The 48,611-nt window shown below is 39.7% G+C and carries 44 protein-coding genes and 1 pseudogene; 36 read left to right on the top strand and 9 right to left on the bottom strand.

Annotation, left to right across the window (positions count from 1 at the left end):
- Positions 1–383 precede the first annotated feature (383 nt).
- A pseudogene (locus tag IEU71_RS03920) lies at positions 384–4,193 on the top strand (glycoside hydrolase family 70 protein); the annotation flags it as partial.
- Positions 4,173–4,835: a PspC-like choline-binding domain-containing protein gene (locus tag IEU71_RS10160; protein ID WP_267878702.1), complete on the top strand. Its 663-nt coding sequence runs from the start codon at positions 4,173–4,175 to the stop codon at positions 4,833–4,835. The pseudogene IEU71_RS03920 and the gene IEU71_RS10160, both read left to right, overlap by 21 nt.
- Before the next feature lie 412 nt (positions 4,836–5,247).
- On the opposite strand, the gene IEU71_RS03915 is transcribed toward IEU71_RS10160, so the two are convergent.
- The gene (locus tag IEU71_RS03915) at positions 5,248–5,454 is read right to left on the bottom strand and encodes a hypothetical protein (RefSeq protein ID WP_004911193.1); all 207 of its coding nucleotides are present in this window, start codon (positions 5,452–5,454) and stop codon (positions 5,248–5,250) included.
- A gap of 35 nt (positions 5,455–5,489) precedes the next feature.
- Complete coding sequence (locus tag IEU71_RS03910; RefSeq protein ID WP_036066482.1) at positions 5,490–5,723, bottom strand: hypothetical protein; 234 nt, start codon at positions 5,721–5,723, stop codon at positions 5,490–5,492.
- Positions 5,724–6,212: 489 nt separating this feature from the next.
- On the opposite strand from IEU71_RS03910, the gene IEU71_RS03905 reads away from it, so the two are divergent.
- A complete protein-coding gene (locus IEU71_RS03905) occupies positions 6,213–6,950 on the top strand; it encodes a helix-turn-helix domain-containing protein (RefSeq protein ID WP_036066480.1) in 738 nt (245 codons plus the stop codon).
- 33 nt (positions 6,951–6,983) lie between these two features.
- Here the strand turns inward: IEU71_RS03905 and IEU71_RS03900 are convergent, their stop codons facing one another.
- Positions 6,984–7,874, bottom strand: coding sequence for a metal ABC transporter solute-binding protein (locus tag IEU71_RS03900; protein ID WP_004911185.1), 891 nt, complete (start codon positions 7,872–7,874; stop codon positions 6,984–6,986).
- Positions 7,874–8,308: a MarR family winged helix-turn-helix transcriptional regulator gene (locus IEU71_RS03895; protein WP_004911182.1), complete on the bottom strand. Its 435-nt coding sequence runs from the start codon at positions 8,306–8,308 to the stop codon at positions 7,874–7,876. Before IEU71_RS03895 ends, IEU71_RS03900 begins: the two co-directional genes overlap by 1 nt.
- Before the next feature lie 95 nt (positions 8,309–8,403).
- Here IEU71_RS03895 and IEU71_RS03890 point away from each other — a divergent pair, with 95 nt between their 5' ends.
- Positions 8,404–9,333 carry a D-alanyl-D-alanine carboxypeptidase family protein gene (locus IEU71_RS03890; RefSeq protein WP_004911179.1) on the top strand — a complete coding sequence of 310 codons (930 nt, stop codon included), beginning with the start codon at positions 8,404–8,406 and terminating at the stop codon, positions 9,331–9,333.
- Between the two features lie 46 nt (positions 9,334–9,379).
- On the opposite strand, the gene zwf is transcribed toward IEU71_RS03890, so the two are convergent.
- Positions 9,380–10,840 carry a glucose-6-phosphate dehydrogenase gene (gene zwf / locus IEU71_RS03885; protein WP_004911177.1) on the bottom strand — a complete coding sequence of 487 codons (1,461 nt, stop codon included), beginning with the start codon at positions 10,838–10,840 and terminating at the stop codon, positions 9,380–9,382.
- Between the two features lie 186 nt (positions 10,841–11,026).
- Here zwf and IEU71_RS03880 point away from each other — a divergent pair, with 186 nt between their 5' ends.
- From IEU71_RS03880 to dnaB, 17 genes are all read left to right on the top strand, one after another.
- Positions 11,027–11,173 (top strand): hypothetical protein, encoded by a 147-nt coding sequence (locus IEU71_RS03880; RefSeq protein WP_004911174.1) that lies wholly within the window; start codon positions 11,027–11,029, stop codon positions 11,171–11,173.
- A gap of 93 nt (positions 11,174–11,266) precedes the next feature.
- Positions 11,267–12,481 carry an MDR family MFS transporter gene (locus tag IEU71_RS03875; protein ID WP_004911172.1) on the top strand — a complete coding sequence of 405 codons (1,215 nt, stop codon included), beginning with the start codon at positions 11,267–11,269 and terminating at the stop codon, positions 12,479–12,481.
- Positions 12,482–12,593: 112 nt separating this feature from the next.
- Positions 12,594–13,736 carry a trans-sulfuration enzyme family protein gene (locus IEU71_RS03870; protein ID WP_004911168.1) on the top strand — a complete coding sequence of 381 codons (1,143 nt, stop codon included), beginning with the start codon at positions 12,594–12,596 and terminating at the stop codon, positions 13,734–13,736.
- A gap of 311 nt (positions 13,737–14,047) precedes the next feature.
- A complete protein-coding gene (locus IEU71_RS03865) occupies positions 14,048–15,403 on the top strand; it encodes a Na+/H+ antiporter NhaC family protein (RefSeq protein WP_004911165.1) in 1,356 nt (451 codons plus the stop codon).
- A gap of 34 nt (positions 15,404–15,437) precedes the next feature.
- The gene (locus IEU71_RS03860; RefSeq protein ID WP_004911162.1) at positions 15,438–15,884 is read left to right on the top strand and encodes a hypothetical protein; all 447 of its coding nucleotides are present in this window, start codon (positions 15,438–15,440) and stop codon (positions 15,882–15,884) included.
- Positions 15,885–15,910: 26 nt separating this feature from the next.
- The gene (gene recQ, locus IEU71_RS03855) at positions 15,911–17,719 is read left to right on the top strand and encodes a DNA helicase RecQ (RefSeq protein ID WP_036066477.1); all 1,809 of its coding nucleotides are present in this window, start codon (positions 15,911–15,913) and stop codon (positions 17,717–17,719) included.
- 406 nt (positions 17,720–18,125) lie between these two features.
- Positions 18,126–18,989, top strand: coding sequence for an SAM hydrolase/SAM-dependent halogenase family protein (locus tag IEU71_RS03850; protein ID WP_036066475.1), 864 nt, complete (start codon positions 18,126–18,128; stop codon positions 18,987–18,989).
- A 26-nt stretch (positions 18,990–19,015) separates the two neighbouring features.
- Positions 19,016–19,579 (top strand): ECF-type riboflavin transporter substrate-binding protein, encoded by a 564-nt coding sequence (locus tag IEU71_RS03845; RefSeq protein WP_004911153.1) that lies wholly within the window; start codon positions 19,016–19,018, stop codon positions 19,577–19,579.
- 37 nt (positions 19,580–19,616) lie between these two features.
- On the top strand, positions 19,617–21,293 hold the full coding sequence (locus tag IEU71_RS03840) for an ABC transporter ATP-binding protein (RefSeq protein WP_004911150.1): 1,677 nt from the start codon (positions 19,617–19,619) through the stop codon (positions 21,291–21,293).
- A 1-nt stretch (position 21,294) separates the two neighbouring features.
- Positions 21,295–22,122: an energy-coupling factor transporter transmembrane component T family protein gene (locus IEU71_RS03835; protein WP_004911147.1), complete on the top strand. Its 828-nt coding sequence runs from the start codon at positions 21,295–21,297 to the stop codon at positions 22,120–22,122.
- Positions 22,104–23,549: a dipeptidase PepV gene (gene pepV, locus IEU71_RS03830; RefSeq protein ID WP_004911144.1), complete on the top strand. Its 1,446-nt coding sequence runs from the start codon at positions 22,104–22,106 to the stop codon at positions 23,547–23,549. Before IEU71_RS03835 ends, pepV begins: the two co-directional genes overlap by 19 nt.
- Before the next feature lie 179 nt (positions 23,550–23,728).
- Positions 23,729–24,025, top strand: coding sequence for a 30S ribosomal protein S6 (gene rpsF / locus IEU71_RS03825; protein WP_004911142.1), 297 nt, complete (start codon positions 23,729–23,731; stop codon positions 24,023–24,025).
- 31 nt (positions 24,026–24,056) lie between these two features.
- Positions 24,057–24,620: a single-stranded DNA-binding protein gene (gene ssb / locus IEU71_RS03820; protein ID WP_004911137.1), complete on the top strand. Its 564-nt coding sequence runs from the start codon at positions 24,057–24,059 to the stop codon at positions 24,618–24,620.
- 32 nt (positions 24,621–24,652) lie between these two features.
- Positions 24,653–24,937 (top strand): 30S ribosomal protein S18, encoded by a 285-nt coding sequence (gene rpsR, locus IEU71_RS03815; RefSeq protein ID WP_004911134.1) that lies wholly within the window; start codon positions 24,653–24,655, stop codon positions 24,935–24,937.
- A 126-nt stretch (positions 24,938–25,063) separates the two neighbouring features.
- A complete protein-coding gene (locus IEU71_RS03810; RefSeq protein ID WP_004911129.1) occupies positions 25,064–27,091 on the top strand; it encodes a DHH family phosphoesterase in 2,028 nt (675 codons plus the stop codon).
- Between the two features lie 9 nt (positions 27,092–27,100).
- The gene (gene rplI / locus IEU71_RS03805; RefSeq protein WP_004911126.1) at positions 27,101–27,553 is read left to right on the top strand and encodes a 50S ribosomal protein L9; all 453 of its coding nucleotides are present in this window, start codon (positions 27,101–27,103) and stop codon (positions 27,551–27,553) included.
- A 1-nt stretch (position 27,554) separates the two neighbouring features.
- A complete protein-coding gene (dnaB, locus tag IEU71_RS03800; RefSeq protein ID WP_004911121.1) occupies positions 27,555–29,018 on the top strand; it encodes a replicative DNA helicase in 1,464 nt (487 codons plus the stop codon).
- Positions 29,019–29,040: 22 nt separating this feature from the next.
- Here the strand turns inward: dnaB and IEU71_RS03795 are convergent, their stop codons facing one another.
- Complete coding sequence (locus tag IEU71_RS03795) at positions 29,041–29,589, bottom strand: hypothetical protein (protein WP_036066470.1); 549 nt, start codon at positions 29,587–29,589, stop codon at positions 29,041–29,043.
- Positions 29,582–30,082 carry an aminoacyl-tRNA deacylase gene (locus tag IEU71_RS03790; RefSeq protein WP_036066487.1) on the bottom strand — a complete coding sequence of 167 codons (501 nt, stop codon included), beginning with the start codon at positions 30,080–30,082 and terminating at the stop codon, positions 29,582–29,584. The genes IEU71_RS03795 and IEU71_RS03790 overlap by 8 nt, the downstream gene beginning before the upstream one ends.
- Positions 30,083–30,157: 75 nt before the next feature.
- Between IEU71_RS03790 and IEU71_RS03785 the strand changes: the two genes are divergently transcribed.
- From IEU71_RS03785 to rlmH, 15 genes are all read left to right on the top strand, one after another.
- Complete coding sequence (locus tag IEU71_RS03785; RefSeq protein ID WP_004911113.1) at positions 30,158–30,886, top strand: GntR family transcriptional regulator; 729 nt, start codon at positions 30,158–30,160, stop codon at positions 30,884–30,886.
- 208 nt (positions 30,887–31,094) lie between these two features.
- Positions 31,095–33,548: a phosphoketolase family protein gene (locus IEU71_RS03780; RefSeq protein WP_004911110.1), complete on the top strand. Its 2,454-nt coding sequence runs from the start codon at positions 31,095–31,097 to the stop codon at positions 33,546–33,548.
- 116 nt (positions 33,549–33,664) lie between these two features.
- Positions 33,665–34,480, top strand: coding sequence for a histidinol-phosphatase HisJ (hisJ, locus tag IEU71_RS03775; protein ID WP_004911106.1), 816 nt, complete (start codon positions 33,665–33,667; stop codon positions 34,478–34,480).
- A complete protein-coding gene (locus IEU71_RS03770; RefSeq protein ID WP_004911102.1) occupies positions 34,477–35,133 on the top strand; it encodes an HAD family hydrolase in 657 nt (218 codons plus the stop codon). Before hisJ ends, IEU71_RS03770 begins: the two co-directional genes overlap by 4 nt.
- The gene (locus tag IEU71_RS03765) at positions 35,126–35,647 is read left to right on the top strand and encodes an NUDIX hydrolase (protein ID WP_004911099.1); all 522 of its coding nucleotides are present in this window, start codon (positions 35,126–35,128) and stop codon (positions 35,645–35,647) included. The genes IEU71_RS03770 and IEU71_RS03765 overlap by 8 nt, the downstream gene beginning before the upstream one ends.
- A gap of 63 nt (positions 35,648–35,710) precedes the next feature.
- Positions 35,711–36,943, top strand: a complete 1,233-nt coding sequence (locus tag IEU71_RS03760; protein ID WP_004911095.1) for an MFS transporter — start codon at positions 35,711–35,713, stop codon at positions 36,941–36,943.
- Positions 36,944–37,021: 78 nt separating this feature from the next.
- On the top strand, positions 37,022–37,837 hold the full coding sequence (locus IEU71_RS03755) for a Cof-type HAD-IIB family hydrolase (protein WP_004911093.1): 816 nt from the start codon (positions 37,022–37,024) through the stop codon (positions 37,835–37,837).
- A gap of 44 nt (positions 37,838–37,881) precedes the next feature.
- A complete protein-coding gene (gene tpx, locus IEU71_RS03750; protein WP_004911091.1) occupies positions 37,882–38,382 on the top strand; it encodes a thiol peroxidase in 501 nt (166 codons plus the stop codon).
- 160 nt (positions 38,383–38,542) lie between these two features.
- Positions 38,543–39,523, top strand: coding sequence for a ribose-phosphate diphosphokinase (locus tag IEU71_RS03745; protein ID WP_004911087.1), 981 nt, complete (start codon positions 38,543–38,545; stop codon positions 39,521–39,523).
- A 224-nt stretch (positions 39,524–39,747) separates the two neighbouring features.
- Positions 39,748–40,455: a response regulator YycF gene (yycF, locus tag IEU71_RS03740; RefSeq protein ID WP_004911084.1), complete on the top strand. Its 708-nt coding sequence runs from the start codon at positions 39,748–39,750 to the stop codon at positions 40,453–40,455.
- 65 nt (positions 40,456–40,520) lie between these two features.
- Entirely contained in the window at positions 40,521–42,386 is a 1,866-nt protein-coding gene (gene walK / locus IEU71_RS03735; RefSeq protein WP_036066468.1) for a cell wall metabolism sensor histidine kinase WalK, read from the top strand.
- Complete coding sequence (gene yycH, locus IEU71_RS03730; RefSeq protein WP_036066464.1) at positions 42,376–43,674, top strand: two-component system activity regulator YycH; 1,299 nt, start codon at positions 42,376–42,378, stop codon at positions 43,672–43,674. The genes walK and yycH overlap by 11 nt, the downstream gene beginning before the upstream one ends.
- 150 nt (positions 43,675–43,824) lie before the next feature.
- The gene (gene yycI, locus IEU71_RS03725) at positions 43,825–44,556 is read left to right on the top strand and encodes a two-component system regulatory protein YycI (protein WP_188349630.1); all 732 of its coding nucleotides are present in this window, start codon (positions 43,825–43,827) and stop codon (positions 44,554–44,556) included.
- Positions 44,557–44,619: 63 nt separating this feature from the next.
- Complete coding sequence (locus tag IEU71_RS03720; protein ID WP_004911070.1) at positions 44,620–45,750, top strand: S1C family serine protease; 1,131 nt, start codon at positions 44,620–44,622, stop codon at positions 45,748–45,750.
- Between the two features lie 630 nt (positions 45,751–46,380).
- Positions 46,381–46,860: a 23S rRNA (pseudouridine(1915)-N(3))-methyltransferase RlmH gene (gene rlmH / locus IEU71_RS03715; RefSeq protein ID WP_004911067.1), complete on the top strand. Its 480-nt coding sequence runs from the start codon at positions 46,381–46,383 to the stop codon at positions 46,858–46,860.
- Positions 46,861–46,909: 49 nt separating this feature from the next.
- Here the strand turns inward: rlmH and IEU71_RS03710 are convergent, their stop codons facing one another.
- Both IEU71_RS03710 and IEU71_RS03705 read right to left on the bottom strand, forming a co-directional pair.
- Positions 46,910–47,593, bottom strand: coding sequence for an NAD(P)H-hydrate epimerase (locus tag IEU71_RS03710; RefSeq protein ID WP_036066484.1), 684 nt, complete (start codon positions 47,591–47,593; stop codon positions 46,910–46,912).
- A 58-nt stretch (positions 47,594–47,651) separates the two neighbouring features.
- Positions 47,652–48,473 (bottom strand): serine hydrolase, encoded by an 822-nt coding sequence (locus IEU71_RS03705; protein WP_004911061.1) that lies wholly within the window; start codon positions 48,471–48,473, stop codon positions 47,652–47,654.
- Positions 48,474–48,611: the final 138 nt, after the last annotated feature.

The following is a 48,611-nucleotide window of genomic DNA, read 5'->3' as shown; positions in this document are numbered from 1 at the left end:
TGTGTGGTAAAGCCAGTGAAATGGCCATTTTTTTCTACGACATCTGGTGTCAAAAGGACCAACGACCTAAGTTTCACAACCAATTTTAGAATAAATCTAAAAAAGGTGAAGATCATCTCCGTCGAGAATAATCTTCACCTTTAATATTAGTAAGTTTTTTCATACTATATTGTGAACACTTCTGGCAACATTATCAGAATAAAATCTAAAAAGCTTCTAAATAAGGGTTTGTCAATGATTTCGGCCATGCTATATTTTCAAATGAGCAATTAATAGCACAGTATTTTTATGAATTTTTGACAAACGTTTAGCAAAAATTGTGATACAATTTACAAGTCGCGTTAAATTAAAACGTGGTTAAAAAATTATGGAGAACGAATGTTATGAGAGAGAAAGTCGTGGCGAGAAAGAAGCTTTATAAGGCGAAAAAGAGTTGGGTGGTAGCTGGTTTGACTACTGCCTTTTTGATGGTGAATCAAGCCAGTGTAAGCGCTGATCAAAATGTAAGTGATACATCGGTCACAACAACAACGCAGGATGTCACAACAGATCAGGACACTGGTATTGACGCATCTGTAACGACGACAGTTAGTCCAAATTTGGATGATACTCAAGTTGATAACGCCAATATTCAGGCATCAACAGATCAAAAAGATGATTCAAAAGGCACCACGCAAACAGTTGAAACGGACGTTACAACGAATAGTCAATCAACAGACACAACAGCAGTGACAGCTCAAACGAATCAAACAGAAACAATACAAAATAGTGATGCAACAACTGAAACAGGACTAGTGACAGTTAATAATCAAGTCAGATACGTTAATCCTGACGGCACAGTGTTGAAAGGCGCATACAAAACAATCAATGGTAACACTTATTATTTTGATGATAATAGTGGTGACGCACTGATAGGCATACATAAAATTGGAGAATCAATTAAGGGATTTGGTCTTACTGGTGTCCAAGTCAAAGGAGATTACTTAACGGCAGTCAACGGTGACAAATATTACTTTGATTCTGACGGTAATACGGTGTCTGGTGTGCAGCAAATTAATGGCAAAACCTATTATTTTGACAGTACTGGTAAATTAATGAAGGGCTATACAGCAGTCTTGAATGGTGTTGTAACTTTCTTCAACAGCACAACGGGTGAAGCAGATAATACTGACGCCTCAACCATTAAAACTGGTGTTACAATTGACAACTCAGATTACACAACGCATAATGCCGCCTATGATAATACAGCCGCCAGTTTTGATAATATCAATGGTTATTTGACGGCAGAAAGCTGGTATAGACCTAAAGAAATACTGGAAAATGGTGAGTCATGGCGGCCGTCTACTACTGAAGATAAACGTCCCATTTTAATTACTTGGCAACCTGATATTGTGACCGAGGTCAATTATCTCAACATGATGGCTGCAAATGGTTTGCTCTCGATTAACGCACCATTTACAACTGCTAGTGACCTTGCCATTATGAATGATGCTGTCAGAGCTGTTCAAAAGAATATTGAAATACGGATTAGCCAAGAAAAATCAACTGATTGGTTAAAAACACTGATGACTCAGTTTATTAATACACAACCGCAGTGGAATGAGGTGAGTGAATCACCAAGCAATGATCACTTGCAAGGCGGTGCATTAACCTATGTCAATAGTCCATTGACGCCAGATGCCAATTCTAATTTTCGTTTGCTTAATCGGACCCCGACTAATCAATCTGGCACAACGCGTTATGATACTGACAAATCTGAAGGTGGTTTTGAATTATTATTAGCCAATGATGTTGATAATTCAAACCCAGTAGTTCAAGCTGAGCAACTTAACTGGTTGTACTATTTAATGAATTTTGGCTCAATTACAGCTAATGATCCAACGGCTAATTTTGATGGTATTAGAGTTGATGCTGTTGATAACGTAGACGCTGACTTGTTGCAAATCGCATCGGATTACTTTAAATTAGCGTATGGCACTAGTTTATCTGATACAAATGCTAACCAACATTTATCAATTTTGTAAGATTGGTCTGCTAATGATGCGGAATACATGTCAAAAACGGGTAGTAATCAATTGACAATGGACACGTATACGCAGCAACAATTACTCTTTTCATTGACAAAAACAGTTGGTAATCGTGCTGACATGCGACGTTTCCTAGAATACTTTATGATTAATCGTGCTAACGATGCCACTGAAAATGTGGCAACACCAAATTACTCATTTGTTCGTGCGCATGATAGTGAAGTTCAAACGGTCATTGCTACGATAATTAAAGATTTACATCCTGATGTTGTGAATAGTCTTGCGCCAAATCAAGCACAATTAGAAGAGGCATTTGCCGTGTATAACGCTGATATGAATCGGGTGGATAAACAATATACCCAATATAATATGCCAAGTGCTTATGCCATGCTTTTGACCAATAAAGATACGATTCCACGTGTGTATTACGGTGATTTATACACAGATGATGGTGAGTATATGGGTACGCAAACACCCTATTATGATGCTATCGTTAATCTATTGCAGTCTCGCGTTAAATATGTTGCAGGTGGACAGTCAATGGCGGTTGATCAACATGATATTTTAACAAGTGTGCGTTATGGCAAAAATTTGGCTGACGCTAATGCGACATCAGATGATTTAACCAGTATTAACTCAGGCATAGGTGTCATTGTTTCTAATAATCCCAATCTTTCGTTGGCGTCTGGTGAAACCGTCGTGCTCCATATGGGCATTGCACACGCAAATCAAGTGTATCGTCAGATACTTGAGACAACCGACAACGGTATTGCAAATAATACCGATATTTTTAAAACAACAGATAGCAATGGTGACTTGATTTTCACAGCTTCTGAAATTCATGGGTATAGTAATGTTCAAGTATCAGGCTTTTTATCAGTTTGGGCACCCAAAGATGCTGCGGATGATCAAGATGTCCGTACTACTGCTAGTGAATCGACTTCTAATGATGGTAATACGCTTCATTCAAATGCTGCCTTAGATTCCAACCTGATTTATGAAGGCTTTTCAAACTTTCAATCTACACCTCAGTCAGAAAGTGAATTTGCAAATGTCAAAATAGCTGCTAATGTTAATCTGTTTAAATCTTGGGGTGTCACCAGTTTCCAAATGGCACCTCAATATCGCTCGAGCACCGATACAAGCTTTTTGGATTCAATTATTCAAAATGGTTATGCCTTCACTGACCGTTACGATTTGGGATTTGAAACGCCAACGAAGTATGGGACGGACCAGCAATTGCGTGATGCAATTAAAGCATTGCATGCTAATGGTATACAAGCAATGGCTGACTTTGTGCCAGACCAGATTTATAATTTGCCTCAAACAGAACTGGTTTCTGTATCACGCACCGATAGTCTTGGTAATCAGTCAGCCAATTCAAATGCAGCCAATGTATTGTATGTATCTCATACAGTTGGTGGTGGTGAATATCAAAGCAAGTATGGGGGCGAATTTTTAGCGCTTATTAAGTCTAAATATCCAAGCTTGTTTAAAACAATTCAGGTTTCGACAGGACTACCAATTGATGATTCAACTAAGATTAAAGAGTGGTCAGCAAAATACTTTAATGGTTCAAATATTCAAGGACGTGGTTTTGGATATGTGCTATCTGATGGTGGCACACAGAACTACTTTAAAGTGATTTCGAACAGTACAGATGATGATTTTTTGCCTAATCAACTGACTGGGCAACCCACAACGACGGGATTTGAACAAACGAGTAAGGGCGTTGTATATTACTCTAAGAGCGGTATTCAGGATAAAAATCAATTTGTCAAAGATGATGTTTCTGGCAATTACTACTATTTCAATAAGAATGGTCTGATGACAATTGGCAGTAAGACAATCAATGGTAAAAACTATATGTTCTTGCCAAATGGCGTAGAGTTACGAGGATCCTTTTTACAAACAGCGGATGGGACCGTCAATTACTATGCGACTACTGGGGAACAGGTTAAGGACGCCTATGTGACTGACACAGAAGGTAATAGTTATTACTTTGATGGTGATGGAGAAATGGTAACTGGTGCTTATACAGTCGATGGACATGCGCAATATTTTGATGTGAATGGTGTTCAAACAAAAGGTGCCATCATTACACTTGACGGCGTGCAACGCTATTATCAAGCTGGGAACGGTAATTTGGCAACGAACCAATATGTCAGCTACAACAACGGCTGGTACTATGCCAACGCCAAGGGCGAGTTAGTGACCGGCGCTCAGAGTATTAATGGTAACGTTCAATATTTTGCCAGCAATGGGCAACAAATTAAAGGTCAAATTGTCGTGACTGGTAATCAGAAAAGTTATTACGATGCCAACACTGGAAATCTTATCAAAAATGATTTTTTGACACCGGATCAAGGTAAAACTTGGTATTATGCCGATCAAGACGGTAATCTCGTGACAGGTGTACAGAATATTAATGGACACAATCAATATTTTGATGATAATGGGATACAAATCAAAGACCAAATCATATCAAATGATGGGCAACAATATTATTATCAAGGTGGTAATGGTGATTTAGTCACAAATCGATATATCAGTTACAATGATAGTTGGTATTACGCCGACGCAACAGGTGTTCTTGTAACAGGTCAACAAATTATCAACGGCGAAACGCAATACTTTAGGACAGATGGTCGTCAAGTAAAGGGCCAAATTATTGCTGATGGTGATAAACAGCATTATTACGACGCAGATTCAGGCAATTTGGTGAAAAATAATTTTGTCACAGTTGATCAAGGTAAAACTTGGTATTATGCTGATCAAGATGGGAACCTCTCTTTGGTTGCCCAATAAGGTGACTGAACTAAAATTTAACGGGTTACAGTAGGAAGATACTGTAACCTTTTTAAAATAAATATATGTAAGCGCTTGCAAAAGCAAAAAAGACATGCTATAATTTAGGTAGAGATTAGGAGGAGATCCTAATAACATTCAAATTTGTTGACGCCGTCAGTGACGATGGCAGGAATGGGTTTCTTTCAATCTAAGAACGACTTGCTCAGTGAAAACTGCTGGGTACGGCTATGAGAATAGCTGTACATTGTAGCTAGTTTGATAATTAATGATATTTGCTTAGGTTTTATACTTGAGAAGTATTATTTCTGGGTGGGTTGTTTTTTGTTTGCTTGGGTCACCACATGACAATAAAAAAGGGTCAAAACTAATTTAATGGTTTTGACCTTTTTTGTTGAAGTTAAGTTGTTTTTTAGCCCAAAAAAATTAGAATTTCTATAATACCAAACATAGCCAACAATGCTGTGAAAAAGAAACCGTACAAGTAACCAAATACTCTAAAAGGACTATCTGTTTTTGTTGCGTTTGTGCGATAGGTTCTAAATGCTTTGTGTGAAGCAAAACCTTGCCAAACGGCAGCCAAAATTAGTAGTAAACCGATAATCAATTGCCACATCATAACACCTCCTCTCTGATTAAAATGAAAATATCTTTTTAGATTGCCAGTCGATCTGCATCTAAAAATTCATATTTTGTGTTGGTGACAAACTGATTGACGCCTTGTTGATTGTCTGAAATCATTGCAATCATTCGGTAGTTAATCAATTTTGCAAACGTGCCATTATTAGGATATAACTGGCTGCCCAACTGTATCGCCGACAACAAAATGAAATGGGCATTGGGATAGTTAAGCTGATTTGGTAAAGGCCAGTGAATTGATGCTGACATGATCTGTTATAAGTTAGTCGTGAATTTAATTATTTCAGACTACCCAATAGGAAAACAAACGGTATTATTGCTGTCACTATAAAGAAAATGATGCTAACATAGTTAATTTTTTTAGTTTTCATAATTATCCTGCCAGATTTTTTGTTATGTGATCATTTTTCGCGAATTCCAAAGTTTAGGAAGCGCTTACAAATTAATTTTATACCTAAAAATATCACAATTCAACTATATATGTCTCAATGTGATAAATAAAGATTTAAAATAACATTTTTGATAAATATGTTACTGTTACGACAAAGCCAGATTTTGTGAATTGGGGGCGCCAAGTAAGCCATGGTATGAGTTTTGTCCGATAAATAGGTACTTTTTCTGCAAGAATTTGTATTAATAAAATGATATCATTGAAAGAATAAAATCGATGCCATCTATGTCGAAGAGCAGATTGTCAGTATATGGTATGAGGGTAGTTACATTATTGGGAGAAAAACGTTGATTATTGGAGAACGCATCAAGTTATTGAGAAGAGCAAAAAAATTGACTCAAACTGAACTAGCAAAGGCAATATTTGTTTCTTATCAACTGGTGTCAAAGTGGGAAAGAAATTTAAGTGAACCGACGGCGGAAATGATGTTTACGATTATTGATAAATATCAACTGCCGTTCGATTTTTTTTTGGACCCAGTCATACAGCAATCGCAATATACAGCCAAAGAGGTCATTTTGAATGCCTTTTTAGAAAGTATGATTGCTTCGTATGATAAGCGGCCAACAATCAAAAAGGTAGCACAAGTTGCGTCGCTTGAACCTGAACATGTCGCACTATACTTTGCTAATTCGGATGAATTAATCTATGAATTTTTCAATGAAGTTGATCGCAATATCAAAATTGAAATTGAAGCACAAATCGTTTCGCACCATGATTTGATGACTATTTTTATCAATAATATGGCACCTTTGCTCAATGACAAACGAGTCCAGCTGCATGTTTTATATACCCGGCCTTATATTAAAGGGATTTGGTTGGCATTCATTAAATCAAAGTATAAGCGCATTTTGTTGGCACATCATCAAGTTGACGAGCAGGAAGGGTTGGCATTAGAGTATTTGATTGAAGTTTTGACAGCCTTTATATCTGTTTGGCTCAGTCAACCCAATCCAGAGCTATTGGCAGCATTTCAGAATCGTATGAGATGCTTGACGGGAAAACCAATTAATCAATGGCTATAAAAAAAGCAATTGCTTATTAGCATTGCTGGTTTTTTACTGCGTAATTTTGGCAATTTGTTGGAGTTCAGATAATTTCCATGACACATAGTTTTCGCCATTAGGGATTGTTTCAGTGACGTTTACGACGGGTATGTGGTGTGTTTTAGCGAGGTTAATGATGTTACTGACAGTTGTGCTTGATGTTTGCTTGTTGTTGACAATAAAAGTGATTTTGTGGTTCTCGATAGCTGACTTGAGCGTCGCCAATGTTGTGGGTGAAGGATCATTACCCGCCTCAATTGCCTCAGAAAAATCTGAATCCATGACGTGATAGCCCATTGCTTTTAGCATATATTCAAACACGGGTTCGGTTTGCGCAACGGCATGTCCGTTAGATTTTTTTGAAATTTGGGTGATTAGTGATTGAATAGGCTTTAAGCTTGCAATATATTTGTTGGCATTCTTTTGAAAATCGGCTTTATGTGTGGGATCTTGCTGGCCGAGTTGTTTAGCGAGGTAGTGTGCTGTTTTAATCATGGTTTCGGGGTTATTCCAAAGGTGAGGATTATTGCCAGTTTTTTGCTTTAAAACAGTTTCACCAACACGAATGAGCTTTGCTTGGTCAGAAGCCTTAGCTAATTTATTAAGCCACGTGTCATAACCAAGTCCGTTTGCCAAAACGATATCAGCTTGACTAACTTCTTTGGCAACTGCTGTTGTGGGCTCATAATCCTCGGGCGAAATATTTTGATTTTTGATGATAGCGGTCGCTTTACCATGTGATCCGACAACTGTTTGTGCCAATTCGGCATAGAAATCAGTGGATGCGACAATTGTAATTTGGCGATGCTGGTTATTTTTTGAAGAAGTGTGTTGTCCTTTAATGAGAGCAAACCCCATTACAATAATCATGATAATAGCTAATAAGGTGATAACTTTTTTCATTAGTTGTCTCCAATCTGGTTGAGCTGTTCTAAAAATTTGGTAATTGTTTTTTGTTGTTTAGGGGTAAAATTGGTCATAATTGTATTGAGATGATTTAGCATGGATTGATGGGCAGCTTCATGGCGTACTGCCAACTGATCACCCGCTGGTGTTAATGAATAAAAAGTGCTGCGTTTATCTGTGTCGTCGATGGTTGCGATGACATAGTTGTGAGTGATGAGATTTTTGATGGCTTTTGTGATAGCTGGACGTGACAGGCCAACGGATGTGGCGAGTTGCGTGTTAGTCAGCGATTGTGTGCGTAATAGCATGAGTAAATGAGCTTGTGTCGCGTTGATATTTTGCCCCGCTGTACTTGTGATGACTTCTGAATGACTAGCATACTCTTGCACGAAATGATTCAGTGCGGCCATGATTTCATTTGTTTCAGACATATATTCTCCAATACTTAACCGGTTAATTAACTAGTTAAGTATATCTTGTCAGACTGAATATTGTCAATCATCAGTTTTTGAGTACAATTAGACTTATGAAAAAAATCGGCTTAACAATCGCAGTTATGGCGGGCGTAATGAGTGTTTTGTGGTTTGCTAGTTCATTTAATCAGGCACATCATGATGGGGCAAAAAGAATAGCAAAAACTAAAAAAATTAAACAACTAACAGTCAAAAAACTAACGACAACAGCTTCAGCAGCAGTTGTCATGAATCGTGAAACTGGGAAAATATTAGGGACAAAAAATGGAACGCAACCATTAGCGATTGCCTCGATTAGTAAGTTAATGACTGGGTATTTAACGTTGGAGAAATTAGCAATGACAGACATGATTGAACCATCTGCTAATACAGTTAAAATTGGTGAAAAATCTGAGTTAGCAGCTGTTCCGCTAAACGCTGCAACCACCTATCGGACTGATGATTTGCTCAACGCGGCGTTACAATTATCTGCTAATGATGCCGCGATTGCCTTAGGGGATGAAATAAGTGGGTCGCAATTACGCTTTACAAAGTTAATGGCAGCAACCGCCAAGCAGTGGAACATCAAAACAGCAAAATGGTACAATGCAGCGGGCATACGTAATGATGAAATGGAAGATGACAAAGTCAACGCACCCAACAGTGCTGAAAACATGATGTCAGCAATTGATGTTGCCAAAATGAGTGAGCAAATTTTGAAGCATCAGCCAAAAATAATAGCAATATTGAGTCAAACAACTAACACTTTCAATGGCACAACCCAAGCGTCAAATTTTTCATTAATGAATAACTATTTTAGTCAGACAAAATATCAGGTCACTGGTGGTAAACTAGGTGTTTCTGTCAAATCTGGTGTGTCATTTGTTGGATTCTTTACGTACAAAAAACATCATTATGTGACTGTTGTGCTGCATGCGGATCAGTACAAAAACTTATCGGCTGTTTTTCGTGAAACAAAACGGATTCTTGATGAAACTGTGTAAATTGGGCAATAAAAAAACGATCACAATCGATCGTTTTTTGCTTTAATTAACCTTTAAATACCCAAGCATCACCATTGGCAGCCAATAATTTGTCGGATGCTTCAGGACCCATTGAGCCTGACTTGTAAGTTTCAAGTGGTGCTTTATCTGCGGTATAAACGGCTGAAATAGCATCAACAAACTTCCAAGCGATTGAAACGCCATTCCAGTCAGCAAAGTTAGAACCATCACCATTCATAGTGTCGTGAATCATACGTTCGTATGGTTCTGGTGTATTCTTCTTATCTTCATCAGATACAGTCCAACCTAAGTCAATTGTACGTGTGTTGAAGGCGTCTTCAACTGACTTGGCATTCAACTTCAATTCGATAGCACCCTTTGGATCAATGATAATTGACAAGACAGCTTCTTGTGCTTCTTGTTCTGAACCAAAGTTAAACGTGCCAGCCTTAAAGACGATGTCGACACGTGTCTGTTTAGCAGCTAAGCGCTTACCTGAACGGACATAGAATGGGACACCCTCCCAACGTGGCAAATCAAATTGCAATTCGCCTGCGATGAATGTGTTGTTTTTAGAATCAGCAGGTACGTCTAATTCTTCAAGGTATGGCTTGAAATCAGCTGAATCACCGGCACCATATTGTGCACGAACAAAGTATTTGTTAACTTCTGCTTCATCATAGATTTTCAAAGCATTAAAGGCTGCATTTTTAGCGGCACGAATGTCTTTGTCAGTGAATGATTCTGGCTTTTCCATTGCTAACCAACCAACAATTTGCATGGTGTGGTTTTGAATCATGTCAAGCAATGCACCGGCTGTATCATAGTAGCCGGCACGTTCTTCGACACCCAAGACTTCTGACAATGTTACTTGAACGTTCTTGATATAATCTTTGTTCCAAGCAGCATCGAAAATTGGGTTACCAAAGCGAAGGGCAGCAATGTTTTGAACCATTTCCTTACCAAGGTAGTGGTCAATACGGAATAGTTGGTTATCATCAAATGCGTTTTCCAAGTCATTTTGGAGTTCGGCAGCTGTGTCATATGATGTACCGAAAGGCTTTTCAATCATCAAACGGTTGTAACCAGTGTCAGCCAATAGGCCTTCTGACTTAAGATATTTGGCAATTGTACCAAAGAAACGTGGCGCAACTGACATATAGAAAATTCGGTTGCCATCGATATCAAACTTGTCGGCAGCTTCTTCAATCGCATCTTTCAAAACAGCGTATGAAGCTGCATCTGTTACGTCGTGTGCACGGTATGAGAAATGTTCGATGAACGCCTCAGCTTGTGCTTGATCGTCAGTGAAATCTTTAATTGAATCACGAACCAATTGTTTGAATTCGTCATCATTGAGGGCTTGACGGGCCGTTCCAACAATGGCAAAGTGCTTTTGCAAGTAGCCTTTTTTATAAAGATTGAAAACTGATGGGTAAAGCTTACGCTTGGCCAAGTCACCAGTGCCACCAAAGAAAGTTACTAACGTCTTGATTTCTGAAACCATGATGTACCCCTTATTTTTAGTTAAATTCACTTTTTATTATAGCGCAAAATAGCGCAAAAAGTAACCGTTTTCAGCGTTTTTTAAACGTTTATCATCTAAAATTGGATATCTGTCGTGAAATTTTGCACTTGACCTTATCATCTGTTCGTTACACAATAATAAAAAAGCAAATGAGGAGTACAACCAATGAAATGGTTTTGGATAGGATTAGCTGCCTTTTTGATTGTGACATTTACTGTGGGTATTGGTTGGGCATTTGCCGGTTTAATTGTCGCTGGCATGATTTATGTGGTCATTAAACTGATGGCTAACGGGCGCGACTCACGTCGCTAAAAAATTGCGTAACCAGTAGGGCCTGCGTGTGCTGATAGCCACTTTTCATGATACAATTGGTTATTGTAAAAGCATTCAATATTCGGAGAATTTATGCAAATTGACTTAACTGATAGACCGCGGCCACTTAATGAGAAGTGGCTGCTTTTTGGAACATTACTATCAAATACTGGTAACTCAATGATTTGGCCAGTGACAACGCTGTATATGACCGGTGTATTGCATCAGACATTTACAACCGCAGGCATTGTTTTGATGATTGGTTCAATTATCAGTATGATTGGCTCGTTTGTCGGTGGTAAATTATTTGATCACTGGCGACCTTATGAAGCCTTGCTGATAACTAGCTTCATCATTTTAATTGCGGTATCTAGTTTGATTGTGTGGAATGATTGGCCAGCGTTTGCCGGCTTAATTTGGTTGGCTAATTTTGGCATGGGTGTTGAGCAAACGCTAGTCAATTCCTTTGCTACCACTGTTCCGGGTGAAAAAACACGGATTGTTTTCAATAATATGTATATCGTGCTAAATATTGGTGTTGTTTTGGGAACATTGGCTGTGGGCTATTTGTTTGATTACGGCTTTAGTCTGTTGATGATTATTTCATCTGTGTTATATTTTTTCCTAATGCTGATTATTGCGACTAAGTTCAATGTACCGATTGCTCATGTGCGTGGGGAAACAGTGATTGTGGATTCGGCAAATGCTACCGTGGAGACGAACCAAGTACGCCCGACTTTTCGTTTGACGCCCTTATTAGTGGGGATTGGCGCCTTATTATTTATTACTTATCTTTCCTATATGTTGTGGGAAACGGTGATGGCACCACACATGAAAGCATTGGGTATGCCAACACGGAATTATGCAGACTTATGGATGATTAACGGCATTACGATTATTTTGTTACAAAAAGTGGTGTCCGGTTGGGCCAACAAGCGCCCTTACCAAGTTTCGGTAATTCTTGGTAGTCTGATTTTTGCTTCCAGCTTTTTCTTTTTGGTGTTTGTCAAAGCGTTTTGGCAAATTGTGCTAGTGTTTGAACTGCTGACGATTGGTGAAATGTTACAAAGTCCGCAAGTTCCGGCATGGGTTGCTAAAATTACACCAAAAGAAGTGGCTGGTCAGGCACAAGGTTTTGTCTCAATGATGATTAGCTCAGGTCGTGTGATTGGTCCTATTTATTCGGGTATTATGATGGATCGTGGCCTGATGAATATGATGTTCTTGTCTGTGTTTGTGATGATGTTGCTCATTACAGCAAGTCTAGCTTGGACTATTTTTAAAAACAAACATGTTAAAACATCTTAAAAAGCAGATTGTAGCAATACAATCTGCTTTTTTGGTAAGCGTACGTTGGCATATAATTGGTAGAACAAGGTACAATAATAACTGATAATTCATTGTAATAAGGAGCAAAAATATGAATATTAGAACGCAGGTAATTCATGGCGGCCATCAAGTTGATCCACGAACAGGCGCTGTTAACATGCCTATTTATCAAACGACAACGTTCAAGCAGACAGAATTAGGAGGTGGCGCGAAGTGGGAATACACACGTTCAGAAAATCCAACGCGCGCCTCCTTAGAAGAGTTAATTGCTAGTTTGGAACATGGCACTGCTGGTTTTGCCTTTTCATCTGGTATGAGTGCGATTCATGCGGTAATGAGCACCTTGTCAGCAGGCGATCATATCTTATTGGCTGATGATGTCTATGGTGGTACTTTTCGGTTAGTTAATTCGATATTAGCGCGCTTAGGTATTACGTATAATCAGGTTGACATGGCGGATTTATCGGCAGTCACTAGCGCGTTGAAACCGAATACGAAGATGATTTTTTTGGAAACACCAACGAATCCTTTGTTGAAGTTAGCCGATATCCAAGATTTGTCATTAATTGCTCATAAGCATCAGGCCACTTTGGCAGTTGATAACACATTTGCGACCCCTTATAACCAAGTGCCCCTTGATCTTGGTGCAGATTTCGTCATACATTCTGGTACCAAATATATTGGTGGTCATTCTGACGTCTTGAGTGGTTTTGTAGTGACAAATAACGATCGACATTCAGCTGAAATCAAACATTTACAAATGCCAATTGGTGCAACTTTGGGTGCGTCAGATAGTTATTTAGTCTTGCGTAGTCTCAAAACATTTGCACTGCGTATGCGAGCACACAATGATAATGCGCAAGCTTTGTTCAACTGGTTGCAGACGCAACCCCAAGTGGCTAAAATTTATTATCCGGGTGACGCGTCATCGGCGCAATATGCGATTGCGCAAAAACAAATGCAGGGTGGTTTTGGTGGGATGATTTCAGTCGAATTACAGGCAGGATTAGATGTCAAAAAATTTGTGGAAAGTCTCAAAATTTTTACGTTGGCTGAAAGCCTTGGCGGTGTAGAAAGCTTGGTAGAGGTGCCGGCGGTGATGACACATGCGTCTATTCCGGCTGACATACGTCATGAACACGGTATCACTGATGAATTAATTCGCATTTCAGTTGGTATTGAAGATAGCCAAGATTTAATTGCGGATTTTCAACAAGGTTTGGCACAACTTTAACCTTTAAATGTACCACTTGAAAAAAGTAATTGAATCAGTTACACTAGGTTTACTTGAAATTAGCACAAATAAGTAAGACGACACTCGGCGTGAAGAGAAGCAGTGGTTGGTGAAAACTGCACAGGTGTCATAATCTGAAGTACAGCTATCCATTTAAGCGTGGCAGCACCATGTTAACAAATGCCAAAGTGATGCGTTTTATAACGCATAAGCTGGGTGGTACCACGGATTCTTAATGAAATGTCAATTCGTCCCTTTGTCATTATGACGGCAGGGACGTTTTTTATTTGACATAAAATGGAGAGAATACTATGGTTTCAAAATTGAAGACTAAAATTTCTGTGACGCTGCTGCTAGTGGCGGTCGCAATTTTAGCAGTGGGTGTGATTGGATTCGGATTATCTCCGATTGCGCCGTTAATGTTGGTAATTGGTATCATTATCGTTGTTGCACGCTGTTTTGGCGTGAGCTGGCAAGCCAGTCAAAAAGCATTGTTAAGCGGTGTGTCATCTGGTATTGCACCGTTATTTTTGTTCTTATTGATCGGCTCGTTAATTGCACTGTGGTTAGCAACCGGTGTCATTCCAACGATGATTTGGGTTGGCTTTAAATTACTCAGTCCACAACTATTTTTACCCACGGCCTTATTATCAACAGCAATTGTTGGTACTTTGATTGGTAGTGCTTTTACGACATTATCGACAGTTGGCGTTGCACTAATGGGTGTTGGAACGTTGATGGGATTTGATCCTGCCCTAATTGCTGGAACAGTATTATCTGGGGCAATTTTTGGTGACAAAAGTTCACCGCTATCAGATTCGACTAATTTGGCCAGCGCGATTTCTGAAACAGACCTTTTTGCACATATTAAAAACTTGATGTGGACAACCTTACCTGCGTTGATTTTGTCACTTGTGATGACTATTATATTGGGATTTGGTCATCAAACAAGTGGGGAAGCGACCGCTAAAATTAGCCGTTTATTGCCACTACTAGCGCCTACTTGGTGGGCTATTGTACCGCTTGGCTTGTTAGTCATCACAGCTTGGCAAAAAGTACCTGCTATTCCGGCTTTGATGATTAATATTTTGGTGTCAAGTATCGTTTTTGTAACGCAACATAGTTTGACAGCTTGGGCTGATTTATTGGTTAATGGCTTCAAAACAAGTAGCCATAACGCTACTTTGATGGCTTTGATGAATCGTGGTGGCATGTCTGCCATGATGCCAACAGTGATGATGATCATGCTTGCCTTGGCTTTTGGTGGTTTGCTCAGTGGTTTAGGGATTTTGTCGCGTGTCATGGCACCGGTGGTTGTCTATTTAAAAACACAACGTGCTATGATTGTGACGACATTGTTGACAGGGATTGCGGCGAACTTTTTAGTTGGTGAACAGTATCTTGCAACCATTTTGCCGGGTCAATTATTCAAAGATAGTTTTAAGCGTGTCGGGTTATCACCGCTAGCGTTAGGTCGTACGATTGAAGATAGTGGTACTGTGATGAATTATTTGGTGCCGTGGGGTGTTGCTGGTGCATTTGCAGCGCAAACACTTGGTGTATCAGTGCTTGCTTTTGCGCCATTCACTTTCTTTGCACTATTTTCACCAGTTATGTCATTGCTGTCGGCTTTGACGGGAATTGGTTTGAAGCAACTTGAAAAATGATATAATTGCGGTAACTGTTTGATGGGGGTATAAAATGTTAATTCGAGATATGGTGCGCACTAAGCCAATTAGTTGGTTGTTATTCATTGTCGGGTCAGATATTATGATGACCTATGGGATTAATATTGCCCATCACACTCACTTCTTACGGGCGCAAGATTATCCAACAATTGCCAAATTTGTGGCAATGGATCTCATTAGTTTTGTATTCATTATGCTATTTTTTGACTGGCTTCATCACAAATTTGCGCAAGACGGACAAGAAACGTTGATTGATATCATATTACGCATTGGTGGTAATCTGATGGCCGCCTATTTTGGCTGGTTTACGATTGGCTTTATTATTTTACAAGTGATTGATTTTCAAGCACAAACATTCTGGTGGTTGGTTGTGATTTCTGCCGTGTTGGCTGTGATGAATTGGCTATTTAGGCGTGTTTCACCAATCAAATTCCAGCTTAATCCCAGTAAAAATCAGTGATGGTAGCACATGCTATAATGGAAAGTATGCAGAATCAAACGCCGGAAACAATTTTAAAAGAAACTTTTGGATATGACCAATTCAGAACTGGTCAATTATCAGTCATTAACAAGGTATTAGCGCACAAGCACGCCTTAGCCATCATGCCAACCGGTGGTGGTAAATCAATCACCTACCAGTTGCCAGCCATGATGTTTGAAGGATTAACGTTAGTAATTTCACCGCTCATTTCCTTAATGAAGGATCAAGTTGACGGTTTAAATACATTAGGGATCCCGGCAACTTTTCTGAACTCAACAGTCGATGGTCAGGAACAAGCCCAACGCATGTCGGATCTACGTCATGGTGTTTATAAAATGTTGTATGTTGCGCCTGAACGCCTTGAAGTACCAAGCTTTTTTAGCTTTGTGCAACAGTTACCGGTGGACTTAATTGCCATTGATGAAGCACATGTTTTGTCGCAATGGGGACACGACTTTAGACCAAGTTACCTTAACATCTTGCCTTTGTTGTCCGAAATTCCCGGTAATCCGGCAATTCTTGGTTTGACGGCCACAGCAACTGAACGTGTCCGTGAAAATTTACAAGAACTTTTGGGCGTTAGTGACGATGACACTGTACTTACTGGATTTGCGCGGGATAATTTAGCGTTGAAAATAGTCCGCAACCAAGATAAACGTGATTATATTGCTAAATATCTGCGTGAAAACGCTGACCAAACTGGTATTATTTATGCGGCAACACGCAAACAAGTTGACGAGTTGACAGCCTACCTCAATAAAATTGGGATTCATGCTGCTCGTTATCATGCGGGCTTGTCAGAAAAGGAAAGGCAAAAACAACAGGAAGCTTTTCTCTACGACGAAAGTCCAGTCATTGTGGCGACGAATGCCTTTGGAATGGGCATTAACAAGCCGAATGTGCGCTACGTCATTCATTATTCAGTACCGGGCAATATTGAAGCATACTACCAAGAAATTGGCCGCGCCGGTCGTGATGGTTTGCCAGCTGAAGCAATTTTGCTGTATGCACCTCAGGATATCCATCTGCAAGAATTCTTCGTGCAAAAATCAGAAGGTTCCGAAGCTTACAAGCAAAATGAATACGATAAAATTCGTGAAATGAATGCGTATGCGAATACCCAAACGTGTCTCCCACGCTATTTGTTGCAATATTTTGGTGAGACAGTAACACAAGACTGTGGTCGGTGTTCGAACTGTTTAGATAAGCGAGAATTAGTTGATGTGACGGTAGATGCACAAAAAGTCTTAGCTAATGTTATGCGCATGAATCAGCGTTTTGGCAAGACAATGGTTGCCAAAGTGTTGAAAGGTTCTAATGATGCGAGTGTGAAAAAGTATGAGTATTTGCGTGACTTACCCACATTTGGTCTGATGAAAGAGCGCACTTTGAAAGATTTAACTCAGTTTATTGATTATTTGACGGCTGACGGCTACTTGCGTTTTGAAGGGTCAGAGTATCCGGTGTTAAAGGTCACTAAACTTGGCGCCGATGTCCTTAAAGGACAGGGAAATGTTACCAAACGATTGGAAAAGGTTCGTATTCTTCGTCAATCAGCGACGCAAGAGGGCTTGAAATTGTCAGATGATGATAATCGCTTGTTCGCTCAGTTGAAAGAAAAGCGCTTAGTATTGGCGCGTGAAGCCGGTATTCCGCCGTTCTTAATTTTCTCCGATAAAACGCTCATGGCCATGGCTCAAAATCGGCCACAAACAGACGAAGCATTTTTGGCCATTTCTGGTGTTGGTGAAAAAAAGTTTGATATTTACCATGATGATTTTGCCGCTGTGATTAATGATTATGTTGTTAGCTAAAAAGTCGTGAGATGTTCAAATCTCATGAGCTTTTGATTTTATGATGATTAAATATCAATATGATGATAATTTGTGATTAAAAAAGCATTGATACTAACAAAATTATTGACAATAAATAAGAATTATCTTAAAATAATGATAAGTTAATAAATCAATGAAGCGAAGAGTAGATAAGGCGTGGCAATATAGCGAGTCGGGATAGTGAAAGCCGGTATGACGCAATTTATTGAAGATGAACGTGGATGATGTCGTATGGTGCAAGCTGTGCGTCCGGATGAACACCGTTATCGTGATGAGTGCACATTGTGCTGAATTTGGGTGGTACCACGTTTTGACGTCCCTGTTAATCTTAGGATTAACAGGGACTTTTCATTTTTAACGACTAAAAAAAGAAAGAAGAAGTATAATGATTAGTAGACATCTCGTTTTACAGACTGACTTTGGCCTGCAAGATGGTGCGGTAAGCTCAATGCGTGGCGTTGCCTACGGCGTGGCTGATAACATTGTCGTCAGTGACTTAACCCATGGGATCACGCCTTTTAATATATTTGAAGGATCCTTTCGACTGTTCCAGACATTTCGCTATTGGCAAGCTGGTACGGTATTTGTTTCGGTAGTTGATCCCGGCGTGGGGTCCAATCGGCTATCTATCATTGCTAAGACAACAACAGGGCATTATATTGTGACACCAGATAATGGTACTTTGTCTCATTTATTAACTAATGGTTTGATTGAAAGCGCACGTGTGATTGACGAAACAACGCAACGGTTGCCGGGATCAGAAAAATCAGCGACGTTCCACGGGCGCGATATTTATGCTTTTAATGGGGCCAAATTAGCTAGTGGGCAGACACAATTTGAGGATTATCATCAGAGTGTGTCAGTAGATGATTTAGTACGTTTGCCAATTACACCGGGGCGTTATCAAGAAACGCAGTACGGACAGCCACAACTCGTTGGTAACATTGATATTACCGATGTTAACTTTGGCTCACTATGGTCTAACATTCCTATCAGTGAGTTTGAGAAGCTGAATCTGGTATATGGTGATACTTTGCGTGTTCAGATAACGCATCATGATCATGTTTTGTTTGATGAGGTCTTGCCTTATGTGCATACCTTTACAGATGTTAATCCGGGAGAACCGTTGATTTATATTGACTCGGTGTATACAGTTGCTTTTGGCGTCCACACTGGTAGTTTTGAGCAGACGTATCACGTTGGTGCTGGTCAAAATTGGGCGGTCGTACTTACCAAAGAAGCACAGTAGATGATAGAATAATTAGGAGAAAAACGATGAGTGAACAACGCAAAAAATCAGGACTATCTGTACGGGCAGTAGTCGCAACTGGAATCGGCGCAGCAGTTTTCTTCATTTTGATGAAGTATATTGCGATTCCAACAGGTGTTCCTAACACCAACGTTAACGTGGCTGAAGGCTGGTTGGCTTTGATAGCTGGGTTATTTGGACCAGTAGTTGGCTTTTTAGTGGGTATTATCGGGCATACGTTGACTGATGCCACTTATGGTGCGCCTTGGTGGTCATGGGTGTTGGCAGATGGTGTTTTTGGCTTACTGCTTGGCTTGAGCAAACGCTTTTTAGATTTGCAAGGTGGGGATTTAACGGCTAAAAAGCTGATTCAATTCAACGTTTGGCAAATTGTTGCCAACGTTGTGTCATGGGTAGTGATTGCCCCAATTGGCGATATTTTAATTTATAAGCAGCCAGCTAACAAAGTCTTTTTGCAAGGCATTGTGGCAGCAATTGTGAATATTTTGTCAGTGGCAATCATTGGCTCAATTTTAATTGTGGCTTATGTGAAGTCACGTCCCAAAAAGAGTTCGTTACGTAGCGAATAGTTCTCATGCGGCAGTTGCCGCGTACATAGGAGTCATCATGCCGGAACCGTTAATTGATTTTCAACATGTCACATTTAAATACAATGCACAAGCCGAACCAACTTTACATGACGTGAGTTTTCAGATTTATCCGGGTGAAAAGGTTTTGATTGCTGGTGCCTCAGGCTCTGGTAAAACCACATTGTTGCGGTTGCTTAATGGCTTGATTCCTCAAGCTTATCAGGGAGATGTGACAGGTCAATTATTATTAAATGGCAAAAATATTTTGGATCAATCTCTATTTGAACTCTCTTTACAAGCTGGAACTGTTTTACAGGATGCAGATGCGCAGTTTGTTGGTATGACTGTGGCTGAAGATATCGCTTTTGCATTGGAAAATGATACACAACCGGTGAACAATATCAAACAAAAAGTTGCAAAGTGGGCGCAACGTTTTGGTCTAGGGGAACGCCTGAATTTGGCACCACAAGATTTATCAGGTGGGCAAAAGCAACGCACTGCAATGGCTGGTGTGTTAATTGACGACGGAAAGTTGCTGTTATTTGACGAACCTTTGGCGAGTTTGGACCCAGCTGCTGGACATGCTGCTATGAAAATGATTGCTGAATTGCAGGCTGAACGTGATTTGACAGTGGTCATCATTGAACATCGTATTGAAGAAGTGCTGGGGGCAGATATTGACCGTGTAATTGTAATGTCTGACGGTAAAATTGTTGCGAATGGCACACCAGACGAGATCGTACAAGCTGGCGTATTACTGGATAATGGGCTAGATGAGCCACTTTATGTGCAATTGTTGCGCCAAGCTGGTGTGGCGATTACCAATTTGCCACATGTGTCTGATTTGGATCAAATTGATGTGACACCATATCGTGGACAAATTGCAGCTATTGGTCAATCTGTAACACCAGCCAAACTTGCCGATCCACAACTAATCATTCAAAATGTTTCATTTGGTTACAGTGCGGGACAACCATTGTTCAACGCGTTGTCAACGACAATCCACACCGGTGAAATTCTCGGCATTGTCGGTAAGAATGGTTCTGGTAAAACGACATTATCACATTTACTAACAGGATTTTTACAACCAAGTAGTGGTGATGTTTTATTGCATGGCGAGTCTGTCTTAGGGCAATCAATTAAAGAACGCGCCGACCACATTGGCTACGTGTTGCAAAATCCCAACCACATGATTACGAAATCAACAGTTTATGATGAAGTTGCCAGTGGTTTGATATTACGCCAAGTCGATGCTGACACAATTGAACAACGTGTGCGTGATATGCTCAAATTAGTTGATTTAGATGGCATGCGCCACTGGCCAATTTCCGCACTTAGTTTTGGTCAGAAGAAGCGATTGACGATTGCTGCTGTCTTAGTCTTACAACCGGAAATTTTAATTTTGGACGAACCAACAGCTGGACAAGATGCGACGCATACTGCTCAGCTACTGACTTTTTTGCAGAAAATCAATGCCCAACAGCAGACTACAATAATTATCATCACGCACGACATGCATTTGCTGGCAAATTTTGTCCAGCGTGTGTTGGTTATTGTTGACGGCCAGCTACTAGCAGAAACTACGCCGGCTGAATTATTGGCCGACGAAAAGCTGGTCACAGCAGCAAGCTTGCGGACAACGAGTATCTATCGTTTGGCGAAACGATTGGCGATTAATCAACCGGAAAAACTCAATGCTGCGATAAGGAAGTAATATGAACAATTCGTTATTTGGATACAAAGCGCGTGATACATGGATGAACCAAACAACTGGCACAGCTAAGCTAGTTGGTTTTTTGGCGTTGACAACAGTTGGTATGGTTTCTTACGATACGCGTTTTCTCGTGGCACTGGTTATTTTATCTTTTATACTGATTAAGGTTTCGCACATTCAATATCGCGAATATGCCTTGTTATTGAAACTAGTGATTTTTATTGGGGTCCTTAATTTAATTATGATTACAGTTTTAGCGCCACAATACGGTGCAGAATTGTATGGCTCAAAACACGTCCTATTTGGTACTGGCTATTGGACAATCACACAAGAGCAGTTGTTTTATGAATTAAATCTACTATTAAAGTATGTTTTTTCATTTCCATTATCAATTGTATTGTTATTTACGACTAATCCAAGCGAGTTTGCCTCTGGCTTAAACAAAATTGGGGTGCCGTACAAAGTGTCTTACGCAGTTGCCCTGACACTTCGTTATATTCCTGATGTTCAAAGTGATTACCACACAATCAGTTTGGCGCAACAGGCGCGTGGCTATGAAATTTCTAAAAAAGCATCCTTAACAAAACGTATGAAAGGCGCTGTGCAAATTATTTTACCATTAGTTTTTTCTAGTTTAGATCGCATTGATACGATTAGTCAGGCAATGGAATTACGACGCTTTGGCCGGTATAATAAACGTACTTGGTATCAAGATCAAAAATTTTCTGGTCGTGACTTTGGCATGATAATTGGTACATTAATCATTGTCGCGATTGGTATTTTGTTAGTATTTCAAAATGGGGGGCGCTTGTGGAATCCATTCAATTAACATCATCACAGTGGCAAGAAAATGCCCAACAGTATCAACCAGCTTTAATGGCTGATTTGCTTCAATTTTTGGCTATTCCATCAGTGCTTGATCCAACAACAGCTAATATCCAACGCCCGTTTGGCACAGGCATTGATATGGCACTCAAATTTATTAGTGATATAGCGCAGCGTGACGGTTTCAAAGTCAATCGGGTGGCTGATAACATGATTGTTGTTGTTGACTATGGTCCGGAAGACGCGTCGGAAACCGTAGGGGTATTATCGCATGTTGATGTTGTTCCCGCAGGGGATGCGTGGACGGTGACACTGCCATTTAGTCCCAAAATTGAAGGCAATCGACTGTACGGGCGTGGTTCTCACGATATGAAAGCCGACCTGCTAGCTGCCTATTATGCGGTAAAGCAGCTCAAAGATATGGGATTTCAACCCAAACGAAAAATACGGTTGATTTTCGGGAGTGATGAGGAGTCAGATTGGCGTGATATGCAGGCCTACTTAAGCGAAGTTGGCGAGCCAACATTAGGATTTTCACCGGACGGAGCATTTCCAGTCGTACCGGGTGAAAAGGGTGTGCTAACATTGGCGACCAAATTTCAAGGCGTCACGACAAGCGCATGGCAATTGCATCATTTTCATGCTGGTGAACGTGATAATGTCGTACCGGGCATGGCCACAGCTGATATCGAGCTACCAAGTCAGGTTGACATCAACGGTTTTTTGGGCGCCTATGAGCGTTATTTGAATGACACACCAATAATTTCTGGTGTTGGTCAATATGATGATGAGCATATCTTATTAACGTTATACGGAAAGTCAGCTCATGGCGCTTATCCTGAAACTGGATTGAATGCTGGAACGTACTTGGCCCATTTTTTGGTCGATTATGGTTTCAATCAGCAAGCCCATGCATTTTTGGAATTTTTGGGGATTGCTAACCACCAAAATGTTTTCGGTGAGAAACTGGGACTAGTGTATCACGATGACATTATGGGTGATTTGACGCTAAATATTGGGCAAATGACGTTTAATAAAAACGCTGAATCAGAAATCAGAATCAATTTTAGATATCCAATGGGTATTACTGAGACGGCGATTTTGACACAGGTACAACGACACATGGGTGATTTGGTCGGCAAAACATTTAAGCAAGAGTCCTTTGGTAATCAACCACACATGGTCGATTTGAACGATCCAATTGTGACGACACTAGAAAATGTTTATGCCGAACATACACACACAGTTAAGCAATACAAAATTTCTAATGGCGGTTCATATGCGCGTTTGCTCAAGCGTGGTGTTGCTTTTGGTGGTCAATTCCCAGATGTACCGGTCATGAGCCACCAACCCAATGAGTACGTATTGATTGACAATATTCCTAAGACCCAATCAATTTTTGCTCATGCGTTATATGAAATTTCTCGGTAAAATTGAATCATAAGTAAAAATTCAACACAAACCGTAAAATAAGTTACCTGTGGAAATAATTTTGCGAAACACTTGATAATAATAGGCGATATGTAGTATCATTAATACCTGTGAATGCATAAAATTATGCGTGCACTCCTTGCAGCTAAGGCTGCCAGAGACCAAAAGGAGGAAATACAATGGCTACATCATACGAATTGACTTATATTGTTCGCCCTGATTTGGATGCGGATGCTAAAAAGACGCTTGTTGAGCGTTTTGACGGCATTTTGACAAACAACGGTGCAACAATTCAAAAGTCAGCAGATTGGGCAACACGCCGCTTTGCTTACGAAATTGCTGGTTACCGTGAAGGTACTTACCACATTATCAACTTCACAGCTGAAGGCGATGCTGCTACTAATGAATTTGATCGTTTGGCTAAGATCTCACAAGATATCTTACGTCACATGATTGTTAAGCGCGACGCAGAGTAATCTGAATTTCCACTGGGAAAGGAGCTTTTAAATGATTAATCGAGTAGTATTGATTGGGCGATTGACCCGCGATGTGGAATTACGTTATACCCAATCGGGTGTAGCTGTCGGCACGTTTAGCTTGGCGGTTAACCGTCAGTTCACTAACGCGAGTGGTGAACGTGAAGCTGACTTTATTAACGCAGTTATTTGGCGTAAAGCAGCTGAAAACTTTGCTAACTTTACTGGAAAAGGCGCACTTGTTGCGATTGAAGGTCGTTTGCAAACAAGAAATTATGAAAACAACGCAGGTCAACGTGTTTACGTGACTGAAGTTGTTGCGGATAATTTCTCATTACTAGAATCCCGTGCAGAAAGTGAAAAGCGTCGTGCACAAAACGGCTCTTCTAACAGCAATGCGGGTAGCTATAATAATGGCTCAAATGACCATTCATTTGGCGGTAATGATAATTCGTTTAGTGGTGTTGATCCCTTTGCTAGTGCGAACCAAGGTTCAGCTAATAAGTCAGCAACATCTGAAAACGATGCCCCTAACCCATTTGCGGCTAGTGGCAACACTGAAATTGATATATCAGATGATGATTTACCATTTTAAATTAAATTAAACACTAAGAAAGGAGCTTTATTATGTCAGAACAAAACTCACGTCCACAAAACTCTGAACGTCCACAACGTTCACGTCGTCCACAAGGCGGCCCACGTCGTCGTCGTAAGGTTGATTTTATCGCTGCTAATCACATCGAATACATCGACTACAAGAACACTGAATTGTTGGAGCGTTTCATTTCAGAACGTGGTAAGATTTTGCCACGTCGTGTAACTGGTACTTCTGCCAAGAACCAACGCAAGGTAACAACTGCTATCAAGCGTGCGCGTATCATGGCTTTGTTGCCTTTCGTTACGGAAGACTAATTCAGCTTAAAACCCAAGAAATGATTCTTGGGTTTTTTTGTTGTATTTTTTAACCAGACCATCTCATTTTAACCACAGGCCACCCTGTGGTAAAATAGTAGATATGAAAGTTACGAGGAGTAACGCGTGAAACGATTTTTTAATTTTAAAAACTTACCTATTTTTTTCCAAAACACAAAACTAGGCACGGTTGCCTTGCTGCTGTTAGTAGCGAGTGTGATGAGTGTTGTTTTTGCGGTGGCTATTAACTGGATATTTGGTTTAATTTGGTTGGTGGTAGTTGTGATTGGGCTTGTCTTCAGTGGGCAAGCGTTCAAAGAGGTTAGCGAAAACGCACAGGAATACTTATCAGGATTAGGTTATCGTATTGCCCGTAGTGAACAAGAAGCTTTGATTCGTATGCCAATTGGTATTATATTACTGAACCAAGACCAAAAAATTGACTGGATTAACCCCTATATGCAGTCTTATTTGGACAAAAGAGATGTGCTAGGTTTGGAATTATCAGAACTTGATGGTACGCTTGCACAGGAAATTAACAGTTATGCTGATTCGTCTGACACGAATACCATTACTTGGCAAGAGCGACAATTTTCATTATTTGTTCAACAAAATTTACGGGTTATTTATTTAATGGACATCAGTGAATATGCTGCCATTGCTAAACAATATGAGGATCATCAATTGTTCAGCGGTCTGGTATCGGTGGATAATTATGAGGAAGTAACTGAGGGGATGAGTGAATCAGAGACCTCAACGTTACGAACATTTGTCACGCGCTCACTGTCTGATTGGGCAGCAGATCATCAAATCTATATTCGTCGCTTAAACACAGTGCATTACGTAATGTTTGGTTATCAATCCGCCTTGGAAGAGGCAGAAGCTGACAAATTCAGTGTTTTGAAAGCAATTCGTGAAGCGACTGCCCAACAAAACTTACCGGTGACTTTATCAATTGGTATTGCGTATGGCACGCCAGATATTAATCAGCTGGCAAAACTAGCTCAAACCAATCTTGATTTGGCATTGGGGCGTGGCGGCGATCAAGTCGTCGTTAAGGCTGAGGATTCGGCGGCACGTTTTTACGGTGGTGCTACCAATCCTATGGAAAAGCGAACTCGCGTCCGTGCACGTATGGTTTCACAGACCATTTCTGAATTAATTGAACAAGCTGATAACATTATGATCGCTGGTCATGTGATGCCAGATTTGGATTCAGTAGGTGCTGGATTGGGTGTGTGGCGACTAGCCCAGACCAAAAACAAACCGGCGTTTCTCGTGATAGATGAAAAGCAGGTATACAGTGATATCAAATTATTACTGGCCGAACTTAGAAAAAGTCCTGCTGACTTTGTGGCACCCGGATCAAATATTAATGATTCCATTATTGATGAAACGCGCGCGCTTAAATTAGTACGCGATAATACTTTACTCGTTTTGGTTGATCACGCTAACACTAATATATCGGGTGCATCACAATTATTGGCACGACTAGGAAATCGTGTTGTTGTTATTGACCATCACCGTCTGGCTGAGCAAGGGTTAAAAGATAAACCGTTAATGTCTTATATTGAACCATACGCTTCATCAACTTCGGAGTTAGTGGTTGAATTGCTGCAGTATCAAGATCAATCAAATGCGCCAATTACAAAAATTGAAGCCACAGCGATGCTTGGTGGTATCCAAATTGACACAAAGAACTTTACTTTACGTACTGGCTCACGTACTTTTGATGCAGCAAGTTATTTGCGTGCCAACGGTGCAGATAGTAACTTAATTCAGTCATTCATGAAAGAAAAGTTTACGGATTTCAAAGCACGAACTCACTTAATTAACTTAGCGGAAATTCAGGATGGCAATGCGATTGTGACTGGTGAAAACCAAAATAATTATTCAGGGTTAATTACAGCTCAGGCAGCAGATGAACTATTACAAATTAGTGGTGTTGATGCTTCATTTGTGATTACTAAACGTCAAGATGGGCGTGTCGGAATTTCTGCACGTTCAACTGGTGATCGTAATGTTCAACGCGTGATGGAGGCTCTAGGTGGTGGTGGTCATTTGTCCAATGCTGCTACTCAAATTGCTGACGTCACGACTGATGAAGTGAAGGAACAATTATTAGACGTATTGGCTGAGCAAAAAGAAGAATGAGGTTTTAAAATGAAAGTTGTATTTTTAGAAGATGTTAAAGGTCGCGGTAAAAAAGGTGAAGTCAAGGAAGTTCCTGATGGCTACGCCAATAATTTTTTGATAAAAAATAAAAAAGCTGAACCAGCGACGGGGAAGAATTTAGGTGCTGTTAAGGGTCGTCAAAAGGCTGAAGCAAAGGCATCTGCGGAAGAACTAGCAGATGCGCAAAAGTTAGCTCAGTTCTTTGAGGACGAGAAGACAGTCGTTGAATTGACTGGTAAGTCCGGTGCAGATGGCCGTTTATTTGGTGCAATATCAACCAAACAAATTGCTGCCGGACTTGAAAAACAATATAAAATTAAAATTGACAAACGTAAGATGGTTTTAAACCAGCCAATTCATGCTTTGGGATATACGAATGTCCCTGTTAAGCTTCATCGTCAAGTGACAGCTAACTTGCGTGTGCATGTGAGCGAGGGTTAAGATGGATAATCCGGTATCAAATGAATATCGGCAGGTGCCACAGGATATTGACGCTGAACGAGCAGTGCTTGGCGCCATCTTTTTTGATGTCAAATCAGAGAACGCCATGATTGAGGCGAGTGCGATTTTGGCGCCGGAAGATTTCTATCGACAAGCGAACCAAACGATTTTTAAGGCGATGCAATCCTTGGTTGAGGACAACCGCCCCATTGATATGTTGACACTGCAAGACAAATTAAATAGCATGCAACAACTTGACAATGTTGGTGGCATGTCCTATTTGGCAGAAATATCTGAGTCAACGGCATCTTCAGCTAACTTAAAACACTATGCCAATATTGTTCGAGAAAAGGCGATTTTACGCAAAATGATTGATACGTTAACGCGTAGCATGTCATTAGCCTACGACGCGTCAGAACCAAGTGAAGATTTATTAGATCAATTATCACGTAGCATTGATACTATTGCCGAGAATAGAGGTAGTGAGGATTTTCGAAAAATTAAAGATGTCATTCGGGAATATCAAGCTAATCTAGACGAGGCTGTGAAAAACGATAGTGATGTGGTTGGGTTATCCACAGGATTTCCAGAAATGGATAAAATAACACACGGTTTTCGTAATGATCAAATGATCGTTTTTGGTGCTCGCCCGGCAGTCGGTAAAACAGCTTTTGTACTTAACATTGCGCGTAATGTTGCCAAGAATGAACAAGTGCCAGTAGTTATTTTTGAAATGGAAATGAGTGCGACCGACATTGTTGGCCGTTTATTAGCTGGCGAAGGATCTATTGATTCTAACCATTTGACAACTGGGCAAATGACGCAAGAAGATTGGCAAGCACTCACATTGGCTATGCAATCTTTGGCACAAATGCAAATCTACATGGACGATACCGCAGGCATTAAAATCAATCAAATTAGTGCAAAACTGCATCAACTTGAACGTGATTTGTTGAATGAAATGTCACCAGAAGATCGCGTCCAAAATCCGCATCCAATCGGACTCGTTGTCATTGATTATTTAGGCTTGATTGAGTCAAACAACACCGAAAGCCGCCAACAAGCAGTTTCTGAAGTGTCAAGATCAATCAAAAAGTTAGCAAAAGAATTAAGTACGCCAATCATAGCGCTCGCTCAATTGAGCCGTGGCGTGGAACAACGTACAGATAAACGTCCAATTCTTTCTGACTTGCGTGATTCAGGTTCTATCGAACAAGATGCTGATATTGTTGCTTTCCTGTATCGTGATGATTATTCTCGTGATGACGGTGAAGACGGCGAAGGGGATCCCCGTGAAGAACAAGAAGCAGTGCCGATTGAAGTGATTTTTGAAAAGAATCGTGCTGGTGCACGAGGGACTGCGACATTAATGTTTAACAAGCCAACTTTCAAATTTAATGCCATGGCGCCATTATATCGTGATGGTATGAATGCTGGCGTTCCTGATATGAGTTCTGGTTGGTAAAAAAAGCGCGAATGCGCTTTTTTTATTGGAAAAATATAAATTTGATGGTAGTGATGATTACAATGAGTGTCAGATAAAAAGGTGTTCCTCGCCAAAAATTTTGCCAGTCAGCTTGAGAAAGATGAAATCCCAACAACAGACTGACTAAAATGAAGACAATAATGATATTTCTAATGTGCCAACCAGTAATCCAGCCAAAGGATAACAAGAACCAAATAGTTAGGCATATACCAAGAATGGGTGCTAAACTAATAAAAAAATTGCCTAGGCGTTGATAATAGCTTTTTGGATTATATTCACGATTAACATAACCTAATATGCCGTCCTCACTAATTTGCCAGAGACAAAAGCTGACAATGTGATGCCGAAAAATCAAGGCGACAGTCAAGTGGCTTAATTCGTGTATTACGACGCCAAAAAAGCTTAAGATAGCCGTAAGATTATGACCTAGTCGCTGATTGAGTTGATCTGTCAAATAGGATGAGAGACTACCTACTAAATAAACAATAATAATTGGTAGGATAAAGAAAAAAAGCAGTTGCTCGCCCACCATATTTAGCCAATCAGTCATGTTCTAGTAAATCTACGAATGAGGCACCAACCAGTAATGCAACATCTACGGGATTAATTTTGTCAGAGCGACCTAATTCACCACCACTTACCAAAATGTACGGTGCATTTTGAGCAGTTTGCTCGAAGAAAATTGGGAAGTGCTTATTTTGCCAAATACCGACAGGATTATTGGCCCCGTGAATGTAGCCAGTTGTTTTTTGCAATATTTTTAATGGCAACATGCTGACTTTTTTATTACCAGAAGCTGCCGCTAACTTTTTTAACGATAGATGTGATGTAATAGGGAGCACAGCAACAATTGGACCAGTTTTATCACCTTCTGCGGCTAAGGTCTTATAAATATCATCATGTTTCACGTGAAACGTTTCTAAAATAGCATCACGTTCGGCTTCTGATTTGTCAATAATGTTGAGAGACAGCGCTTCGTATGGAATGTTATGCTTATCCATTACCTGCTCGGGCAATGTTTTTTTCATTTTCTTTTTACTCATGCTCATATTTTACCACAATTGGAACAACCAATGAAATGACTGGTCAGACCAATATGTGATATACTTATTAACATTATGTCAGAACCTATCTATGTTACCGTACAAGCGGACTTAAAACAAAAAATTTATCAAGGCGAATTTGCTAATTTGAAACTTCCAGATGAGCGATCATTAGCTGAACAGTATGATGTTTCACGTTCGTCAATCAAAAGAGCGCTCAATGTGCTTGTTCAACAAGGGGTCATTTTCAAAAAACGTGGCAGTGGTACTTTTGTCAATCCATTATATTTGAAGAACCACGCTATTTTCCAACATGAAGGATCAAATCTTGGTGTCTCTGATTCTTTTCGTGTCGACGGCAAAGCACCGGCAATTGAATTAATAGATTTCAAGGTCATCCCAGCAACGCCAGAGCAGCAACAAGCACTTTTCTTAAATGAGGGTGACTTTGTTTATGAAATAAAACGGTTACGTCGTTTGGAAGGTGTGCCATTTATGATTGAGCGTGGTTATGTGCCGATTAGCGTTTTACCAGGTCTGAATCGTGATATTGTTTCAGGTTCAGTTTATGAATATATTGAAAAAAATAAACACCGTTCAGTTACAAAGTCGTTTATGACAATTATGGCAGAACCATCAACTGAAGAAGATCAGAAGCTATTAAAATTATCGGAAAAAGAGCCAGTTGGGATTATGGAAGGTATTTTTTTCATGGATGATGGTACGCCACTTGAATTTTCAACAATGCGCTTGCACTATAAATATCTTCGTTATAATGCCTTTGTCAGTCTTGACTCAGAATGAAATACTGCATTTAGCAGTTTTTTTTTAGAGTCCAAAAAATTGGACCGTACCAAAATCTTATCTGCGCCAACCAAAAAAACAATAGACCAGAACCAATCTAATCTTTCTTCTTGAACTCACTACTAAAATCAGTTATACTGTAAGAGTAAATAACGGAAATAGGTTCGTGGTTTACGATTCTCTCAAAAAATAAGGAGTACTTAATCTCATGGCAGATTTCGATTCAAAAGAGTACTTAGAACTCGTTGATAAGTGGTGGCGTGCAACCAACTACTTGTCAGCTGGGATGATCTTCTTGAAGAGTAACCCACTGTTCTCAGTAACAAACACACCAATCCAAGCCGAAGACGTTAAAGTAAAGCCAATCGGTCACTGGGGAACCATTTCAGGTCAAACATTCTTGTATGCACATGCAAACCGCTTGATCAACAAGTATGATTTGAACATGTTCTATATCGGTGGTCCAGGTCACGGTGGTCAAGTTATGGTCACAAACGCTTATTTGGATGGCGAATATACAGAGGATTACCCAGAAATCACACAAGATTTGGCAGGTATGAGCCGTTTGTTCAAGCGCTTCTCATTCCCAGGTGGAATCGGATCGCACATGACAGCTCAAACACCAGGTTCACTGCATGAAGGTGGTGAATTAGGTTATTCATTATCACACGCCTTTGGTGCCGTTTTGGACAACCCAGACCAAATTGCTTTTGCAGTTGTTGGTGATGGTGAAGCCGAAACTGGTCCATCAATGACATCATGGCACTCAACAAAGTTCTTGAACGCCAAGAACGATGGTGCCGTATTGCCAATTTTGGATTTGAACGGCTTTAAGATTTCTAACCCAACAATCTTCTCACGTATGTCTGATGAAGAAATCACAAAGTTCTTTGAAGGTTTGGGTTATTCACCACGCTTCATCGAAAACGATGATATTCATGACTACACTGCTTATCACGAATTAGCAGCTAAGGTCTTGGATCAAGCAATTGAAGATATCCAAGCTATCCAAAAGGATGCGCGTGAAAACGGTAAGTACCAAGATGGTACAATTCCTGCATGGCCAGTTATCATTGCTCGTTTGCCAAAGGGTTGGGGTGGTCCAACACATGATGAGAATGGTGATCCAATCGAAAACTCATTCCGTGCTCACCAAGTGCCATTGCCTCTGGCACAAAACAAGCTTGAAACTTTGACACAATTCGAAGAATGGATGAATTCATACAAGCCAGAAGAATTGTTCAACGCAGACGGTTCATTGAAAGATGAATTGAAGGCAATTGCACCTAAGGGTGACAAGCGCATGTCAGCTAACCCAATTGCTAACGGCGGTCGTCGTCGTGGTGAAAAGGCGCAAGACTTGACTTTGCCTGATTGGCGTCAATTTACCAACGATATCACAGATGATAATCGTGGTACTGAATTGCCAAAGCAAACACAAAACATGGATATGACAACACTTTCAAATTATTTGGAAGAAGTTTCAAAGTTGAATCCAACATCATTCCGCGTGTTTGGTCCTGATGAAACGATGTCAAACCGTTTGTGGAGTCTCTTTAACAGTACTAACCGTCAATGGATGGAAGAAGTTAAAGAGCCAAATGACCAATATGTAGGTCCTGAAGGTCGTATTATTGACTCGCAATTGTCAGAACACCAAGCAGAAGGTTGGTTGGAAGGCTACACATTGACAGGTCGTGTCGGAATCTTTGCTTCATACGAATCATTCCTACGTGTTGTCGACACAATGATTACACAACACTTCAAGTGGTTGCGTCACGCTTCAGAGCAAGCATGGCGTAATGATTACCCATCATTGAACTTGATTGCAACGTCAACGGCGTTCCAACAAGATCACAATGGTTACACTCACCAAGATCCAGGTCTATTGACTCACTTGGCTGAAAAGAAGTCAAACTTCATCCGTGAATACTTGCCAGCCGATGGTAACACATTGTTGGCCGTTCAAGCACGTGCATTCTCAGAACGTCAGAAGGTTAACTTGTTGATTGCTTCAAAACAACCACGTCAACAGTGGTTTACTACTGACGAAGCTGATGTATTGGCTAACGAAGGCTTGAAGATTATAGATTGGGCTTCTACTGCACCTTCTGGTGATGTTGATATTACATTTGCATCTGCTGGTACAGAACCAACAATCGAAACTTTGGCAGCTTTGTGGTTGATTAACCAGGCGTTCCCAGAAGTTAAGTTCCGCTATGTTAACGTTGTTGAATTGCTACGTTTGCAGAAGAAGTCAGAACCTAACATGAACGACGAACGTGAGTTGTCAGACGAAGAATTTAACAAGTTCTTCCAACCTGAAACACCAGTTATCTTTGGCTTCCACGCGTATGAAGATTTGATTGAATCATTCTTCTTCGAGCGTAAGTTTGAAGGTGATGTATACGTTCATGGTTATCGTGAAGATGGTGACATCACAACGACATATGACATGCGTGTTTACTCACACTTGGATCGTTTCCACCAAGCTAAGGAAGCAGCAGAAATCTTGTCAGCAAATGGTAAGATTGATCAAGCAGCCGCTGATACATTTATCGCTAAGATGGATGAAACATTGGCAAAGCATTTCGAAGTCACTCGTAACGAAGGACGTGATATCGAAGAATTCACTGACTGGAAGTGGTCAGCACTTAAGTAAGACAAAGTGCGACTTCACCATGAGTGAGAGATTAAGCGAATCAGATAACTCTGGTTCGCTTTTTGCTTTGCAAATATGTAGAATGGTTGTATTGAGTAAAATTAAGGTGAAAAATCATGTTAAAAAAAGACGGACATACACACATTCCTAATCTAATAGATCACAAAAACAATGACAACTTAGATGATTTAATTGAACGTGCAATCTCACTTGGATTTAAAGAATACACCATCGCTGCAATGGCACCTTTACCAGATGAATCAAATGTGAACCGATCACAGTTAGGTCTCACGTCAGATGATTTGACGACTTACAAATTAGCAGTGGATCGGGTAGCTGATAAGTATCAAAATCAAATCCTTATTAAACGTGCATTTGAAATCAACTACTTTTCGGATTATGAAAATCAAATGCGTCGATTTTTGCGTTCACAAGCAGAGTGGGTAGATGAAGTAATTTTGTCAGTGCACTTTATGCCAGATGATATGGGTATATTGCGTCGTATTGATGATAATGTTGATACCATTAGCAGGTATTTTGCTGAGACGCTAACAACACCTCAGGTGTTCTACCAACGCTATTTTGCATTAATGGCCCAGAGTGTTGAAGCAATTATTGGTGTCAATAAACCTATCCGAATTGCTGATTTTGGTATTATTAAGCGTTTCCAACAGACATTAAATTTACCTGATTTTGATGATAGTATTTACAAACAGATAGGTGATATATTTCAAATGATGGCGACGCGTGACTATCAGTTAGAAATCAATGCTGCTGGATTCAATGACGTTGGTTATGGTGATACCTATCCAGCGTTAGATGTGGCTGCCTCAGCTTTTGATATGGGTATTGACGTTGTTTATAGTTCTCATGCCCAGAGTGTTAGTGAGGTGGGTCAGTTTTTCAATGAAATAGAAGAGGTTATCAAATGAAAAAAGCAGCATTCTTTGACTTTGACGGTACTTTAGCAAATACCGAAAAACTATCAGTATTGGCAACGCAACAAGCATTTAAACAAATAAAATTACCCGTTCCTGACGCGCAAGACATTGTGCATTATCAGGGTGTTCCGATTGAAACATCATTTTCTAAATTAGGTGCTAAAGATTTAAACCCGTCAGAACTGCAGACATTATATACTAATTTTCGTGCCGCTTATCAAAGTGGCGAGTCCGCAGATACAATAACAGTATTTCCGGGAATAGTGTCAGCATTGGCACAACTAAAAAGTGCTGGTGTTGAGATGTTTATTATGACAAGTAAAAAGTCTGCGGTAGCGCAGCGCAATTTAGCGATTCTTAATATTAACCAATATTTTAGCGATATTTACGGTTCTGATCGCGTTGTGGCATTTAAGCCATTACCTGGTGGTTTATTGCAAGCTATGGCAGAGCACCATATTGACGACAGGCAAGCTATAATGATAGGCGATGCAACGTTTGATATTGACGCTGGCAATGCTGCAGGGATTGATACAATTGCAGTTACGTGGGGATCGCATGACCAGGCGATTTTGGAAAAATCTCAGCCTAATTATATCATTAGTGATGCGAAGAAATTAACGGAGATCATTATTCATGAGTGATCAACGTGCTGATAAATTAGGCGAATTATGGGACGTTTATACACGTCAACGACAACTCACTGGGCGAACCCATCGACGTGGTGAACCGCTGGCACAAGGTGATTACCATATGGTTGCTAATGCGCTAGTTTTTAACCAAGACGGGGAATTACTTGTTCAGCAGCGATCGTTCAAAAAAATGGCATTACCAGGTGGCTGGGTTTTGGCGACTGGTGGGTCAGTTTTGCAAGGGGAAACATCATTAGAAGGTATTCAACGAGAGGTTGTCGAAGAATTGGGTGCACAGGCAACGCAATTTGAACGAATTCGGACTAGTTGGGAAAAAGATTGGTTTGATGACTTATATGTCACTAGCATTACTCAGCCATTGGACAGTTTAAAAATTCAAACTTCTGAAGTTGAGCAAGTGACTTGGTTATCAATCAAAGACGCACAAAAAATAAGCAGTGACCCAAATTATTTAGACGACGATATTCTAATAAAAGCACAGCGCATAGCCCTTAATATGATATAATTTATTTTTATTATTTTAAGTATAAATTGTCTGGTGATAAATCACAGGCTCGAGGGAGAAATTATGTCTGATTTTTTTAAATTAGATCGCAATATTCAATTGCGAATTGTGATGATGTTTATCACAATTGCAATCGGTTCTTCAGTGGGCCCAAATATGACAATATATTATGTGGATTATTTTGGTCCTCTTGTAACTGGTATATTATTAGTGGCAGTGCAAGTGGCTGGCTTTTTAGCCGGTCTATATGGTGGTCATTTAGCTGATAATTGGGGCAGAAAACGAGTGATGATTGGTGGCATTACGACCATGACAGTTGGTTATATTCTAGCAGCTGCAATGAATTCACCATTGTACATTAATCCATATCTAACTTTTTTTGGTTTTTTAATGGCGACTTTGGGTATTAGCTTTGCTTCACCAGCAGAAGAAGCAATGATGATTGATGTATCGACATTACAAAATCGTAAATTCATCTATGCCATGATCTATTGGGTCATTAATTTGGCGGTCATGATTGGGGCGGCTTTGGGTGGCTGGTTTTTCAAAACAGCCCGTTTCGAGTTGCTTCTGGGCACAGCATTAGGGGCGCTGTTGAGTTTGGTAATTGTTGTCTTATGGATTACTGAAACTTTTCCCGCCTCAAAGCGTACGGTTCATGGCCAGTCAGTCTGGTCAGTAGTTAAAAGTTATCGAGAAGTTTTTGCCGATAAACGTTATCTTAAGTTTATGATTGCTGCTATCGGAGCGACAGTTATTTTTTCGTCACCTGATTATTATTTAGCAGCGCACCTAGGACAGAGCTTTAATAATACAACTATATTTGGCGTGCAAATTTTCGGTCAACGAATGCTTTCCGTAATTACTGTGACCAACACATTAATGATTGTGTTATTAATGGGAACTATGACTAAGCTTTTTCAAAAGTGGTCAAACATGAAAGCAACTGCCGTAGGAACTGCAATGCAAGGGGCCGGTTTTGCTTTGTCGTTTTTATTGAATGATTTTTGGCCATTATTTTTGGTGGCAATTTTTCTGACATTAGGTGAAATGATTGTGACACCAGCGCAGCAGTCATTGCGCGCGGAAATGATGAATCAGCAAAAAATTGGTACTTATAGTGGTTTTAGTGCCGCAATGCGACCAGTAGGTTTTATTATTTCATCTGCGATTGTAAGTGTTTCCGCGTTTATCGGCAATGTCGGCGCCGCAATTATTTTGTTGATTGCAACGGGCATCAGCATTTGGTTTACGTATTTATCTGTTGTGATGTTGCGTGAAAAAAGAACAGTTTAATTAATAAAATAGTAATCCATGTTTTGAAAGCGATTACTTTTTGCTATAATGTAGTTACACTAAAATTGGAGCTCAGACATGTCAGAAATAAAAATTGTGTCCATTGATATTGATGGCACGCTATTAAACGATGATCGACAAATTACACCTGACGTGAAGTCAGCTATCCAAGCAGCCATGGCACAAGGCGTTAAAATTGTGATTACAACAGGACGTCCTTTACCAGGTGTGCAAGATATTTTAGATCAGTTAGAAATTGCCGGTAGTGAGCAATTTGTCATTACACATAATGGTGGTTTAATGCAAACTGCTGATGGTTCTCGCATTCTCTTTCAAGCAGCACTGCGTTTATCGGAATATCAGCAAATTAATGATTTCATGCGCGAACAAAACACATATATTCAGGCAGAAAGTCAAAATGCTGCTTATACAACCAACCATCTGGTTCACCGATGGGCGAGCTTTGAAAATGCTTTAGTCAAATTACCATTGCACGTCGTTGACGATATCAACGATTTGGCAAAAGTTGAAATCATTAAAGGCATTGCCAACGATGAGTCTGATGCATTAGACCATGTTCAGTCACTGATTCCAACAGTGATTACTGAATCAGTTTCCGTTATTCGATCAACTGCTAATAATTTGGAATTTATTAATAAGAAGGCTTCAAAAGGTAATGCCTTAGCTGCGCTTGCACAGTCCCTTAATATTGATATTGAAGATACAATGGCAATTGGTGATCAAGAAAATGATTTTTCAATGATTGAAGTCGCGGGTCTGGGCGTTGCTATGGGTAATGCTATTAAAAAGATTAAAGACATTGCTGATGTTGAGACAGTTTCCAATAATGAATCCGGCGTTGCAAGAGCACTTGAGAAGTATGTTCTAAAATAGTGCCATCTAAAAATGATTACTGATATAAGCCAAGGAGGCAGAAGATGAAAGTTACATTAAGTGGAAAAGAAGTTGAGTTAGAAGGGGAACCAACAAAAGTTGGTGAGGCAATGCCACACTTCAAGTTGCTGGACCAATCAGGTGAAAAAGTTAAAACGGCTGATTTATTAGGTAAAGTCACGCTTATTTCTGTTGTACCAGATCTAAACACTGATACATGTTCACTGCAAACACGCCATTTTAATCAAACTGTTGATCAATTCGATGGTGTTAATTTCATCACTGTATCAACAAACACAGTTGCTGAACAACGCGATTGGTGTGCTGCAGAAGGTGTGCACAATTTGAGAATGTTGTCAGATGAACAAGAATCATTTGGCTATGCAACAAAGTTATATGTGCCAGATACTGGCTTTGACACACGTGCTGTTTATATTTTGGATGCAACAGGTACTGTGATTTATGCACAAATTGTACCGGAAATTTCTGAAGAGCCTGACTATGATGATGCCCTACAAGCCTTATCAAAAGCTTTAGAAGCATAAATATGGTAATTTTAATCGACGATTGCAGTTTCATCTGTGGTCGTTTTATTCTGGCATAATAAACTGACTTTAAAATTCGGTTAGCTATGTATTTAAGACGTTTTTTTTGATAGAATGGGTGTAGTAGTGATATTTTACCTATAAAAATTTGGAGTTAGACATGCCGGAACCTAAATTGAAACTTTTTTCGTTGAGTTCAAATGAACCACTTGCTCAAAAAATCGCTGATTCAGTGGGCGTGCCATTGAGTGAAATTTCTGTTAAACGCTTTGCTGACGGTGAGGTGCAAATTAACATTGAAGAAAGTATTCGTGGTGATAATGTATTTGTGATTCAGTCCACTTCTGCGCCTGTCAATGATAATTTGATGGAGCTGTTGATTATGATTGATGCCTTGCGTCGAGCTAGCGCTAATCAAATTAATGTTGTATTACCTTATTATGGTTATGCACGTCAAGACCGTAAAGCACGCTCTCGCGAACCAATTACTGCCAAGCTTGTCGCTAATATGCTGGAACGTGCTGGCGCAACGCGTGTGCTGGCACTCGATTTGCATGCTGCCCAAATTCAAGGATTTTTTGATATTCCAATGGATCATTTACAAGGGGCACCCTTATTAGCTGATTATTTGATTGAGTCAGGTATAGCTAACAAGCAAAATTCGGTTGTTGTCTCACCAGATCATGGTGGTATGACACGTGCGCGTAACCTTAACAACATGTTAGGATTAGAATCACCAGTGGCGGTCATTGATAAGCGCAGACCAAAGCCAAATGTTGCTGAAATTGGCAGCATTGTTGGTGATGTCGCAGGTAAAACTGCCATTATGATTGATGATATGATTGATACAGCAGGAACCATTACTCAGGGTGCACAATTAATCATGTCTCATGGGGCTAAAGAGGTTTATGTTGTGGCCTCACACGCTGTATTTTCAGGTCCAGCAGTGGAACGCTTGCAAAATTCAGTGTTCACAAAGGTTATTTTGACAGATTCAATTAATTTACCAGAAGAAAAGAAGTTTGAAAAACTAGAAATTGTTTCTGTTGGTGAGTTAATTGGTGAAGCTATTCGTCGCATCAGTAACAATGAAGCCATTAGTTCTCTTTTCAAAACACGTTTCCATCGCAGAAGTCATTAAGTCTTGTCTCAAGCAATCTTGCCAATCATTTGATGTGATTGGTTTTTTTGTAAGTATGAATTTGCAATCAAAGTGTCGTGGTGTGTCGAAATTGTGAACATCATGATTGCTTTAGAGTAATGAGGTGCTTGTTTATAATGTAGGACATACCGACGATAAACACATTTAGCTGTTGAAAATGTTATAATGTACTTAGAATACACTTATTATGATAGGAGTTCTGCATGAGTAAAGTTTTAGTTGTAGACGATGAAAAGCCAATTTCAGATATTATCAAATTTAATTTAACAAAAGAGGGTTACGATGTTGTGACGGCAGCTGACGGACGTGAAGCGTTGGACATGTACAACGATGAAAATCCTGATCTTGTTTTGCTTGATCAAATGTTGCCAGAAGTCGATGGCATCGAGGTATTGCGTCAAATTCGCTCGAAGTCAGATATCCCAGTTATCATGGTAACGGCTAAAGATAGTGAAATTGATAAAGTGCTAGGGCTTGAAATGGGCGCTGACGATTATGTGACTAAACCTTTTTCTAACCGTGAACTTGTAGCACGTGTGAAAGCTAATTTACGTAGCCGTAAATCAGTTGCTCAAAGTACAGAAGAGTCATTTAATAGTACAGAAGACATTCACTTGGGTGATCTGACTATTCATCCTCAAGCTTATATGGTTTCCAAAAACGGTGCTGACATTGAATTGACTCACCGAGAATTTGAATTGCTTTACTATTTGGCACAACATATTGGCCAGGTTATGACGCGGGAACATTTGCTACAACAGGTATGGGGGTATGACTATTTTGGGGATGTTCGCACCGTTGATGTTACCGTGCGTCGCTTGCGTGAAAAAATAGAAGATAATCCCAGCCATCCTAATTGGTTAGCCACTCGACGGGGTGTTGGCTATTATTTGCGCCCATCAGAAGAGTAAAAAATAAGCGGCTTGACCGCGTACATAACTAGGGAGATCGTAGCTCTTATCTGAGCACAACTGACATGACGGCAATGACTAAATTCTTTCAATCTATTCGCTTTCGTATTGCACTCGTATTCGTGTTGCTAATGATTATCGCACTCGAATTATTGGGTGCGTTTTTCGTACGGCAAATGGAACAGCAAAATTTAGCGACCTTTCAACAGCAAATTACATTGCCAAAATATTTGACGGATCAAATTACAACAGCGCTCCGAGACAAGGATACAGAATCTGGCAATCATCAAATTCAGGATGTTTTGTCTGGATTAAATAATACAAATATACAAGAAGCGCAAGTTATTGACAAAACAGGAACAATCCGTGGGACAATTTCTGTTTCCGGACAGCAGACCATTGGACAAAAAACGACGGACATCAACGCCCAAAAAGCATTGGCTGGTGATCAATCATATTTACAAACACGGACCATTAATGAAGGTGGCGATCGCAAAGAATTGATGACAACACCGCTTGGCGTGACTAACGGTCGCCTTAAAGATGTCCCCGGCGTGATTGTGGTCAAAGCGAGTCTATCGCCAGTCTATAAAAACATTAACAACGTTATGAAGTTGTTTATCATTGCAGGCTTGGTTGCGCTTGTCGCTAGTATTGCGTTAGCTCTCTTTTTGGCGCGAACGCTAACACGACCAATTGAGCAAATTAATGAACAGACGACCAAAATTGCTGATGGTGATTACTCAATGGTTAATCATATTTATGGTTCCGATGAATTGAGTCAATTGGCGATGTCGGTGAACGAACTTTCAATGCGTATCGAAGAGTCAACGGAAACAGTTAACGCAGAACGTAATCGTTTGGATTCGGTTTTGACACACATGGCCGATGGCGTTTTGGCCGCTAATCGACGTGGTGAAGTGACCATCATTAACCAAGCCGCTGCTGATTTTGTTGGTGTTGACCGTGAAGAAGCTTTGGGAAAGAATGTTATTGATTTATTACATCTGAAAAACAAGCGTACTTTGCGGGAAATGCTTGAGAACTTAGATGATTTTCGGGTTGATTTGTCGGATGATAGCAAGGATTTATTAGTACAAGCCTATGTGTCATTAATTAAGCGTCAATCTGGTTTTATTTCCGGATTAGTTGTAGTTTTACACAATATTACAGAACAGCAACGTATAGATTCTGAACGGCGAATGTTTGTCTCGAACGTGTCTCATGAATTGCGCACACCATTAACATCTGTGCGTTCGTATGTGGACGCGCTTGCTGAAGGTGCAATCAATGATCCTGACATGGCGCAGAACTTTTTAGGCGTTGTGCAAGATGAAACGCAACGTATGATTCGTATGATTAATGATTTGCTTGAATTATCAAGACTTGATCAGGGCACGATGGATGTTAAATTAGAAGTCATTAATTTAAATAGCTTGTTTAACTTTGTGCTGAATCGTTTTGATATGATCTTGGAAAACGATGCTAAAAATGATGAATCACCGTCAAAACGATATAATATCTTACGTGAATTTACTAAAGAAGATGTTTGGGTTGAAGTTGACCCAGATAAATTTACGCAAGTACTAGACAATATCATGAATAATGCCGTGAAATACTCGCCAGATGGTGGCACCATTACAGCGCGTCTAATTAAGACTAAGACACGCGCTATTTTGAGTATTTCAGATCAAGGATTAGGTATTCCACGCAAGGATTTGGACAACATTTTTAACAGGTTTTTCCGAGTGGACAAATCTCGTTCGCGCGCTCAAGGCGGTACAGGCTTAGGATTAGCCATTTCTAAGGAAGTTGTTGAGAAATTCAATGGTCGAATTTGGGTTGATTCTGTGGAAAACAAAGGCTCAACGTTCTATATTTCGTTAGCCTATGTGGACGAAGTTCCGGAGGATGATTGGGATGCGGAATAATCGATCTGTTCAAGGAATTACGATGAACGTCATACTTACGGTGGCTATTTTAATTTCGATTATACTGACGGCCTTTGTGTTTATGTCTATTGGGCAACAACAAAATGTGAGCCCATCTGGTCAGCAAGATCAACAATCGGTGACGGCATTTAGACCTACAAACTATATTGTCAACGATAAGGATGGCATCCAGAATATGGTGATGCACGCTGATAATCAGCAAATCAAAACGATGCGCAGCTATTTAACATCTGCTGAGATTAAAAATCCTCATAAGAAAAAAGTTTCAAATACAATGATTATTGCTGCAATTAGTAAAAAACAAGCAGTGGTTTATCGTTATCCGGATGTGGTGCCGATTGATTATTTTAACGCAAGATATAACCAACACATTGCTGCAATTAAAAATTTTAATTTTGATTACTTTGTGTTATCACTTGATAAATCCAATCTAGCCTACTTTATAAATACCCAAACGAAAACAATGGTAACAGTGAGTTTGAGTAAAATTAATACGGCCAGCATGTGGGCCGTAGCTGAAGAGTTGCCTAAATCACTCACAGTCAATTTTAAATTTTTGAACAATCGCGTGCGATTAAATTTTCCAAAAGATATTAAATTACCTGTTTATTCTTATTTAGTGAATCACCGCGATCCAACGACATATGTGTCAGCATTACTGGGTACAACGAATCAACTAACAACGACAACCGACGGCAATAAAGTTATCTATACGAATAAATTTAGCGACCAACAAGTCACCTATGATCCGGATCTTGATACGGTTACCTTTAAAGACAACAAGGCTGATGGCAAATTAGATAAAACTTATGCTGCGAGATTAAATATTGGGTTTTCTCAGATTAATTTGTTGCAGTTTAACTTAACTGATACACGCTTTTATGAAAGCCGTAATGCTGGTAAAAACGTCACCTATCGCACATTTGTTGAAGGAATGCCGGTATATTATCAATCTGAAAGTGGCGCGATTCACATGACATTGGACAATCATGGTAACTTGATTAGCACGTATTCGTTGAATGAACTGGGTGTACCCGTGCCGAACAATCAAAAAGAAGTTACGCTACCTAAGTCATCGGATGTCCTTAATCGTTTACGACAGGCTGGTGTCAAAGAAAGCGATTATTATTTTATAACACCCGGTTATGAGTGGCTGGTCAACAAAGATAGTCATGCGGCAGTTAATATGCGCCCAACTTGGATGATTGAAACAGCTAGTGGTTGGTTGAGTGTGGATGATTATTTGAAAACTCGTGCTAATCAATAAGCAATTCCATTAGGGTAACAATATATTTAAGAAAGGAAGGCTGTTGACTGGTATGTGATGATAGTATCAGTCACAATTTAAAAAATGCAATTTAAAAGATTAAAAATTTTGATGATCATTTTATTTATTTCTTTAGATACCTTTCTTTTCGTGTGGTGGCGAAGTAATCGCCCAGACAGTGTCCAAGTAACCGACGCCAATACCAGTATTATTGCTGAAATGAAGCATCAAAACATCCAGTTGTCCAAGTTTAGCACCAAGATACCGTATGCAAATTATTTAGCTGGCAAGCAATCTGACAAATTAATCTCATTATCGGGCAAAGTGTCCGATTATGATGCTAGTGTCAAAAATCAGAAGCTTTCTGTCAATTTCAAAACACCACAAAGTATTAAGAGTAGCGGCAGTAAAAACGAGACAAGTAAATATATTGGTAATCAGATTGACCCAACGGCCTTAGCATACAGTGCAGGGTATCAATATAATAAGATTCTTTCTTACGAACAAGGTGCCAAACAAGGTATTTACTCGCAAAAAATTGATAAGTTACCTGTTGTTTCACAGCAAGGGTTATTCGTTGTGAATTATGATAAGGATGGGAAAGCCACTGGATTTACACAAACCAAAATATCCCATATCACTGAATTAAGGGATGAACGTGTTACGTTGAGTGAAGAGGACGCGATTGTTAGTTTGTACAGATTTAACGAATTAAATTCTGGTGATAAGTTATCTAAAGGAATGTTATCCTATGATTCCGCCTTGAAAGTGAATGGGTATGATATCTATACACCAGTTTGGCTGTTTGTAGTGACTCACAGTGACGGTGAGAGAGATACGTTGAAAATCAACGCTTTTACTGGGGATAATTTGTCAGAGTAATTTAATTTTAGGTTAATTTCAACTTGATAAAGTAAAACATAACGACATGAAGAGGTGTAATATATGGCACAATCAACATTAACAAAAACAGTGTTAACTGGCGTCATTGCAGGTTTAGTCGGCGGAGGCGTTATTTTATACGCGCAAGAGGGACTTGAAAAAAGTACCACACAAACAGTACGCACAACGGCAACCAAAACGTCGTCGATTTCTAAAAATGCAACTGCTACGACAGCTTATAATAAAGTTTCAGATGCGGTCGTGTCTGTGTTGAATTTTAGTAAATCGGGACAGAATTATGAAGAATCGTCTGAGGGATCTGGTGTCATTTACAAAAAATCAGATCAATCGGCGTTTATTGTGACAAATAATCATGTCATTGACGGTGCAGCTAAAATTCAAGTGATGCTCCACAATGGGAAAAAAGTGACTGCCACTTTGGTTGGTAAAGATGCTATGACTGACTTAGCGGTTCTCAAGATTGCAAGTGACAATGTGACGACAACAGCTGAGTTTGGTGATTCCAGTAAAATAGCGGTTGGAGAAAATGTGTTAGCAATTGGCTCTCCTTTGGGCTCAGAGTATGCCTCTTCAGTTACACAAGGCATTATTTCTGCTAAAAAACGACTCGTTGAAGCGACTTCTGAAAATGGTCAAAATTACGGTGGCTCGACTGTTATTCAAACGGATGCCGCGATTAATCCAGGTAATTCTGGTGGTCCGTTGATTAATTTTGCCGGACAAGTAATTGGCATTAATTCAATGAAATTAGCTACTTCGTCATCAGGTACTAGTGTTGAGGGAGTGGGATTTGCGATTCCTTCAGATCAAGTGGTAGACGTTGTCAATAAATTGGTCAAGGACGGCAAAATTACACGGCCAGCCATAGGCATTGGTTTAGTTAATTTGTCAGAAGTGACTGCTGACGATCAAAAGTCTACACTCAAAATTCCCGATAGTGTCACAGGCGGTGTTGTGGTCATGAGTTTGACGAAAAAAGGACCGGCTGACAATGCTGGTTTGAAAAAGTATGATGTGATTGTAGGCATCGATGGCAAGAAAGTGACGACACAAGCCGATCTGCGTGAAGTCCTATACAAACACAAATTAGGTGATACGATCACATTGACATACTACCACCACAGTAATAAGAAAACTGTTAAAGTTAAATTAACCCAAAAATTAGCAAGCTAACGATTATCGTTAGCTTTTTCTTTACCTTTAGTTGACAACGAGACGATAACGTGTGTTTTCAGAAAATGTTGAAAACTGTGTGTAAATGTTAATAACTTGGGGGAAAACTCCTGAAAAATGTGGAAAAATCAAGTATAATAGTGGATAAGAAAGCCTGTTCTTTAAAAAAAAAGTAAATTATTGGTGATTGACCGATCAAAAACAGACTTATCCACAAAAATAGTGAGTAGATATTGTAATGTTCGTGTAAACTGTATTCTATCGTGTTTATTTCTTATAATCAGTCTTAATTTTAAAATTAACGAACATTGTAGACAATTTATTGCATAATGTTTGGCGAACAAATGTGCTTATCCACATCTGTGGATAACATTGTGAATAACTGTGGAAAAGTAGTGTTTTAGAGACAGAAATTCAGTTAATTAAATGCAAAATGAGTTTATAAAGTTATCCACTTATTATCAGAAAAAGTTGAAAACTGTGGATAACTATTACAAGCGAACAGAAGAAACGTTGATATAAAGGCATTTATTTAAAAACAAATAAAATTTGTTCGTGTGGATAACGTAATTAGAATTGCAGTTACAAGAATCTAAAAATAATTAAGAAAGGTTAAATAAGTAATAGACATTGAATATTAAAATTATCACAGTAGGCAAGTTAAAAGAGCAATATTTAAAATATGGCATTGCAGAATACACCAAGCGGTTATCCCGGTTTGCTAAAGTTCATTTAATTGAAGTGCCTGATGAAAGGACACCAGAAAAGGCTAGTGAAGCCGAGAATACACAAATTATGGCTAAAGAAGGTCAGCGTATTCAGGAAAAAATTGGTGCACGTGATTATGTTATTGTTTTAGCCATTGAGGGTAAGCAACTACCTTCAGAAGTTTTTGCTGAAAAAATGAATCAAATTACGGTGGATGGTTATTCAGATGTGACATTTATAATTGGTGGTTCATTAGGACTGTCACCAGAAGTGAAACATCGCGCTAATTTTAAGATGAGTTTTGGGTTGTTAACCCTGCCACACCAACTAATGCGACTAGTACTAATTGAGCAAATATATCGTGCTTTTATGATTCAACAAGGGTCTCCTTATCACAAATAAGAATTGGTACAAAAAAAATCCACCCCAGTGGGTGGATTTTTTATAATGCTTAAATGGCTTCACTCTCATGTGTGGCGGACTGTGATAGTGGCAGACTAATTTCAAAATCTTCTGGTACAAGCATACCAACATCTTTTACGATAGTATCACCTGACAAGTAGCCACCTACGCGTTTTGTTAGTCCTACTTTTTTAAAACCAAAAGTCACGGTTGTATGGGCTTTTAATGCAGCCCCTCTTACTTCGCCAGTAGTTGCGTCAATGCCTGTGGGCATGTCAACAGCAATAACTGGCTTTTCAATATGATTGGCTGCCTTAATCATTTTCTGCAGTCCTTCTGGTAAATCATTATTTAGGCCGACGCCAAAAATAGCATCAATAATTAATGTTGCTTCGTTGAAGTCACTTTTTTCAGAGCGAACAACACCATAGGCCTCAATAATAGACAACTGCCGTTTGACACTATCTTTAGCCCGATTAACGTTGCCTACAAATTGTAGCGAAACGTTAATGCCTTGTGCATAGAGCAGACGGGCAATGGCGACACCGTCCGCGCCATTATTGCCTAAACCAGCTAATACAAGAACATGGTTGAGATCAAAATTGCCGGCACCGATGACATCAACTACCGCCATTGCAGCGCGCTCAATTAAAACATCTTGTGGCATGCCAATGACATCAATTGTGTATTGATCAATTTGTTGCATTTCGTTTGCAGTTACAAGTTGTGTCATAATTTCCATCATTTCTTCATAGTTGTTAAATCTATTATACGAGGAATTGAGTTGCTAATCAAACTAGTAACGCTTTTATTCGGTCCCAAATACTGGTAGGGGTTGTTGCTTTTTTATTTTGCTGCTTGTTTGCGGCCTTGCTTAATTTATTGACTAATGTCACCCCGGTTTGGTAATCACTATTGCCCGTTGTATAAATTGTTAAAATGTATTTATCATCAATAATACCGCTAGAGTTGACAATCCAAGTGCCATTATTAGCGTTGTAATCTGTCATCCAACCATTTTTTAACGCAACATCTTTAGCCCCTGTACTAACGCCCCAGTCTTGCGTTTCTGAGATATGACTCATCAGTGACAAAATATAAGCTTTTGAGGTTGTATTTAACAGTGACTTTGTGTTGTATAGCTGATCTAGTATTTTGTTTTGTTGACTGGCAGTAGCCATTGTTTCGCCAAAATAAGTGGCTTGTGTAATCTTAACACCAATACTCTGCCAAAAATTGTTTAGACCATCATCACCGCCGATTTCTGTCCACAATACAGTTGCTGCATCATTGTCAGAATTGATAATCATTTGTGTTGCGTTTTCTTTTTCATCGGCCGTTAAGAGTTCGCCCGCATTTTGTTTTTGAATCATGAGTGCTTCCAAAATCGAAACTTTGATAGTAGAGGCCATCATGATTTTTTTAGTTTGGCTATTGCGATAGGTATAGGTCTTACCGGTCGATAAATCACGAATACTAGCAATAACAGTTGCGTCAGTGTCAGTTTTTTTTATGATTTTTTTCCAACTAGTGGTTGGATTTTGAATGCTACTTGCGTTTGCTGAGGTTACTATGAAAGAACTGGCTAGAAAGATAATCAGTATTTTACGCATAAAATAATCCTTAATATCGAACTATTTTAACTATAACATAAGTCAAAAATATTATATGTAAGGTAGATTGTAAAATTAAACCGAACACTTGAATAAAAAAGCCGCAGCGCCTTTAATGGTAATTGTCTAAAACAACCA

Origin of the sequence: Leuconostoc falkenbergense, from assembly GCF_014634805.1 — a bacterium.
GTDB classification, from domain to species: domain Bacteria; phylum Bacillota; class Bacilli; order Lactobacillales; family Lactobacillaceae; genus Leuconostoc; species Leuconostoc falkenbergense.
This window is presented reverse-complemented; position numbering and strand designations above follow the sequence as displayed.

Bases quoted from the DNA above. Each gene is read 5' to 3' on its own strand.
- IEU71_RS03915 (WP_004911193.1), bottom strand. From the start codon at position 5,454: ATGATGTGGCAATTGATTATCGGTTTACTACTAATTTTGGCTGCCGTT.
- IEU71_RS03910 (WP_036066482.1), bottom strand. From the start codon at position 5,723: ATGTCAGCATCAATTCACTGGCCTTTACCAAATCAGCTTAACTATCCC.
- IEU71_RS03900 (WP_004911185.1), bottom strand. From the start codon at position 7,874: ATGAAAAAAGTTATCACCTTATTAGCTATTATCATGATTATTGTAATG.
- IEU71_RS03895 (WP_004911182.1), bottom strand. From the start codon at position 8,308: ATGTCTGAAACAAATGAAATCATGGCCGCACTGAATCATTTCGTGCAA.
- IEU71_RS03890 (WP_004911179.1), top strand. From the start codon at position 8,404: ATGAAAAAAATCGGCTTAACAATCGCAGTTATGGCGGGCGTAATGAGT.
- zwf (WP_004911177.1), bottom strand. From the start codon at position 10,840: ATGGTTTCAGAAATCAAGACGTTAGTAACTTTCTTTGGTGGCACTGGT.
- IEU71_RS03880 (WP_004911174.1), top strand. From the start codon at position 11,027: ATGAAATGGTTTTGGATAGGATTAGCTGCCTTTTTGATTGTGACATTT.
- IEU71_RS03875 (WP_004911172.1), top strand. From the start codon at position 11,267: ATGCAAATTGACTTAACTGATAGACCGCGGCCACTTAATGAGAAGTGG.
- IEU71_RS03870 (WP_004911168.1), top strand. From the start codon at position 12,594: ATGAATATTAGAACGCAGGTAATTCATGGCGGCCATCAAGTTGATCCA.
- IEU71_RS03865 (WP_004911165.1), top strand. From the start codon at position 14,048: ATGGTTTCAAAATTGAAGACTAAAATTTCTGTGACGCTGCTGCTAGTG.
- IEU71_RS03860 (WP_004911162.1), top strand. From the start codon at position 15,438: ATGTTAATTCGAGATATGGTGCGCACTAAGCCAATTAGTTGGTTGTTA.
- recQ (WP_036066477.1), top strand. From the start codon at position 15,911: ATGCAGAATCAAACGCCGGAAACAATTTTAAAAGAAACTTTTGGATAT.
- IEU71_RS03850 (WP_036066475.1), top strand. From the start codon at position 18,126: ATGATTAGTAGACATCTCGTTTTACAGACTGACTTTGGCCTGCAAGAT.
- IEU71_RS03845 (WP_004911153.1), top strand. From the start codon at position 19,016: ATGAGTGAACAACGCAAAAAATCAGGACTATCTGTACGGGCAGTAGTC.
- IEU71_RS03840 (WP_004911150.1), top strand. From the start codon at position 19,617: ATGCCGGAACCGTTAATTGATTTTCAACATGTCACATTTAAATACAAT.
- IEU71_RS03835 (WP_004911147.1), top strand. From the start codon at position 21,295: ATGAACAATTCGTTATTTGGATACAAAGCGCGTGATACATGGATGAAC.
- rpsF (WP_004911142.1), top strand. From the start codon at position 23,729: ATGGCTACATCATACGAATTGACTTATATTGTTCGCCCTGATTTGGAT.
- ssb (WP_004911137.1), top strand. From the start codon at position 24,057: ATGATTAATCGAGTAGTATTGATTGGGCGATTGACCCGCGATGTGGAA.
- rpsR (WP_004911134.1), top strand. From the start codon at position 24,653: ATGTCAGAACAAAACTCACGTCCACAAAACTCTGAACGTCCACAACGT.
- rplI (WP_004911126.1), top strand. From the start codon at position 27,101: ATGAAAGTTGTATTTTTAGAAGATGTTAAAGGTCGCGGTAAAAAAGGT.
- dnaB (WP_004911121.1), top strand. From the start codon at position 27,555: ATGGATAATCCGGTATCAAATGAATATCGGCAGGTGCCACAGGATATT.
- IEU71_RS03795 (WP_036066470.1), bottom strand. From the start codon at position 29,589: ATGACTGATTGGCTAAATATGGTGGGCGAGCAACTGCTTTTTTTCTTT.
- IEU71_RS03790 (WP_036066487.1), bottom strand. From the start codon at position 30,082: ATGAGTAAAAAGAAAATGAAAAAAACATTGCCCGAGCAGGTAATGGAT.
- IEU71_RS03785 (WP_004911113.1), top strand. From the start codon at position 30,158: ATGTCAGAACCTATCTATGTTACCGTACAAGCGGACTTAAAACAAAAA.
- IEU71_RS03780 (WP_004911110.1), top strand. From the start codon at position 31,095: ATGGCAGATTTCGATTCAAAAGAGTACTTAGAACTCGTTGATAAGTGG.
- hisJ (WP_004911106.1), top strand. From the start codon at position 33,665: ATGTTAAAAAAAGACGGACATACACACATTCCTAATCTAATAGATCAC.
- IEU71_RS03770 (WP_004911102.1), top strand. From the start codon at position 34,477: ATGAAAAAAGCAGCATTCTTTGACTTTGACGGTACTTTAGCAAATACC.
- IEU71_RS03765 (WP_004911099.1), top strand. From the start codon at position 35,126: ATGAGTGATCAACGTGCTGATAAATTAGGCGAATTATGGGACGTTTAT.
- IEU71_RS03760 (WP_004911095.1), top strand. From the start codon at position 35,711: ATGTCTGATTTTTTTAAATTAGATCGCAATATTCAATTGCGAATTGTG.
- IEU71_RS03755 (WP_004911093.1), top strand. From the start codon at position 37,022: ATGTCAGAAATAAAAATTGTGTCCATTGATATTGATGGCACGCTATTA.
- tpx (WP_004911091.1), top strand. From the start codon at position 37,882: ATGAAAGTTACATTAAGTGGAAAAGAAGTTGAGTTAGAAGGGGAACCA.
- IEU71_RS03745 (WP_004911087.1), top strand. From the start codon at position 38,543: ATGCCGGAACCTAAATTGAAACTTTTTTCGTTGAGTTCAAATGAACCA.
- yycF (WP_004911084.1), top strand. From the start codon at position 39,748: ATGAGTAAAGTTTTAGTTGTAGACGATGAAAAGCCAATTTCAGATATT.
- walK (WP_036066468.1), top strand. From the start codon at position 40,521: ATGACGGCAATGACTAAATTCTTTCAATCTATTCGCTTTCGTATTGCA.
- yycH (WP_036066464.1), top strand. From the start codon at position 42,376: ATGCGGAATAATCGATCTGTTCAAGGAATTACGATGAACGTCATACTT.
- IEU71_RS03720 (WP_004911070.1), top strand. From the start codon at position 44,620: ATGGCACAATCAACATTAACAAAAACAGTGTTAACTGGCGTCATTGCA.
- IEU71_RS03710 (WP_036066484.1), bottom strand. From the start codon at position 47,593: ATGACACAACTTGTAACTGCAAACGAAATGCAACAAATTGATCAATAC.
- IEU71_RS03705 (WP_004911061.1), bottom strand. From the start codon at position 48,473: ATGCGTAAAATACTGATTATCTTTCTAGCCAGTTCTTTCATAGTAACC.